Origin of the sequence: Bacillus sp. FJAT-42315 (genome assembly GCF_002797375.1) — a bacterium.
GTDB lineage: Bacteria > Bacillota > Bacilli > Bacillales > Domibacillaceae > Bacillus_CE.
Genome location: NZ_KZ454941.1, coordinates 1,643,216 through 1,691,079, shown reverse-complemented (window position 1 = coordinate 1,691,079; position 47,864 = coordinate 1,643,216). Strand labels below are relative to the sequence as shown.

Here is a 47,864-nt window from a genome sequence, read left to right as displayed (position 1 = left end):
TCCACCCCGTGTAGCTCAGAAGTGCGAATAATGACCGTACCAATTTCTTCACCTTTGGATTCCTCTAATATGACTTCCATGTTGGCGCCCATTTTTTCCATCACATCAATAATACCTGTTCTCGTAGGGTTTAAGCCGACATTTTTTAATGTAATTTCACTGTTTGGCGCAATCGCACCAGCAACTAGGAAAAAGGCCGCTGAAGAAATATCTCCTGGTACGTAAATATCGGTCCCTTTAAACGATTGACCACCTGTTACGATGATCTCATTGTCGCGTCGTGTAATCTTTCCACCAAACTGTTCAATCATTTTCTCTGTATGATCGCGAGTCGGAAGTGGCTCGGTAATAACCGTCTCTCCGTTTGCTTGCAAACCAGCAAAAATAATCGCTGATTTCACTTGAGCACTAGCCATCGGCAACTCATAATGCATCGCTGTTAACGTCGTTCCTTGCACCGCTAAAGGAGTGAATCGTCCATCTTCGCGCCCAGAAATTTGTGCTCCCATATTTTTCAACGGAACAACTACTCGATCCATCGGACGTTTTGCAATCGATTCATCGCCAATTAACACCGAATGAAACGGTCTACCCGCTAAAATACCTAGCAATAATCTAGTTGTTGTCCCAGAGTTCCCAGCATCTAAAATATCAACAGGCTCTTTCAACCCATCCCAGCCGTTTCCGTGAACAATGATTTCTTCTTCCGTTTCCTCAATTTGAACACCAAGCTTTCGGAAGATATCAATCGTACTTAAACAATCCGCTCCCTTTAAAAAATGGCGAATCGTCGTTCTCCCTTCTGCTAACGCACCGAACATCACTGAGCGATGGGAAATGGATTTATCTCCCGGTACTTCCAGCGTTCCTTGTAGCACAGAATTTGTTAACTTCAACTCGATCTCTTTCTCTTTCATCTATACCACACCCTTTTAGGCTAAATATAAGTCGTAATTGGTTTGCTTTTCAATACAGCTCATCGCCCGCATGCGATCTTTATCATTTTGAAAGCTGATCACAAGCACTCCAAATACATCTTCACGCGTTTCTAAAATACGAATATTCGTGATACTAATTCGTTCTTCTGCTAAATAAGCCGTTATCTCAGAAATGATCCCCGGATAATCAGGAACATCGACATATAAGTCATAAAAGGCTGGAATCGCTCCCAGCGATTGAGCAGGAAGCTGATCGCGAAAATCTTTCGCTTGATGGAAATAATCGAACAAATCCGTTGCCTTTTCTTCCTTCAACATGTCGATCACTTTATTCATTTCTACTTGCCAATTTTCTAACAGCTCCAGAAGAACTTCCTTATTATGTAAAGAAATATCTTTCCACATTTCCGGGTTAGATGACGCAATGCGTGTAATATCTTTAAATCCACCTGCTGCTAATCTTGAAACAAGCGAATTCTGATCGTTATAGCTTTCCGCCTGATGAACAAGCGATGCTGCTACAACGTGAGGGAAATGGCTAACAACACCGGTCAATTCATCATGATCCTCTGCTGATAATTCAATGATTTTCGCCTTCGTTCCCTCTAACCATTTCTTTAAAATAGCTAATTGCTTTTCATCTACATCCGTACTTGGCGTCAATAAATAAAAGGCATTTTCAAATAAATGCTCCTTCGCTGCGGCGACACCACTTTTATGAGAACCAGCCATCGGATGACCACCAATGAAGGTAATCCCTTGGTTTAGTAACGCTTGGGCACAGGTCATAATTTTCTTCTTCGTACTGCCCGTGTCGGTGACGATCACATGCTCTTTTAAGCGAAAGTTCATCAATTCACGAATCATTTCTTCCGTTTGAATGACAGGCACGGCCAAAATAATTAAATCGGCCTGTTCCGCTCCTGCTTGAAATGATGGGGCGCTTTGATCAATGACATGAAGCGCCTCTGCTAACCCCATTTCTTGAGGGCGGATATCAAAGCCAATAACCGTTGCTTGCGGATGAGATGTTTTGATACTTTTCGCAAGAGAGCCACCAATCAGTCCTAAACCGGCAATAAACACGTTTCCTCTCATGATTTACACCTACTATCTTATAACTGTTTCCGTTAAAAAGCTTTTCATCGCTTGCATAACGCCTTCGTTTTCCTCTTTCGAACCGACTGTCACTCTCACAAATGTCGGAAATCCGAGCGCTTGACCTGAACGAACAATATAGCCTTTTTTCATTAAGTATTCAAATAATACATCACTGTCACATTGAAAGTCGATTAAGATAAAATTTCCTTGGGAAGGATAATAAAATAGACCTTCCTCTTGGCAAAATTGATAAAATTGCTCCAATCCTTTACGGTTTTCCGCTCGACATGTATCGATAAATGCTTGATCCGAAAGTGCAGCTACCGCGGCTCCTTGTGCCAATGTATTGACATTGAACGGCTCGCGTACAGGCTCTAATCGTTGAATCATTTCTTCAGAACCAAAACCGTAGCCGACACGGAAGCTAGCTAAACCATATGCTTTTGAAAATGTTCTAGTCACTAATACATTCGAATAGCGTTGAATAATGTCTAGAGCATCATAATAATCATCCGCCACTACATATTCATAATACGCTTCATCTAATACGACTAACACATCTTCAGGCACTTGATCTAAAAAGTTGATGAGCGCCTCTTTCGTTAAATGAACACCTGTCGGATTGTTAATGCTACAGAGCCAAACGACAGCTGTTTGATCATCCATCGCCGCTCTCATCGCCGCTAAATCGTGAGCGCCGTCCACAAGTGGAACTTCCCTTACTTCCGCTCCATCCACAACGGCATTATGACGGTACTGAGAAAACGTCGGAGTCGCCATCACCGTATTTTTCCCCGGCTCAAGCAACGAACGAGAGACGATTTGCAGAATTTCATCCGATCCATTTCCGAAAATGAATTGCTTTTCATTCAATTCTAGCTGCTCACTAAGAGCTGTTCGTAAAATCGTCGTATAGCCATCCGGATAAATCGCAAAAGACTTCGCATATGATTGTACCCATTCTTGTACTTTGCTTGATGAACCAAAAGGATTCTCATTTGAAGCTAATTTCACAATCTTTTCTAAACCGAACTGTTTTTTCACCTCTTCAACAGAACGACCCGGTTGATACGCTTTTAAATGAACGATTTGATCTTTCCACTTCATAACTACCCCTCCGCTATGTTAATGATTTTGCTTTTGTAAGTCAGGGCGCAAACTGATGGCCTGCTCTAGATAAATATGCTTCACTTCTGATTGAGTCAGTTTCGTATTCACATGCATCATCACACGTATACACTTTGCTAAACTTCCTGGCACCGGAATTTCCTTCATGCACATCACTGGTACATAGCTCCAGCCATCAAAACGCCTTAACGCCTTCGCCGGAAAAACGGCGGCAAGATCTTCTGTCACTGAAATAAAAACAGAACATACATCGTCCGGTTGTAGCTCATTCTCGACAATCATCTCTCGCAAAAGCTTTTCCGTTGCGTCCGTCATTTCTATTTCATCATTCGCTGTTACTGTTGTAGCTCCCCTTATCCCCCTAATCATCTCATCATTTCCTTCCTTACTAATTGGTCCGTTTCTCGTAATTCCATCGTGCTTACTTCACAAATCACCGGTTTTCCGACCGCTTCTAACAGAACGAAGCGAATATGTTCACCGATCGTTTTCTTGTCTCTTTTCATTAAATGATGGAGCTCCTCAAATGAAAACGATGCATTTAAATCTAAGCGATAACCTAGATTCTGTAACCATTGGCAAAACTCTTCTAGACGAAACGCTAAGCTCGTTTTTTGCTGGCTAAGAGAAAGAGCGTATACCATTCCGGCGGCAACCGCCTCTCCGTGAGTGACCTTCCCATAACCTAAAGCCGCCTCTAGCGCATGACCATACGTATGACCAAAGTTTAAATAAGCACGAATGCCTTGTTCTCTCTCATCTTCACCAACAATCTTCCCTTTAATTTCAATGCCTCTTTCTAAACAATAGGCAAGGAAGTCTGCTGTCAAATCATCCAGATGTGTCACCTTCGTCATGATCTCGTGTAAAAATGTTGGGTCTGCGATTAACGCATGCTTAATGACTTCAGCAAATCCAGAACGCACCTCATGCTCAGGCAACGTCTGCAAAAACTGTGTATCATAGAGAACCCCTTCTGGCTGATGGAAGTGACCTATCATATTTTTACCTAACGGATGATTGATTGCTACCTTTCCGCCAACAGCACTATCATGAGCTAAAATCGTTGTTGGAATTTGCACAAAGCGAATGCCACGCATAAAGCTTGCTGCTACATAGCCAGCTAGGTCGCCTGCTGCTCCCCCGCCAAAAGCGAGAATACAAGATTTTCGGTCCAGCCCTTTTTCGAGCGCGAACGTTAAACACGCCTCGAATGTGGCAAATGATTTCGCCGCTTCTCCCTTAGGAACGGTTAACCATTCGTAAGGGACGTTTGACGGGATCGACTTCTTTAATATTTCTCCATGAAGAACAGCGACATGTTCATCCGCAATGACCAAAATTTTTGTCGTTTCATGAAGAGGACCTTGAAACAACTCTACTAATTTAGTTAATGCCCCTTCTCCGACGTACACGGGATACGTCTTATTCGGCATTTCGATCATTAATTGCCGCATTCTCAAAACTCCTTTGCATAGCGTTTTGATTCTTCTACAGAAGCAATGAGCGTCTCCATGCGATCACTGTAAAATTGGCTAACAAGCGCCGAAGCTAATTCCCAAGCAACAGCAGCTTCTGCTACAACAGCAGCTGCTGGTACCGCACAGCTATCGGAACGCTCAATACTTGCCGTGAATGGCTCTTTCGTATCAATGTCGACACTTTCTAGCGGCTTATAAAGCGTTGGAATTGGCTTCATCACTCCGCGAACGACAATCGGCATTCCGTTTGTCATGCCGCCTTCAAAGCCACCTAAGCGATTCGTTTTACGGTAGTAACCCTTCTCTTTCGTCCAAGCAATCTCATCATGCACTTCACTACCAAACCGTTCAGCTGCTTCAAAGCCGATGCCAAATTCCACCCCTTTAAAGGCGTTAATGCTAACGATCGCTCCAGCAATTTTAGCATCTAGTTTTTGATCATAATGAACGTAGCTTCCAACACCGACCGGCATCCCTTCGACAATCACTTCAACAATTCCGCCAATGGAATCGCCATTTTTCTTAGCATCATCAATCGCCTGCATCATTTGCTTTTCTGCTTCAGGATCTAGACAACGAACTGGTGAGTCCTCACTCTGTTGTTGAATTTGCTCAATCGTTTCTACATCCGTTGACTTTGCTTTAATTCCTCCAATTTCAACGACGTGGGAAGCAATCTCGATCCCTAGTACCTTTAATAGCTTCTTAGCTACTGCTCCAGCCGCTACTCTCACTGTCGTTTCACGCGCGGACGATCGCTCTAGCACATTCCTCATATCGCGATGACCATATTTAATTCCACCGTTTAAATCCGCATGTCCAGGACGCGGGCGAGTAATTTGACGCTTTACTTCTTCCTCTTCATTTTCGTCTAGCGGCTCAATCCCCATAATTTTTGTCCAATGCTTCCAGTCATCATTTTCAACTACTAACGAGACTGGCGAACCAAGTGTGTATCCATGACGCACTCCACTTTTAATGCTGACTACATCTTTCTCAATTTGCATTCTACGACCTCGTCCATGACCTTTCTGACGACGGCTTAGCTCAATATTAATATCCTCTGCCAAAAGCGGCATCCCGGCAGGTAGCCCTTCTATAATTGTCGTTAACTGTGGTCCGTGTGATTCCCCTGCTGTTAAATATCTCATTTCACTTTCTCCCTTCAACTCGTTAAAGCGGTTATGTAACACTATAACACATTTTTTGAAAATTTCCATACACTTATGTACTTTTTGAGATTTTACCATAACTACCGATGTATTTGTCACAATTCATGATATTTTCAAAAAAATTATTCATATATAAGAATAGAGACCTAAAAATATAGGTCTCCATGTTCCTTAACATATTAAATTCTCATAGCATGTTGTGATCTTTGGTAAAAGAACGTATCCTCCACTTCAAATCCGTATTCATTCGGGTTGAAAATTTGCTCCGTACTCCCAACAAATAGCACTCCGCTAGGCTTTAATGCTTGATTAAATTTATGGTATAGCTGATCTTTTGCTTCCTCTGTAAAATAAATCATGACATTGCGACAAATAATTAAGTCAAAATTGGAATCGAAACGGTCGGACAATAAATTTTGTTGTTTAAATGTCACCGTCCGCTTAATTTCATCCGTCACTTTAAAAAAGCTTCCTTCTCGCGTGAAATACTTCTCTTTCATTTCTTTCGGAACTTCCGCGAGTGACCGCTCAGAATAGACACCGATTTTCGCTTTTTGAAGCGCATTTTGATCCAAATCGGTCGCTAAAATCGAGATTTGAGATAACGGCATAAATTTCGATAACACCATCGCTGTTGTATACGGTTCTTCCCCTGTCGAACAAGCCGCACTCCACACTTTCAGCTTTTTATTAGAGGCAAGTAAACGAGGGAATATCTTCTTTTCTAACACTTCCCATCGCTTTGCATTGCGATAAAATTCAGAGACATTGATCGTCATTCGATCTAAAAATTCATTAAAAATCTCTTGATCACGATTCATCGCTTCAAAAAACTCTTTAAATGAGCGAAATCCCCTTTTTTCGTATAAGGAAGTTAATCGTCTCTTCATTTGCGCCTCTTTATACAAGCTGAGATCAATGCCTGTTTTCCGATTGATTTGCTGAATAAACTCTTGGTAGTCGCCCATCTCCTATTTCCTCTCCCTATTGAATAATTGGCATAAATTGTAGTTCTTTTGTCTTATTATATCGTAACATCGAAGTAGCACAATAGCTGTTTTGGACAAATATAAAAAACACTGCCCGTAGACAGTGTTTTAAATAGCAATTAGTAGATCCACTCATTTACTGGTTTGCTGTAAGTCGTTAATTCTTCTTCTTTGAAGAAAATCGCGATTTCTCTTTCTGCGCTTTCTGGAGAGTCAGAACCATGGATAATGTTTTTACCAACAGTGATACCGAAGTCGCCACGGATTGTTCCTGGAGCTGCATCTTTCGGGTTAGTTGCACCCATCATTTGACGAGCTGTCGCAATCACATTTTCACCTTCCCAAACCATTGCAAACACTGGGCTTGAAGTGATGAAGTCTACTAATTCACCGAAGAAAGGACGCTCTTTATGCTCTGCATAATGTTGTTCAGCTGTTTCTTTAGAAACGCTCATTAATTTCGCTCCAACTAGTTGGAAACCTTTTTGCTCAAAACGAGCAACGATCTCACCAATTAGTCCTCTTTGTACGCCGTCTGGCTTAACCATTAAGTATGTTTTTTCCATTATAGTCACTCCTATTTTATGTAAGTTTATTTAAAAATAATGAATCCTTCAAAATAGTAACATTGATTGCTCAACTTGACAATGTTTTCGTCAAAAAACTAGTATTTTCGCTTGCCGATATATTTGGCGATATCGCGCAATGCTTTTTTATTGCGATTAGAAGGTAGTTCCTTCAATATGTCTAATGCCCGATTTAAATAGCGCTGACTCAATGCATGCGAACGTTCAATCGCATCACTTCGTTTCAATAATGTGATGATTTCATTCATTTCGGCTTTCGTGGTCTGTTCGTTCACTCGAATAATTTTCTCTTTCAACTGCTCATCCTGCATCGCGTACAGAACAGGCAAGGTGATATTTCCTTGCCATAGATCACTTCCAGCTGGCTTTCCAAGTTGAGCTTCCGTGGCGGTAAAGTCAAGGATATCATCCGTTATTTGAAACGCCATCCCAACGTTATAACCAAATTGATACAGCTTTTGATGAACCTCTTTCGGAACATCAGCAGCAATGGCTCCTAATTGGCAGCTAGCCGCAATTAAAAGCGCCGTTTTTCGTTTAATTCTCCGTAAATAATCACGCAGATTTTGCTCATATCGGTATTTGTCCTTAATTTGGACAATTTCACCTACACACACTTCCACAATCGTCCTAGACAAAATTCGATGAGCTTCAATATTTTCGATACTTGTAATATATTCAAGCGAACGAGCAAAAATATAATCGCCTGTATACATCGCAAAACGATTATCCCATTCAGCCTTCACAGTCGGTTGCCCTCTTCTAAGCTCGGCATTATCAATGACATCGTCATGAACGAGTGACGCCATATGAATCAGTTCTAAAGCTACAGCAACATGTTTTACTTTCTCAATCTCATACTGGCCAAATTTAGCAGAAAGTAAAACAAATACCGGGCGAATACGCTTGCCACCTGCTTGCAACAAATGCAACGAGGCATCGCGTAATGATGGCGACTGAGAGGAGATAGCTTGTTCCAGTTCTTTTTCAATTAAATCAATATCCGCTTTTAAGAACGAATATAGCATATTTAACTTCATGTTTTCACCCAACTTATTTACTTTTGTTTATAACCAATATGGGTTGCTGCTACTCCACCGGTATGAGACTTGTAGCTAACATTAACCAATCCTGCCTGTTCAAACATACGAGCTAGCTCCTTCATGCCAGGGAAGTCGCGCGCAGATTCTTGCAACCAAGAATATTCTTGGTAACTTTTCGCAAATAACTTGCCGAACATCGGCATAATAAAGCGGAAATATAAAAAGTATAGCTGGCGATAACCAATCATCGTCGGCTGAGAAGTTTCAAGACATACCGCCATGCCACCCGGTTTTAACACTCGATTCATTTCTTTCAAAACGTGCATGTAATCCGGGACGTTGCGCAATCCAAAGCCGATGGTCACATAATCAAATGTATTGTCCTCAAATGGAAGCTCCATCGCATTCCCTTGGATCATATCTACTTGAGATAAACGAGCTGCTTTCACTTTTTCGCGACCGACCTCTAGCATATTATGACTGAAATCAAGCCCAACGACTTTCCCTTCTTCTCCGACAACTTCAGCAAGGGCCATTGTCCAATCCCCTGTTCCGCAACATACGTCGAGAGCCTTAGCCCCTTTTTTGACCGCCATCCGTTTCATCGTATCATTTCTCCAGCGTTTATGCTGCTGAAAGCTAATTAAAGAATTCATATGGTCATAATTACTCGAAATCTTCTCAAAGACCCCATGTACTCTTTCTTCCTTCGATTGTTGCATTATTTACCCTTCTTCCACATAAGTTTTATTCCCAAAAAACTCTATTGACATTCTTTCGAAAAGATGAAGGATCGGTTCATGAGCAAACTCTGTATTCATTGTTCGTTCGACAGCTGCTCGTGCTTTCATGATATATTCTTCGCAAAGTTGAAAAAGACTTCGCTGCTGTTCCAGTGAAAGCGATCCTTTAACTTCAGGAAACTTCAGCTGTTTAAGTGAATCCATAATAATGGCTTTTTCACCTGAAAGAAAGGCTTCCTTTTCTCTCAATAATCTTTTGACAAACAGCACGTGCGAAACCCCTGAAAAAAGATGTTGAACATTGAAGAATCGATAAAACCTCTCTACAATTTCAGTCTCTATTTTATAAACGCTATCCATGATCGATTCCACTGAATATCGTTCATTTTGATATAAAGCTATTTTATTTTCATTAATACTTTTTACTGCATCCGCAAGCGTTCGAATCATATGAACATCATTCAAATCAGCGAGAATTTGATAATACAAACCACTAAAATAATCCCCAGCCAATACGGTTAGTTGTTGTTCTTTCAAAATATCACTTGAAGAAGCTGTCACTTTTTCATGGGTATCAAGAGCGATTTGAATCAGCGTGGCAGTTGTAATATATTGTTTTGTTTCAGAGGTTGACAAACACTCTCCATTAAATGGAAACATTAAGACCATCAGACGAGTTTCGTCAATATCCGGCTTGTCGATATACTTTCGCAAATAAGGGAAGGAAAGTTTATATTGCACCTCTTGTTCAATTAATGATTTTTGTTCTAGCCATTCAGTCATCGTCTTAACCCCTTAATCCCGTTTCTTTTTATTATGTATTATTATCATTTCATCATGCTATAAAACAAGCAATATTATACCACACTTACTGACTAAATACGAACAGATGTCAGTAAATTAAACAGATAAAAATTGTTTCTAACCCTCTGTGAATAAATATAAAAGAGCCAGCCTTCTCCACCGTCTTGATATAGCCTAAATACTAAGGGAGTACTATATGTTGACGTTAGTAGAGAAGCCCAGCACGATCATTGCCTTCTGCTTATTCCAGCCTATTCTTTCACACTTCCACTTTCCATTTGTCCAAAACTTGTCACAATTTCAGCTTTGCCACGGACTTTAATGGCGGAAGTATGCTCTGTGAATTGAGCAACCATCACTTCACCTCGGTCTAGCTTTTCCGAGTGATGGAAACGTGTGTCTGACCCTCTTGTTAACCCGATCACATTTACACCATCTTCAAGCGCGCGAATCATGATGTAATCCGCTTGGTTTAGCTTCATGCTTCATCATACCTTCCTCTTCTTAAGCCTTGATTAATTGCAACAATTCAGAACGAGCGTGCACATCATCCGCATAATTCCCTCGGGCAGCCGTCGTTACCGTTTTAGAACCAGGTTTTTTCACTCCGCGCATCGCCATACACATATGCTCCGCCTCAACTACAACCATCACGCCATGCGGCTCAAGCGTTTCCATAATCGCATCAGCCACTTCAGAAGTAATACGCTCCTGTAATTGTGGACGTCTCGCGACTGTTTCCACCGCGCGCGCTAACTTACTTAAGCCTGTAACCTTTCCATTTTTAGGGAAATAAGCTACATGAGCGTGACCAAAGAAAGGTACGAGATGATGCTCACACATCGAATAAAAAGGTATATCTTTAACTAAGACCAATTCCTCATAGTCTTCCCCAAAAACCGTTTCAAAATATTCTTTCGGATCTTTATTTAAACCAGAAAAGACCTCTTCATACATCTTCGCTACCCGCTTAGGCGTATCTAAAAGCCCTTCACGGTTTGGATCTTCCCCTACTGCTTCTAATATTAATCTAACTGCTTCCTCAATTTGAGCACGATTTACTTCAGCCATATCTATACAACCCTCTCCATCCACGTTAAATAAAATATTCATTTACACTATAACAATATAAATATTAGCACAACCCAACAACCACATCAAAGAGAAGTGTGTGAACACAGAAAAGCGGAAGGCACCTATTAAAAAAGGAGACCTTTGTGAGGTCTCCTATTAGCCAACAGGCTATGTAATTATTTTACCGCATCTTTCAATGCTTTACCTGGTTTAAACGCAGGCACTTTGCTAGCAGCGATTTCAATTTCCTCACCTGTTTGAGGGTTGCGTCCTTTACGAGCAGAACGTTCACGCACTTCGAAGTTACCGAAACCGATCAATTGAACTTTATCGCCGTTTGCTAACGTGTTTTGGATGGCATCAAAAACGGCCTCAACCGCTTTAGTCGCATCTTTTTTAGAAAGTTCAGCTGCTTCTGCAACTTGATTAATTAAATCTGTTTTATTCATGCCATTCACCTCCTCCCAAGGGGGTATTAAACGAAAGTTTTGTATTTCAATCCATTACTTTCATTAGTAAGCTATTTTTTCTAATTCTATACATAAAACTAAAAAAAAGCTATCAAATCAATGTTTCTACATTAATTCTGTTAAAAGATTATCACATAAGAAATGGCTTATCAAGCAGAATCCCTTAAGTTTTAAGCTTTCTTTCATCTTTAGTTAAAAAATACAAAGCAGACCCTCCTTTAGTAGAGAGTCTGGGCATCAATATATTTATAAAATAATAGCGATCATCCCCCCTGAACCTTCGTTAATGATTCGCTCTAACGTTTCTTTCAACTTATACCTTGCATTTTCCGGCATTAACGCTAATTTCCCTTGAATTCCTTCTCTCACAATTGAGCTTAAATTTCGACCGAAAATATCGGAGTTCCAAATGGATAATGGATCATCTTCAAAGTCTTGCATTAAATAGCGAACAAGCTCTTCGCTTTGTTTCTCCGTTCCAATGATAGGTGAAAACTCGGACTCTACATCAACTTTAATCATGTGAATAGATGGGGCAACCGCTTTTAATCGAACCCCAAATCGAGATCCTTGACGAATGATTTCCGGTTCATCAAGACTCATATCTTCAAGAGAAGGCGCAGCCACGCCATACCCTGTCTGTTTCACCATTCTTAACGCATCGGACACTTGGTCATATTCCCTTTTGGCATTCGCAAAATCTTGCATTAATTCAAGCAAGTGATCCTTCCCGCGGATATCGACTCCTACGATTTCCTTTAATACTTGATCATACAGTTCATCTGGCGCAAACAAATCAATTTCTGCGATACCTTGCCCCATATCCATTCCTGCTAACCCTGCACTTTCAATAAATTCATAATCATCGAATTGCTGAACAATGCGATCAACATCACGAAGACGCTTAATATCCTGCACCGTTTCTTTAATAGCCTCTTGATAATGCCCTCGAAGCCAATGACTATCTTTTAATACCATAACCCAACCTGGTAAGTTCACATTCACTTCATGAACTGGAAATTCAAATAATGCTTCTCTAAGCACATTAATCACATCAGTTTCTCTCATACTTTCGACAGACATGGATAGAACCGGGATATCATATTTCTCTATTAAGCTGTCTCTTAATTGGTCTGTTTCTGGATGAAACGGTCTAGCGGAGTTGACAATCATAATAAACGGTTTCCCAACTTCCTTTAATTCCGCGATAATTCGCTCTTCTGCATCTAAATAATTCTCTCTAGGAATCTCTCCAACGGTACCATCCGTAGTAACCACTACACCAATCGTAGAATGCTCCTGAATCACTTTACGAGTGCCTATTTCCGCTGCTTCATGAAATGGAATCGGCTCTTCAAACCAAGGCGTATTAATCATTCTAGGCCCGTTTTCATCCTCATATCCTTTTGCTTCTGGGATCACATACCCTACACAATCAACAAGGCGGATATTCACATCAAGGCCATCGTCTACTTGAATGGAGATCGCCTGATTTGGCACAAATTTAGGTTCAGTCGTCATGATTGTTTTTCCTGCTGCACTTTGTGGCAGTTCATCAAGCGCACGAGCTCGTTCTGCTTCGTTTTCTATTTTTGGAAGCACTAGTTGCTCCATAAATTTCTTAATAAACGTTGATTTTCCTGTTCGAACAGCCCCTACCACACCTAAATATATATCTCCTCCTGTGCGTTCCGCTATATCTTTAAAAACATCTGTTTTTTCCACTTGATTCCCTCCCTGCTTTATTGCTTACCCTTTTAATTAGCCCGTTTCTCATACATTAAATTGTATGATGTTGTCCCTCTTTTATATGACTGAAAATGATAAGCAGAAAAAAAGAGCCTCCAATCTGTTACATTGGAGACTCTTTTCTATACGATTATTTCGCCATAAACACAGGCTCATTATTTTTATCTACTGTATATGGAAGGGAAAAGCCCGGAGCAATGACAGAGTCCTGATAAAGTAAAGGACGAATATCTTCTCCTTGTTTAAGCTGCTCTTTAGATTTCTGTAGCACAGCATACAACTCACTACTATAATCGACATACACTCGACCATCCCCAGAAATCACTAACGGTAAATTATTATTAGAATAAGGACTGACTACATATGGCTCTTCTTCGTAACCTAGTTCTTTATATTTTAATGAATACACATTCGGTGCGATTTCTTGATCATACGGTGGGTATTTATGCGCTTTAATCCGCAATTGAATATCACGAAGTTGCTCCGCCATTCTTAAATCAATGAGTTTAACAGTTGGGTTTTCCTCTGCGTCCACTAGAACATATTGAAAAATCCCTCCTGATTCAAAGGCATTTCCAGGTGGCTCTGCCATGAATTGCGGCGCAAGCTTTTTGAAATCAATCGGATATTTTTCATATAGCGGTGTATCCGCTTCTTTATTTTTAATCGGTAACAGTCCATCATTTTGCTCTTTAAATTGATTGACCGCTGTCTGCACGGATTGCACCTGGTCTTCATATGGCGTCTGGTTAGCTGCTAGCCGATCTTCTGGAAACATACACCCACTCATAATGGAAGAAACAAGAATTAGCAAAATGATGATTGAATATTTTTTCATTATCTCTCTTCCCCCTAAGCTCCGGTTGGACCACTAAACACAATATAAACCATAATCATTCCACCGATAATCAAACAAGCATAAGCCAACATAGCAGAAATAAATTTAAAAAAGCCATTCTTTATTTTATAACGACTCAAATAAATCATCATGACGGCTAGAATCATAAGTCCCATACCAGCAAACGAAACCCACATATTTAACATTGCTGTTGACATCTTGCACTACCCCTTTCAGTTATCGACCTGATTATATCATAACGCTCAGCTAAATTGGACCGTGAACACGCTAAAAACCTTCTTCAATAAAGCTTGTCCATAAAAAAAGAAAAAGATAAAGTCATTTCAAAAAAAGCTGAAGCAGATTGTTTCACCGCCTCAGCTGATTCGACCGCCATTTCCTAGTATAGCTGGCTTTCTCACCATATTATATGGAGTACTTCTTACTTTTGACTCAGCGAACGTCTCTATATTTCATCATATTGACGATCTTCATATACATTCACTAAATCTTCCATCTCATGTGTTTTCATACGAGCCATTAATTCATCAACAGCTGATTTTGCGTCTTGCCCTTCAAATAAGATGCCATAAAGAGCTGCCGTGATCGGCATGTTCACCTTGTACTTTACCGATAATTGTCGAGCGGCTTTCGTCGTCCGAACCCCTTCGACAACCATTCCCATGTTGGCTAACACTTCTTCTAGCTTTTTCCCTTGACCAAGCATGTTTCCTGCTCGCCAATTACGAGAATGAACACTCGTACAAGTGACAATTAAATCACCAATGCCAGTAAGCCCTGAGAATGTCAACGGCCTTGCCCCCATTTTTGTTCCTAATCGAGCAATTTCAGCTAATCCTCGCGTAATTAAAGCCGCTTTCGCATTATCACCATAACCCAGCCCATCAGAGATTCCAGCGGCTAAAGCGATAATATTTTTTAACGCTCCACCGATTTCCACTCCAACGATGTCAGAATTTGTGTATACACGAAAATGTTGATTCATAAAAATATCTTGAACCCTTCCGGCTGCCTCCATGTTTTTAGAGGAGACCGTCACCGTTGTTGGATGACGCAAGCTCACTTCTTCCGCATGACTAGGACCTGATAAAACGACAACTGCTTCGCAAAGCTCTTTTGGCATCTCTTCTTCAATCATTTCAGAGATGCGCAACAGCGTATCCGGTTCAATCCCCTTGCTAACGTGAACAATGGTTAACGGTTGTTGTTGATGTTGTTGGATCGATTGTAATACTTCACGAATCGCTTTTGTTGGTACTGCCAAAACAATCAAATCAATCCCATCCAACACTTCTGTCATAGAATGATAGCCAACAATGTTCGTTGGAAGGGAAATATTAGGCAAATATTGATGATTCGTATGTTGCTCATTAATTTCTTGAATGCGTGCTGAATTATGAGCCCACAAGCGAACGTCATGGCCATTATCCGCAAGCACAAGAGCTAGAGCCGTTCCCCAACTTCCAGCTCCAATAACAGCTATTTGCTCTTTTTTCTTCATGTTTTATTCACCAGCTTTTCGTTATTTTCGGGCACGGGAAAGAATTCGAATCGGTGTTCCTTCAAAGCCGAACGCCTCACGAATTCGATTTTGTAAGAAACGTTCATAAGAAAAGTGCATAAGCTCCGGTTCATTCACAAAAACAACAAAAGTAGGCGGCTTGACAGCTACTTGTGTTGCATAATAAATTCTTAATCGCTTTCCTTTATCTGACGGTGTAGGGTTCATCGCTACCGCATCCATAATCACATCATTTAGCACGCTTGATTGTACGCGCATCGAATGATTTTCACTTGCTTGATTAATGACTGGTAGTAACGTATGAACTCTTTTCTTTGTTTTAGCAGATAAGAAGACGATTGGGGCATAATCTAAAAATAAGAAGTGACCACGAATATTTTCTTCAAACTCTTTCATCGTTTTCTCGTCTTTTTCAATCGCATCCCACTTATTGACGACGATAATTACCGCACGACCGGCTTCATGAGCGTAACCAGCAATATGCTTATCTTGCTCTCGAATGCCTTCCTCCGCATTGATGACAACTAAAACGACATCTGATCGTTCAATCGCTCTCAATGCGCGCAGCACACTATACTTCTCTGTCGTTTCGTATACTTTTCCTTTTTTCCTCATACCGGCTGTGTCGATAATGACATATTCTTGGTCATCATACGTATATGGAGAATCGGTCGCATCTCTCGTTGTTCCGGCAACATCACTAACAATGACCCGCTCTTCCCCTAGTAAAGCATTTACTAAAGAAGACTTCCCAACATTCGGACGACCAATTAAAGAAAACTTAATAACATCGGGAGCGTATTCCTCTTCATCCGCCTGAGGAAAATGAGCGATAACGTCATCTAACATATCCCCTAAGCCGATTCCGTGCGCACCGGAGATTGGGAATGGCTCTCCAAAACCTAACGAATAAAAATCATAAATTTGGCTACGCATTTCTGGGTTGTCCACTTTGTTGACAGCGAGAACAACTGGCTTTTTGGAGCGATATAAAATTTTCGCGACTTCTTCATCCGCTGAAGTCACACCTTCTCTTCCACTTGCTAAAAAGATAATCACATCCGCCTCTTCAATCGCAATTTCCGCTTGCTGGCGAATTTGCTCTAAAAACGGTTCATCTCCTAAATCAATTCCACCGGTATCAATAAGGTTAAACTCTTGATTTAACCATTCTCCTGAACTATAAATTCGATCTCTCGTTACACCAGGAATATCTTCGACGATTGAGATTCTTTCGCCGACAATTCGGTTGAAAATGGTTGATTTCCCTACATTCGGGCGCCCTACAATGGCGACTACTGGTTTCACCATTTCATTCATCCTTTCCACACTTGCATTCTATTTTGCTTAGTATCATTATTGTCTACGTCCGTATAAATAAAACCCTTCTGATGTAGAAGGGTTTTATGAACCTATACATTTTATCAATATTCTCCTTAGCAAGCAACTAAAACCACGAAAGAGTTCTGTTTCGATCATATTGATGTCACGATCGCCTGCTGAAAAGAGCAGGCTCAAAGCCGCGCACATCTAACCAATGATAAGTCTCTCCCTTGATAACAACGGGCGCTTGCTGTAATTCTTCAATAGATGTAGCCCCGAGAGCACACATCATCACGTGTAAATCTTCATGCAGTTCTTTTATTTCTGCCAACAATGAATCAAAGCCATCCTGCAACAAGACTTTCAATAAAAAGCCAGCCATTCCAACAGCGTTAGCTCCAAGAATCAGCGCTTTGAACACATCTAGACTATTTTGCATGCCACCAGACGCAATCACGCTCATATTGTTCGCCGCTGTTTGCTTCGCTTCTACAATCGATGCAGCCGTAGAGATTCCCCAGTTATTAAAGTAAGTAAGCGCTTTGTTTCTGCGAGCATTTTCAATCACAGCAAAATTTGTTCCACCAAAACCACCAATATCAACAGCCGCTAATGGAATAGCAGCCAGCTTGCGAACTGCTTCTTTGCTAAGTCCAAATCCTGTTTCTTTCACAATCACTGGTACTGGTAATGATTCCGCCATGGCTTGAATTCGCTCACAAGCTCCTGAAAAATCACGATCTCCCTCAGGCATAGCAAGTTCTTGTATTACGTTTAAATGGATTTGAAGTGCATTTGCTTCTAGCATCTCAACAGCGGCTTGTGCTTGCTCAACCGTAGCTTCACTGCCGATATTCGCCCATATCATTCCTTTAGGGTTCATTTGGCGAACGACACGGAAGGTTTGTCTTTCTGACGGGTTTTTAATCGCTGACATTTGTGAACCGACTGCCATCGCCAAGCCTAATTCTCTTGCAGCTATCGCTAGACTTTCGTTAATTCTTTCCGTTTCTCTACCTCCGCCACCAGTCATCGCATTGATGAAAATTGGCGAACTTAAAGTAAGTTCGCCAATTTTGGTTTGAATTGAGACATCATTCAAAGCGATGTTCGGAAGGCTTTGATGAACGATATCGACATCATCAAAGCCTGTCGCACGACTTTGACCTGTTGAGAGTGCATATTGAATATGTTCTCTTTTTCTTTGTTCCCTCGTCACAACTCATCACCGTTTTCTCATTCAAATAGCATTGCTTATTAGTTATTGTTTTTTAAGCCTTTTAATTTGTCTCCAATCATTTCTCCAAGTTGGAAACCTGTGCTTTCTTCTGGCATTTCATACGATTCAACTTCTTGCTCAACTTCTGCTTCTTCTAATTGCTTCATGCTTAAAGATAAACGATTTTCTTCCTCGTTCACATCAAGAACTTTTACTTGCACTTCTTGACCTTCTTCTAGCACCTCATGTGGCGTACCGATATGTTTATTAGAAATTTGCGAAATGTGAACAAGCCCTTCTACACCTGGGAATACTTCCACAAATGCTCCATAAGATACAAGACGCTTCACTTTTCCAGTTAGCTCAGATCCGATTGGTGCCTTCTCTGCAATGTTCGTCCACGGTCCAGGTAATGTTTCTTTAATCGATAAAGAAATTCTTTCACTATCTCGATCAACAGATAATACCTTTACTTGAACTTCTTGCCCTTCTTTAATTACATCAGACGGCTTATCTACATGCTCATGAGATAGTTGAGAGATATGAACAAGTCCATCTACACCACCAATATCAACAAAAGCACCAAAATCTGTTAGTCGCTGCACTTTACCTTCTAGCACATCGCCTGCTTGAATTTCTGAAAGGATTTTTTTCTTATTTTCTGATTTCATTAGATCAAGAACTGCACGATGAGATAAAATTAATCGGTTTTTCTCTTGCTCTAATTCAACAATTTTCAATCTTAATGTTTTGCCTTTATAATCTTCAAAGTCTTCTACATAATGATCTTCCACTAATGAAGCAGGAATAAAGCCGCGAATGCCAAGGTCAACAACAAGTCCGCCCTTCACTACTTCTTTAATTTCAGCTTCGAACACTTCACCAGCTTCAAAACGTTTGTTCATCTCTTCCCATGCTTTATCAGCATCCGCTTTGCGCTTAGAAAGAACGTAAAGATCATCTTCTTCTTTTGTTACGAGCAGTTCAAGCTTGTCGCCCTCATTCACTACATCCGTAGCTTTTTCTACGTGAAGGCTGGATAGTTCACTGATTGGGATGATACCGTCTTTTTTGCTTCCTTCAATTTCAACTTGCACTTGCTTCTCTTCCACTTTCACCACTGTTGCTTGGACTTTGTCGCCTACTGCATAGTTGTTCACTTCTACTTGGTTCATATCCTCTGTCATATGTACTCCTCCTTAATACGAAACTGCTAACATTTATTTAAATAAATATTCTTTCTATTAACTTCTAACAATTACAGCCATTTGTCAAGCAAGAAGCTTTCATTTATGGCTATCATGCAACTGACGAATATGATTCATTATAATTTCCGTCACTTCATCCGCGCTCGCTTTTCTCTCACGAAGCTCGGACATATCAATTGGTGGACCATAGACAACTTTCAGCTTATGAAAAGGTTTATATGGACCGACAATGGCACACGGCACAACGTGCGCATCTGCGCGGAGAGCAAAGAAACCAGCTCCAGCTAACCCCTTCCCCACCTCACCTGTTTTCGAGCGAGTGCCTTCAGGGAAGAGTCCCATTACTTTTCCCTCTTTTAAAGAATTTAATCCTTTTCGTAACGCTTCCCTGTCACTCATCCCCCTTTTCACCGGAAATGCATGTAAATTAGAGATCACTTTCCCAAGAATCGGCACTTTAAATAATTCTTCCTTCGCCATAAATGATACCGGTCTTGGCGCTGTAATTCCGACGACAGGAGGGTCTAAATTATCAATATGGTTCGCACAAAGAAGCACGCCTCCGTCTTTTGGAAAATACTCTCTTCCGTGAACTTCGATTCGATACATCGGCGTTAAGATCGTTTTTACTACCGTCTTGGCAATCGAATAAAAGGTCATCATTTCCCCTTCTCCTCTTTCACTACTGCCATAATTTTTTCAACGACATCGCTAATCGTTAAAGACGTCGTATCCAATTCAATCGCGTCGTCTGCTTTTTTCAACGGGGCAGCAGCTCTTTCAGAATCAATTTGATCACGAAGAGTAATCTCTTCTTTTAATTTCTCTAAATCTGAAGGAATTCCTTTCGAAATATTTTCATTATATCTTCTTTTTGCACGTTCCTCCGTACTTGCCTTGAGAAAAATTTTCACTTCGGCATCCGGCAAGACGTGAGTGCCAATATCACGACCATCCATGACAACCCCACCAGCTTCCGCGAAAGCTTGCTGACGCTTCACCATTTCTTTGCGAACTAACGGATGCTTAGCGACGAAAGAAACGGTATTCGTGACTTCGTTCGTTCTAATCTCATTCGTTACATCGTTTTCGTCAATAAACACTTGCTGACCGCTCTCTCCTGGCTGTAAAACGATCTCTAACTGTTGAAGCAGCTGTAGTAAAGCACCTTCATTTTCAGGGTCCAACTGGTGTTGTAAAGCTTTATAAGTAAGTGCTCTATACATCGCACCTGTATCGATATAAACATATGATAATTTCTCAGCAATTATTTTAGCTACTGTACTTTTCCCAGCCGCAGCTGGTCCATCGATCGCAATTTGAATTCGTTTCGTCATTATTTCACCTTCTAATCAATTTATCTTTTCATTTTATCATACGATGAAAAGATATTCTTCAAAAAAAAACTCGTTAAAGGCGAGCCTTTACACGAGTCCTTTTCTTTTCAGAATAATTTGGCGTTCAAAACAAAAACGCATTAATAGTTGCTGTTCGATTCCCGCAAGATCATTTATTTGAAAGGAAGCGATGGTTCGATTGCTTGCATCTTCCTTACGCATCCTAACCACTTCACCTGTTACTTCAAAATAGTGATGATCTCCTGATTGGAAAGGAATAGAAAGAAACACTTTTCCTCGGTTACCTTCCTCGATATTCATTCCACGAGGAACAGGAACAGCCAATCCACCAGCACTTAAATCCATCGTTACCGCAGTAAAAGGAGGATGACCTTCTAAATGCAGAGCCACATCTACAGCTGTAGATACGCGCACAAATTTACGACGCTGAATCCGCTGATAGTTGTTTACACCAGGATCTTGCAAAACTAACATTGGAATCGATTGTTTCACACGACCAATGACCTTTGTACTAAATAGATAGACAGCAGAGGCTGCTGTCGGATCAATAAATTCCGCCATCAACTCGGTATCATCCATTAATAATGTGGTACGATTCGACTTGATATTGACGGGATAATCAATAAACACTTGACCATCTTTCACATCGGCCACCTTGCAACGATACGATTCTTTCTCCTCTTCGTCTGATACATGTAATGGCTCAAGCATTAAGTCTATTCCTACTTTAAGCATTCGAATCCCTCACCCTAATTTCTGACTGCCCATGGTTCAATTTTACTATAATGGGTATAATCAAAATTATAGATGGTGATTTCTGAAAATGCAATGTAAGAATCTTTTTATTATATTTATTTCCCCCGCATTAACGGGGCTGTAAAACTCCCCACTGATTGAAATTTCACTTTACAATACATTATCATAGACAGGTTCCGCGTTACGTAATTTTTCAACCTGCTCTTCTCGACCATCTTTGGCATTAATTAAAACTCTATATGTGTCTTCTCCTAATGTGCCTAAAAACTCGTAGCAAAGCACTTCTTGATTTAATTCATTTTGAATCATAGCTAACCGTTTTTCTTCCACTTTCACTTTTGGATTAATAAAACTTTCGGCTTTTTGTTCAGATATAGCCGGTTTCGCTATCTTTCTTTTATGATGGTTTTCTAGATATTCATTAGCGGTTACCCCGATAATTTGCCCGTTATCTAGCGCCACTTTTACTTTCACCACATCCGGATAAATTCTTACACCATCTTGTTTTCCAACAAAAGTAAACACCCCAACATGATCATATTGCGTACTATCATCGAGTTCTAAATCTGTAAAGTGATGATTCTTTAAAAAAGCAACAGCTTTGTTATTCGCTTCGTTTAAACCAATGGTTGGCTGCTTCACCTCTCTGTTGATAATAAACCAAAGAGGGTGCCCCCCTTTTCTCGTTAAATCAATACTTGCCTCCGCTCCATTTTTATTTTTCATATTGACGCTATAAAAAGAGAAGTCAGAGCCTTTCCCGCTTTTTGTTACCTTCACTTGTTCCGCTGAGTCTATATTCGTAAATGTTTTCGCCTTCTTCACCGCTTCTTGCTTAGAAATCGGTGCCTCTTTCAGCTCTTTTAAACGATGATTGTTCAGTTGATCCGCTTGACCAGGTAAGCTATTGACATTGGATTCGTTAAAGCCTTTTGATTTCTTCTCAACCGTTTTAAAACCATCAATAATGGTGTTGTCCGCATTTTCTTTTTCCGTCGCTAGCGCAAGCTCTACGTCCATCCAACGCAAATTATTTTTCAACACCATATGCTGTACTTTTCTCAACTCACTTTGAATATCGGCTGATTGCTTATACAAATTTTTCAAATGGTTATATTCTTGATCCGTTAATGGCTCTTTCTCTAAATCTCTTACGGCTGCTTTGTAGCTGAATTGACCGATGCTTCCTAGAAATTCTTCCGTTTTGTTAAAAGGCAATAAAGTCAAGGGCAATTGCCCGACATTGCTATGCGCCTCAGACGTTAATCGCCACACATCGGCTAAAGCAGGTGAGAGGGAGTGTCGTGTATTCATCGCTAGCGTCGCTCCAATTTGATCATGAATTTTGTCCACTCCATACGTTAAGTCATGGAACGCCCGCTGATAACTGTTTTCTGCATTAATTAACACGGCATTTTTTTCACGATGCTCCTGATACCCCCAAAGCCCGACACCTACTACTGCTAATGACAAAAAAACGATTCCTATTGTTCGAAACATCCTTACTTCCCTCCTTTATTCGCAGAAAATATGTTTACCGATTTGTTTAATTTGCGGTCTCGTCCAAATCCACTTGCTCGTGGCTGTATGCGGATTAAAATAATACAAGGCATCACCCGTAGGATCCCAGCCATTAATCGCATCAATTACCGCTCGTTTAGACGTTTCATTCGGCGTCAGCCAAATTTGTCCATCGGCGACCGCTGTAAAGGCTCTCGGTTCAAAAATAACACCTGAAACCGTGTTAGGAAAATTCTGGCTAGCAATCCGATTTAAAATCACCGCAGCTACCGCCACTTGGCCTTCATACGGTTCTCCACGTGCTTCTCCGTGAACAGCATTGGCCATTAAGCTAATATCATTTTGAGAAAAACCGCCTGGCACACTTGCCGCCGTTGCTTTTTGATTAGAATTAGAGGAGTTGGACTTTTTCCCATAAGTAGTGAAAGTCTTTCCATTCCTAATCTGATTTTTTACGTAACTCTTATCATATTTAGATGCTTTAATAAGTTTATTCTTCGTCGTTTGACCTACAAGCCCATCAATCGGTAATCCAAATGCTTTTTGAAAGTTTCTTACCGCCCAATATGTTCCCCACCCGTAAACACCATCAATTTTCCCCTTATAATAACCAACGTATTGCAGTCTAGCCTGCAACTCAATGACATCGTCTCCAGATGCACCCTTTTGAATCACTTGTCCTGAAAAGGCAGCTGTATGTAACGGTGAAATTGATAGATGACCTATCACCAAGCTCAGTAGCAGAACAAAAACAACTACTGTTTTTTTGATTTTTGCACCAATTCTCATTTTTTTACCCTCCACATAAAGTATGATGTGTACTCGTAGTTTTCGCTGCCAATCTTTTTTTATTCAGCAAACTTTCATAATCAATGAGCTTTTCATCTTAAAAGTCACACAGACAAAATGAAAAAGAAGCCCTTTTCATTAAGAGCTTCTTTCTCGAAATAACCCGCGATGATGTTGTTCGGTTAAAATATGTGCTTGCTTCACTTTTCTTAACGCAAACCACCATAAAAAGAACATAAAAGGAACGATGTAATAGATCCAAACCGTCTCTAAATATAGAATATAATCAAAAAGCCCGTGAAGTAAAAACGGAATGAGTAACGCTAAGAGCAAATATGTTTTCTCTTTTCCATCGCGATTAAACTTCGCCTTTCCAAAATAAAAGCCCATCACAACGCCAAACAACGCATGACTTGATACAGGCAAAAGCGCTCTTAAAAAAGCGTGTTCTACACCGTGAGCGACTAAATATAGAATGTTTTCAATCGTAGCAAAGCCAAGAGACACACTCGTCGCATAGACAATTCCATCATATGGCTCATCAAAATCGACATGTTGATAAATCAAATAAAACAAACTAAACCATTTAACGAATTCTTCAAGAAAGCCGACAATAACAAGCGCCTCAATGATGACCGAAAACGTCATCCCTTCCTCTGCTAACACGTATTGAATAAACATCGTCGGAAAGGTCAATAGCGCTCCGTAAATAAAGGCTCTCGCTACGGAAGTGACAGGCTCTGTTTCATATTTATCTCGAAGATAAAAGTAACATAATAGCGCAAGCCCTGGTGCAATACCTGCCGAAAAGATTGCCAGCATCCATCTGTCCTCTTTTCTTTCTGTTTCCTTCATCGTATCATTAATAAAAGGGATTGAGAATACAAAATTTGCAAAAAGTCTTAGGAGGTTTTTCTTTTGTCTAAAAAACATATTTTCGTTATACATACAGGTGGAACCATTTCGATGATGGAAGACAAACAGTCAGGTGCTGTTACACCCGGGGAGAAAAACCCTTTACTGACATCGACCAACTTGTTAAACGAAGCGGCTCGTATTACAACGGTAGAGCCCTTCCATCTTCCTTCTCCTCATATCACTCCAAAAGAAATGTTACATCTGAAGCAATTAATTGAAGAACACTTTCAGAAAGAACCTTTTGATGGGGTGGTCATTACTCATGGAACCGACACCCTTGAAGAAACGGCTTATTTCCTTGATTTAACGTTGACGGTTGATGTACCCGTTGTTGTGACAGGTGCGATGCGATCAAGCAACGAGCTTGGAGCCGATGGACTGTATAATTTATTAAGTGCTGTACGAGTAGCCGCCTGTGATTCCGCTAAAGGAAAAGGAGTATTGGTCGTTCTGAATGATGAAATCCACTCAGCAGAAAACGTGACGAAAACACATACGAGTAATATTTCAACTTTTCAAAGCCCTCAGTATGGGCCGATCGGTATCGTCACTAAGCGAAAGGTTGTTTTTCATCATGCACCGACAGAACGGCAGCAACTCACCGTCACAACGATCGATCAAAGAGTTGCTCTAATTAAAACTTACGCCGGAATGGATGCATCACTTTTATTAGCTTTAAAGGACTTAAACTATGATGGCGTCGTGATTGAAGCTCTTGGCCAAGGAAATCTTCCCCCTGCCGCTGTAGCAGGAATAAAAGCATTAGTCGATCAACAAATCCCCATTGTCCTTGTTTCACGCTGCTTTAATGGCATCGTTCAAGATGTTTACGGGTATGATGGTGGAGGGAAGCAATTAAAAGAGCTTGGAGTGATTTTCTCTAACGGCTTAAACGGGCAAAAAGCGCGAATTAAGCTATTAATCGCCTTATCGGCGAAACACGATCTCTCGTCCCTTGAACAAATATTTGAATGAACATCCCACAACAAAAGAAAGCGGAGCGCTTAAATCAGGCTCCGCTTTCTTCGCATTTTTCATCCCATATTAATGAGTAATAGGTCTCCGATTGGCGGACGGTTCACTTATCTTATTTCTTCACGAGCCGCCATCGCCTTGGCGATGTCTCCCCCGTGAAAACGACCATTTTCGATAAAGATTTCATTGGCATTATTGCCAGCCGCAATGACGCCCGCAATAAAAATTCCTGGCACGTTCGTTTCCATCGTCTCCACATCATAATGAGGGCGACCACTCTCATGATTGATCTCTACACCCATTCTCTTTAAAAATTCGTGATCTGGATGATAGCCAGTCATCGCGAACACAAAGTCATTTTTCACTCGTTTCGTCTCGCCATTTTGTCGATAAATAACTTCTTCTTCCGTAATTTCATCCACGACCGCCTGAAATTCCATTTTGATTTCCTCGTTTTTTACTAATGCCTCAAATTCAGGAAGAATCCACGGTTTAATGCTTGAAGAATATTCGTTTCCACGATAAAGCACCGTCACTCTAGCTCCTGCCTTATGTAGCTCTAATGCTGCATCGACAGAGGAATTCTTGCCGCCAATGACGACGACATCCATATCAAAATAAGGATGCGCTTCTTTAAAATAATGGAATACTTTAGCCAACTGCTCTCCTTTAATATTCATTTCATTCGGATGATCGTAATAGCCTGTCGCAATCACCACATAAGGGGCTTCATACTGATCTTTAGATGTGTAAACATGAAACAAACCATTCTCTTGCTTTTCCACTTTGTGCACCATTTCATAGCGGTTAATACGAATATCCTTTAACTTCGCTACTTCCCGATAATAAGTTAGTGCTTGATTCCGCTTCGGTTTTCGCCCTTCAATAATAAATGGTACATCACCAATTGCCAGCTTTTCACTTGAACTAAAAAACGTTTGGTGCGTCGGATAATTATAAATCGAATGAACGATATTGCCTTTTTCAATCACCAGTGGACTTTTGCCAATCTCCATTAACTCAATCGCAGCTGAAAGCCCACATGGTCCACCACCTACAATGATACAATCTTCCTTTTGCATCTCATTCTCTCCTTGTTTCACAAACCTTTTCATAAAAAAACTCCTATTCATATAAATGATAGGAGAAAAGACAGCTAATTTCAATGATTTCAACTTTACACTTGCTTAACGAAATATTGATAAAGCTTTCGCATCGCATCAGACGGAATGATTGTCAATGCGTATTCTTTTAGCATTTCTTCTGGTAAGCTTGAATACATGCCATATTCCATCAGTATCGCTTCAAACGCATCAAACTGACTATCGAAATCAAACGAGAAACTTGCATAGTAGGCTCCCTTAAAATAAAACAATGAACTTTGTATAGAACGAATTCTTTTATCATCGTGCACTAAACCAATAACATCCTCAATATCGGTAAACTTAATCGTTTGTTCAAAGCCATGCTCATCACTTTTTCCACCTGAGACATCATCTAACTTATTGAAAAAATCTAACTGGTCAATCGTTAAAATAAGCACTAGCTCATCCCCCGCCATCGAATGTACTTCAATAGCGATCATCCCTTCTGTGTCCATATTCAACTGTTCTTCAATCGCATCTAACATTTCGTCAAAAATCTCATGCCACACAAAAGAATCTTCCAAAATATGCTTCTTTAAACAACCTCTTTTTCTTAACTCATCGTAAGTAACGGAAAGCTTCACTTGATTGTCTGATAACCTTTCTATCCTCATCATCTGCTGCCCCCTGCTTAAAGGACCTCTTTAACACATATTATGATAAGAAGCGCAGATGGTGAGTTATAAATAACATTATTATACTCGTTGATTTAACCAATTTTCCCATTCTTCTTTCGAATTTCCGACAATATGGCATGCGTAGTCTTTAGCTAGCTGCCCACTCATCTCACTCATAGCCGCTCCGCCTACGCCAATCTCAAGATCGATATGCTCACCTTTCAATTGATCAACTAATTGTAATGTTTTCGGCAGATTGTCCATTAACGTAACAGAAAGAAACAGGAATTTCGGTTTCACTGTATCTAAAACGACTTCTATATCCCCTTCTTTTAAGCTCGAACCTAAATAAATCACTTCATAGCCTCTCCGGCGAACAAACAGAGTGAAAATTAATAATCCAAGCTCATGCCATTCATCCGGCCCACAAACAGCCACCACTTTCGGCAGAATTCCATTATGAGGAAAGGAATGCATAATCATCCCAATTCGCGACCGCAAAATGGACGTTGCAAAATGCTCATGAGCGGTTGTAATTTCTTCCCGCTCCCACATGTCTCCGATCCGAACAAGTAAATCAGCTAAAATGTCTATCGTTACTTTATCAATCGTGTACAAGGAAAACGCTTGATTAATCAATTCTTGTGCCTTCACCTCATTAAATGAAAGCAAAGCTTGTAATAAATCCTCAGACAGCGAGTGCTGTTCCTGATAAATATTCTCTATTACTTGTTGGTCTACCCCTACTTCATGCTGATCCATTAGCGAAACCGCTTGGCTAATAGTAAACCCTCGATTAACTTTCATGGCAAGCCACTTTAATTTCTTCACATCTTCTTCCGTATACAGCCGATGCCCTGAATCATTTCTGACAGGATTCAATATTTGATACCGTCTTTCCCAAGCACGAAGGGTTCCTGGTTGGATGCCAACTAAATTGGAAACTGCTTTAATATTATATTTACCTTCGCTCATTGCCTCAACTTCCTCTCTACACCATCACACTTTATCCCAATTATATAGCGAAAGCTAATGTGCGTAAAATTTGTATAGGTTATTTACACATTTTGTATCAACTTAATTAGAAATAATAGTGATCAAATGCGTCTCTGCTTTCGCACCTAACCGAAGAGGAAGAGCACTCGTTCCATAGCCATTACTGACAAGCATCGCCATCTTTCCTCTCCATTCCCATCCGCCTTTTTTATATAATCCCATTCCAAAAAGCCGGATCTGTCCCCCATGTGTATGGCCGCTCAAAAAAAGAGCGACTTGATCTTTCTCGACCACTCGTTTCACAAACAAAGGGTTATGGCTTAAGAAAATCTTAAATCCTTCATTTGGTACATGTTCACATGCACCTTTTTTATCGCTATGACCTTTACCTAAATCATCCACACCTAGTAAATAAACGTCCGTTCCATCCGCTGTTTGAAAACAAAAAGAGTCATTGCATAAAATCACTACACCATGAGCAGTTAATAATTGTTCAAACGATTGTTTAGGTAGTTCATAATCATTATTGCCCCAAACAAAAAAAACAGGAGCAACCTCCCTTAACAATTGCAAATTATGAGCGATGCGCTCAAAGCTTACACCTTTTTCTGCTAAATCTCCACCGATGATCACAAGTTCCACTCTGCCTTTAATCTTGTCAATAATTGATGGATGAATCACTCTTCTATGAATATCAGAAATAAAAAAGAATGTGAACGGATTTTTTCCCGAATAGCTACTCAAGGAAACCGTTTCCTCTTTGACCTCATTTCGATAAGCCTCTTTCCACATATATAACAGCAAAGCCACTCCTAATAAAATGAATAACAACATCAACCCTATCATATACACTACATCCTCTAATACAAATGTTATTTTACTCAATCAATCAAAAAATGCCTCAAAAATAAATAATATCTCAACTCACTTCCCCATACAATAGATTGAAGAATAGACAATATAAGGAGGCTCGGAATGGATAAAAACCAATGGTATCGCACGTACCGACCTTTCATAAGCCCAACGGACCCTTGTCCGCCCATTCGAATAAAAAGATACTCAACCGGACCTCAATTATTCATGGGGTTTCAACCACCAGGATTAGAGCAATTTCCCCCTCTAGTCGCTTTAAGAAAAGGAACGTTGTGGAAAGCTTTCTTTGACCCTTATTTTCCATTTAAAGAACAGACGGAGGAGGCGAAGAAATGAAGCCACTTTCCGAAGACTATTACCGTGAACTTGAACAAATTCAAGCGGCCGACTTTGTGATCGTAGACTTAGTCCTTTATTTGCATACCCACCCGGATGATCTCCAAGCGATACAACAATATAATCAAATGGTGAAATCGAGCAAAACGTTGAAAAAAGCATTTGAGAAAAAATACGGAGCAATGACTAGCTTTGGCTACAGCTATTCACGCCACCCTTTTGACTATAAAGAAGAACCATGGCCTTGGCAAGTATAAACAGGAGAGGAGAACGATATGTGGGTTTATGAAAAAAAACTGCAGTATCCAGTGAAAGTAAGCACATGCAACCCGACATTAGCGAAATATTTAATTGAACAGTACGGTGGTGCGGATGGAGAACTGGCGGCTGCTTTACGCTACATGAACCAACGCTATACGATCCCAGGTTCTGTCGTTGGATTATTAACCGACATCGCTACAGAAGAATTGGGTCACTTAGAAATGATTGCTACGATGGTCTATAAGCTAACAAAAGATGCGACTCCTGAGCAAATGAAAGCTGCTGGATTAGGTGCTCATTACGTCAATCACGACCGTGCCTTATTTTATGAAAATGCAGGTGGGTCGCCGTTCACAGCGACGTACATCCAAGCAAAGGGAGACCCGATCGCCGATTTGTATGAAGATATTGCTGCGGAAGAAAAAGCGCGGGCCACTTATCAATGGATCATCGATGTCAGTGACGACCCCGATTTAAATGACAGCCTGCGCTTTTTAAGAGAAAGAGAAATCATTCATTCACAACGATTCCGGGAAGCAGTAGAAATTTTAAAAGATGAGCGCGACCGCAAAAAAATCTTTTAATCTGTAGCATAGAAGAAGGGCGGAAACTGTTTGCTTCCGCCCTTTCTTATTGATCCACCATGTCATAAGCCTTCTCAATTACTTCTAAATTAGACGGCTCTTTCTTGCTTTGTTCATATGAGTACCATACCCCTGTCAAAATGGGGATCAAAATAAAAGAAACTAAAAGGATCGTTAACAATGGATTTCGACGAGGTTTCTCTTCTTCTCGCCTCTTAATACGCGAATGGTTGTCTGTTTCATTCGATTCCAGCTTCTCCACATGAACTTTTTGTATTTCTTGGCGGTTTTTTTTGGCTAATTCACGATAAGGATCTACTGTCATTCTTTCTCTTCCTCTCTCACACTACTTGCCTTTTCCCTCACTTGTCTCCGAATAGCTAAGCCAAGGAGAAAATCGATCACAAAATGCATCATGATCGTAGCGGCTAAATTGTTCGTCCACTCAAACAACCAACCGATGACAAAACTTAAAAGCACAACATTCAACGTTAAATACCATTGCGATAAATAGCGAATATGAATTAAAGCAAAAATCAAACTAGTAACGACAAACCCTAAAGAGGTTTGTAACATCCCTCGGAAAAATACCTCTTCAGAAATGGCTACTAACGCTGTAATCCAAAAGATTTCTCCAACGGAGCGCTGAGCAAATAGTCGCTCATTAATTCCACCATCATCATAATATTTTTCCGGTAGCCACTTCATTAAGCAAAGATCCAATATCACAACTGCGACTCCGGCTCCTGCCCCTACGATGATAATTTCAAATAATGACCATTGAAATAGCTCGTAAAATGACGAAAAATCTGAGAATAAAAAAATGCCCACAATAACTGAAAGCAGTAATAAAGCAAATTGTGTCATATATAATGATTTCAAAAGTTCCTCATCCGTTAGTTGTTTGATGAGTTCTGACTGTTTATTTTTTTTCATTCGAAAACGTAATCATCCTTTAATATTTAATAGCACCGCTAGCAAAGCTTCCCAATCATTGCTTTCTTCCGTGTCGGCCTTCTTTGTCTGTCCATAGAAATCACTCGCATGAATACCACAAATATCACAGCAATGATCAGGCAATGAATGAACGCTTTCACCAAAAAACTGCAATATTCCCTTGCGCCGACATTGCTCTGACCATACCCACTGCAGCATGGAATGAAGCTTTTGTTTTTTTTGCTCCAATCTGCCTTCCCGCTGTTCTATAATAAAACGTATTTTGTCCTCTTGCTGACTCGCCTCCACCGCTTTAGCATAGTGATGGATAAAGCGATATTGGACATCACTTAAACCGAGCATCTTGATGAGTTCTTCTCGCGAATGATGAGGCTGATACAGAAAATAATTCTTTATTTGCCAGTCCGTCGGAAATTCTCCTTCCATGATCATCGCATGAACTTCCTCATCCCCTGGCGTATAAAGCAACACCGCGAGCGAACGATTGCCGTCTCTTCCCGCACGACCGATTTCTTGCAAATAAGACTCTAGCTGTGCCGGTGGCTGATGATGAATGACAAACCGAATATTCTCCTTGTTGACTCCCATTCCAAATGCACTAGTCGCACAAATTACCTCTAATTCATCATGCAGAAATTGTTGCTGAATTAAGATCCGATCTTCCTGCACCATTCCCCCATGATAAAAAGCGGTTCGCTGAATGCCTTGTTGTTTTAACCATTCCGCTCCCTCTTCAGCTCCGCGGCGACTCGAAAAATAAACGATTCCCGGCTTTTCTAAGCCAACCACTAACTCAGCTAGGCGCTCTAGCTTCTCCATTCTTGAAGAGCATTGCTCGACGACCATTGCGATATTCGGACGATCCACCGAAAAAACCCATGCCTTCGCTTCTTCAATATGTAAATAACGAAGGATATCCTTTCTCACTTCAGCCGTAGCCGTAGCCGTTAAAGCTAACGTTAACGGGTGTCCCAGCTGTTCTCTTACTTGGCCGAGCAAGCGGTAATCAGGTCGAAAATCGTACCCCCACTGGGAAATACAATGTGCCTCATCGACGACAAATAAAGCGATATCGATCTTCTTTAACGCTTGAATGACCGCCTGATTCATCAACATTTCGGGAGATAAAAAAATAAAGCGATAGTGCGGCAAACGACTAAACACGTCGTTCTTTTCTGTAAAGGTTAAGAAAGAGTTAATCGCAATCACTCGTTTTTCTCCACGCATTTTTAATTGCTCAACCTGATCTTGCATAAGTGATAAAAGCGGAGAAACGATAATGACACTCCCTGGTAATACATAGGCAGGAAGCTGATAACATAGTGATTTCCCTGTCCCTGTCGGCAGCATCGCTAATGTATGTTGCCCTTGCAGCAAGGAATCAATTACCTCTTTTTGCCCCATTCGAAAATGGGCATAACCAAATCGTTCGAATAGAATGTTCTCTATATTTTCCATACCTTCACCTGCTATGTCTAGCTAACACTAGTCGAATTTGAAAATACGTAACATCTGGAATCTGGTCTTTAATCGGCTTTAATTTTTTATGATGTTGCTTCAAAGCTACAGCCAGAATTTTCTCTGCTTGTTGATCGCTCACATACCATTCAAGCGGAAAGTTGTTTATATTTAAAGCTAATTCAACGACATGATCTTCTACTGTACTCATTTTCAGCCTTCGTTGCTGAGCAATTTCTGCAAGTGAATAGCCTTTGTTCAATAATTCCGCCGTCTTTTTCGTTGATTGAGTAAGGGTCACCGACTCATATATGTCCTTCAACACTTCGTATAACAACGGAAATTGTGAGGCATGCTGATAAATGTACTCGACTAAAAAATGAAGCAAATTTAAAAACCGATACCAATATTCTGTTTCTTCCATATGGACAAGTTCCGCCGTTTGTACAGCCGTTTTTCCTGTTTTGTTTTTGCCAGACAAACGAAGCACAAGCACAAGCGGTTCTTCAAAGCTTTGACTTTTCAAACTATGTATGAGTTCATCATGCAACGCTTGAGCTAATGCTTCTTTCGGCAACCTTTGTTGAGATAAAAACATTTTCACCCAATACTGAATGTGTTCATCTCTTGTAACTGGCTGATATTCCTTGTTCTCATGCACGAGATGAGAAGTCACTTGTACAAGTAGCGTCAACCTTTTCCAAAACAGCAAACAACAATCTTGTAGTTTAAAGCCTTGTATATGTTGAAGAGTAGCTAACGTATCACTAAAATGAGCGAGCCATTGCTCTCCCGTTTCCGTCACTAACAGGCTGTTTGGATCTCCTGCTATATATCCTTTTTCTAGCAACCGCTGAATTTGTTCATCATACATCTTTCTATCGAGAAATGGTGCGGTTTGAAACCATCGATCTAATTGGAATAAACGAGCATCTTGTATCGTTTGGGAAGACTTTTTCCCTTTTAATAAATGATAAATGGACGAGGCTGTTCTCTCGCCGTTTAATTGCTTAAGCATCAATAGCATAACCGCCTGAATGAACAACTTTCTCGTCTCCTTTTGGACTTTTGTTCATTTTATCACGAAATACGCCAAATGTTTGTGAAAGAGTATCGATAATTTATGAAAGCCCTATCATTTTTTCAGCGAGAACTTTTTATTGAAAAGTAAATACATCACATATACAATAAAATATAGAAGTTTTCTAAGAATTTAAGATTGACTTAATCCATTGAGGATTTGGTATACACTAAGGAGGTTTCATAATGCCAAAATATACAATCGTTGATAAAGACACATGTATTGCTTGCGGTGCTTGCGGAGCAGCTGCACCAGACATTTATGATTATGATGATGAAGGAATTGCGTTCGTTATTTTAGACGATAACGAAGGAACAGCTATCATTCCAGAAGTTCTTGAAGAAGATATGCAAGATGCGTTTGAAGGCTGCCCAACAGACTCCATTAAAATCGCAGATGCCCCGTTTGATGGCGATGCTCTAAAATACGAATAAAACAGTCAGAAACCCGCCTATTGGCGGGTTTCTTCTATTTTGATTGCTCTTGTTTTACAGTTCGGTAGAAAAACAGTTCATATAGCACAGGAATGAGAACTAACGTTAACACAGTGGATGAGGTTAATCCTCCAATGACAGTGATCGCCAAACCTTTAGAAATTAACGTGCCAGATGACGTCGTTAACGCTAATGGAATTAACGCTGTAACTGTCGCAAAAGCCGTCATTAAAATCGGACGCAACCTCGTCTTTCCGGCTTCCATTAACGCCTCGCGAATCAACATACCTTTCTTCTCTCTGTTTTGACCAATCCGATCGACTAGCACAATCGCATTCGTTGTGACGATACCGATCAGCATAAGCAACCCGATCATCACACTTACAGATAAAGGTTCATTAGCAATTGTAAGTCCTAATAGAGAACCAATAGGCACAAAAATCAAAGACGAGAGAACGATAAATGGAATACGTGCTTGACCAAAAGTAATCAGCATCGTAATGTATACGAGCCCAACAGCAATCAACATTGCCAATCCTAACGCTTGGAACGTTTCGACAGTTTCATCGCTTCCGCCTCCTCCTTCAAAACTCACCTCTTTTGGTAAATCTAGATCCTGTTTAACACCTGCAATCACTTGTTCAGACACAGTTCGGATATCATCGCCTTCAATTTGAGCAGAGATTTGGGCAAACACTTTGCCGTCAAGTTTTTGAATCGAAGTAAAGGCTTCTTCCTCTTTGATCTCCGCTACGTCTGTAATCGGTAGCGGACCTTTTACTGTAAACAGTTGAATCTTTTTAATATCATCGATCGAATTAGCGTTTTCTGTGTAGGCAAGACGCACAGCTTTTTCTTTTCCATCTAACTCTAGCTTACCAACATCCACTGGCTCGGTTTGATCGGCAATCGCTCCGAGAATTTGAAAGCCAGATACTCCTGCTTTCGCCGCCTTCTCAGAATCAACCTTCACCATCAGCTGTGTTTGCTTTTCACTAAAATTATTGGACACGTATTTCAAATCATCGTGTTTTTTCATATATTCTTCCACTATTTGAGCGGCTTTTTGTAATTGATCTAAATTATTCGAGTACAAATTAATATTGACATTATTATTCGAAGGCGGACCACCTGTTTGTTGCTCTTGGACGCCAAGAACGGCTTTCGGTTCTGCAGTTAAAATAATCTCTTCCATTTCGCGTTCAAGCGTTTGAATATAAGCTGCCACATCAACATCCTCTTTAAGCGTAATGAAATAGTTCGCTTGGTTCGCTCGCTTCAGTCCTGATTGGAAGTCTCTCGTACCGATCCCAGTTGTTACATTTTCCACTTCTTTGGAGTCCGCTAAATACTTTTCAAGCTGTAAAGATAATTCATTTGTTTTCTCGAGCGGTGTAGAGGAAGGCAAGCGAAACGTTGCCGCTAATAGCTTTTGCTCTTCATTAGGAATAAACGTAAATCCTAACCTTGAAGCAAAGGCGAAAGAACTAAATAATGTAGCTAAAGATAAAACAATCACGATCACTTTATGATTCAATGACCATTCAATCGCGCGTACATAACTTGTTTGTAGTCGCCCCTCCTTCTCTTCTTGCGGCACCTGCTTAAAGGAGAACTTCGCCAAAATCGGCACGATCGTAATAGATACAACCAAGGACGTCAAAAGGGCAATAACAATCGTCACCGCAAATGGAAGAAAGAACTCTCCTGTAATGCCCCCAACAAGGCCAAGCGGCAAAAAGACAACAACAGTCGTAATCGTTGAGGAAGTGATCGCTTTTAAAATTTCTCTTGTTGACTGAATAATTAACTCATTCGTCATGCCTTCCCCTGATTTACGTATACGCCTAAATATATTTTCAATTACCACTATACTATCATCAACTACTCGCCCAACAGCGACAGCCATTCCACCGAGCGTCATAATATTTAACGAAATATCTAGCTGATACAAGAAGATCGATGTAACAAGCAACGATAACGGAATTGAAATAATGGCGATCATCGTCGCGCGCACATTTCGCAAAAATAATAGGACTGCTAATGAAGCAAACAATGCACCTAATAGCCCTTCTTTTACCAATGTACTAACTGATTTTTCAATTCCTTCTGCCGAATCAAATCCGACGGCGTAAGCAAACTCTCCCTCGTATTTGTCCATAATATTAATGACTTTCTTCGCAACTTCTACTGTATTGGCATCCTGCTTCTTCGTTACGGCCATTGATAGCGCATCTTTTTCGTTATAGCGTGTAATTTCCGCGCGATCCTTCACTTCTTCAATTGTCGCGATTTCTTTTAATGCAACGGGTTGACCGTTAGGAATAAACTCAGCTGGCGTAATGATAAAGTTCTCTAACTGCTCTTTCGTTTCTACCTTTTCTTGGACGCGAACAGGCACTTGAATTTGCTCGCCTTCGATCGTTCCAGCTGGAAACGATAAATTTCGCTCATTGATTTCGTCTTTAATTTGCGAAAGTGATAAACCGTATGCACGAGCTCTGTTTGGATCGACTGTGACTTGCAACCATTCTTCCTTCAAGCCACCAACAGATACACTGTTCAATCCATTGATTTTATTCAATTCAGGTATGACTTCCTCATCGAGTAACGTTTGTAAGTCAGTTCCCTCTTTAGCGAATAGAGATAAATTAAAAATTGGAAAGCTCCCAAAAGAAAAGCGATTAATTTCCGTTTTCGTTTGCTCTGGCAAGCTCGTTTCTTGAATGAAATTATTCACTTGCTGCTCGATTTCATCCATATCCGTATTGAAAGGGAATTCCATACTGATGATAGATAACGTTTCAAATGTGGAGCTTTGGACTTTTTTCACTCCTTCTAGCCCTTTAAACTGTTCTTCAAGCTTCGAAGTCACTTGCTCATTTAAATCTTGTGGAGAAGCCCCTGGATAGACTACTTCAACACTTAATTGTGGAAACTCAATATTCGGCAATAAGTCCATCTTTAACTTAGTAAACGAATATAACCCTCCTAGAATGAACAAAAAGGAAATGATAAAGACAGCAAAGGCATTCTTCAAGCTAAACCTCGTTAAGAAATTCATAAATCCCCCTCATTTCTATTAAAAGAATCATTTACACTTATCATAATTTATTTTTATGCTGTCTGCATTTTTAAATGTTTTTCTAAAAAAAGAGCCCTACTATTCGTTTAGTAGAGATCTCATCGGTTTATTATTAAGCGTTTTGGGCAATGGTTTGTTTTTTCATCCACACTTGAATGCGAGAGTAAATTAATAAAAAGACAGCCGTCATCAATAGCCCTTTCACGAAATTAAACGGTAAAATAGCCGAAACGATCAGTTGCTTCGTTTCTGGTGCCGACATAGCTGGTGCATTTAAAAAGAGCGTATAAGCTGGTAAAATCACATAATAATTTAACACACTCATCATCACAGCCATCACCGTCGTTCCAGCAATAAGAGCAGCGACCATTCCTTTTTTCGATTCAAATTTCTTATATACATAATACACAGGAAGGATAAACGTGACTCCTGCCATAAAGTTAGCGAAATGACCGACAGGAACTCCTGTTGGACTACCTGCTACAAAAAAGTTCAACACATTTTTGATAAACTCCACCATAATTCCAGCAATTGGACCGAAGACAATAGCGGCAACTAGTGCAGGGATTTCGCTAAAGTCAACCATTAAAAACCCTGGAAATGGTGGAACCGGAAAGTTAAGTAGCATTAATAAATAAGATAATGTACTTAGTAAACCGACAGACGTTAACACTCGAATATTCTTCTTTCTCACAAAACTCTCTCCTTCTTCTCATCCATCCTACACAAGAAGAAAGGCTGCCAACTAAATAATCCCTCAAGCAAAAGGCTTAAGGGAGTTTGAAGTCATGCTTAAATAGACGTTCAAAACTGCACTTTTTGAACGCTGGCAGACCTTCACCTTCTCCCATCCAGACTATACTGTCGGCTTTGGATTCTCACCAAATCTGCCTTTCGGCTCGCGGGCTCAGAAGCCATGCTTCTATACCGCCGGTCGGGAATTTCGCCCTGCCCCGAAGATGAAATGATATTTATTTTAGACTTTATTATACATAAAATTGACGATTGTGTGAAGCATTTAATTTGTATGTAACACCTTCTAAGCTTCTACTGTCAGAAATACTCGTTTTTTTCGACACCTTCTCTTGACGAATTATCCCTCCACCGAGAATAAGTAGACTAATACATAAAGCGATAGCTAACACAATAAAAAATCTCCTTACATAATCCGTCATATTGATCTGCCTCCTTGCGATCACTTTATCCCGCATTAACGGGCTGTAAGACCCCCACGGATTGAAGTTTCACTTTATCCTCTGCCTTTCTAGTTGTATGCACGAAAACGTTTTCAATATGACTTAAAAAAAGAGGAGCTATTAGACAATAGCTCCCCCGTGTTTTTATGTGATTTATTTTTTTCGCGGCAAATAAAAGGTAAAGGTCGTTCCTTTCCCTAATTGACTTTGCACTTTAATGCTTCCTTGATGCGCTTTGATCATATTTTTAGCAATGGACAGTCCAAGTCCTGTACCTGCTTGACCTCTTGTTCTTGCTTTATCCCCTTTATAAAACCGCTCAAATACAAACGGCAAGTCTTCTTCGCTAATACCGACACCAGAATCTTGAACATGAACTTCATATCCATCGGCTTTTCGTTCTAGCTTCACTTCCACAAAGCCGTTTTCTAGTGTATGACGAAGAGCATTATCAATTAAATTCGTCAGCACTTGCTCAATCCGATCTGAATCGATATCGAGGTAGCTATCTTCATCAGGAATCGTTAATTTCAACTCAATTTGCTTTTCTTTTGCTAAGCCTTGAAATTTATTCGCCACTCGCTTAATAAACGAGGACAACTCTATCTCTTCTAATTCTAAATTAATATGACCGGCTTCCATTCGGGCTAAATCCAACAATTCATTCACAAGACGCCCCATTCGCAGCGATTCTTCATGAATAATTTTGGCGATCTCTCTTTTTTCCTCTTCCGTCCCTGCGATATCATCTACAATCGCTTCACTATAGCCTTGTAACATCGCAATCGGTGTTCTAAGTTCATGAGAGACGTTCGCAATGAAGTCTTTTCTGAGCTTATCTAACCGTCGCTCTTCTGACATATCACGAACGACCGCCACCACACCACGAACGGACTTATCATTATAAAGCGGGCTGACGATGACGACATAAGAACGATTTTTTAAGGACAGTTCACCAATTTGCTCGTTTTCTGTTTCAATCGCCTTTTTCAGCAGTTCAGCTACTAAAGTAGGCATCGTTTCATTATGATGATCATTTCCCATCTCATAATACCAATTTTGTAAAAAGCGTTCCGCTGGCGGGTTGGTAATTAAGATCGTCCCGTCTCGATTAAAGGTGATCACCCCATCAGCCATACTGCTTAAAATGCTGGCCAGTTGCTCTTTCTCTTGATTCAATGCATGAATATTGTAATTTAATTGCTTAGCCATTTGATTAAAGGACGTAGCGAGTGCTCCAATCTCATCTGTCGTTAAAATCGGCACTTTTGTATCAAACTTTCCTTTCGCCACTTCCGTTGCGGCCTCTCTCATTTTCCTTAAAGGAGCCGTAATTCTTGTCGACAAGAAAAAGGCAAAAATAGTCGTTAGCACGATCGCAATTCCAGCCGCTAGCAAAATTAGTCTCGTTGTTTGCTGAGACGTTTCTTTAATGACTTCAAGAGATTGGTAAATGATGACTGCTCCATTTTCATCAGCCTTCATATGTAATGGAACGGCAATCACAATCGAGTTTTCATGTCGATTCGAATTACTTCCTCCTTGAATAGGTAGCTCTGTCTGTACTTTCTTATCCTTTGTAAACACTTGGGATAGCACGGGGTCATTGACCACTTTCGATTGTTCTAAAACTTTGCTCAAATCATCATTTGGTGAATAATGAAAACGCTCTTGATTCTCCGCAATAATCAGATGAATCGGCTCATCGACTAAATCCCAAGCCACCTGCATACCGGTTTGTTTGTCTTCATGATCAGAAAGTACCTTTGAAATTTTTGTTGCTGTATCAGACAATTCTCTTTCAACTTCCCTCGCATGATAATTCTCAAAGAACTCTAATTGTAGAATCGTTAAGAAAAATAAAACAAACGATACGAGTAAAAGAATCGTCATCCACAGCTTTCCTACAACGCTTCTCCAAAGCTTCATTCATTCACAACCTCGAATTTGTAGCCAACTCCCCAAACAGTGACAATCATTTTGGCCGCTTTCTCAGATACTTTATTTAACTTTTCACGAAGGCGCTTCACATGTGTATCCACCGTCCGTAAATCTCCGAAAAACTCATAATGCCACACTTCTTTTAATAAATGCTCACGATCAAATACTTTATCTGGCGCTTTCGCTAAAAAGTATAGCAATTCATATTCCTTCGGTGTTAAATTGACCTCTTCTCCATCCGCTGTCACTCGATGAGCGTCATTATCAATGGTTAAATGCGGGTATACAATTAAGTCTTTAGATTTCGTATCCGTTTGTAAATAGGATGTTGGTGAAGAACGTCTTAATAATGCTTTCACGCGAAGAACGACTTCTCGTGGGCTAAACGGCTTCACAATATAATCATCTGTTCCGACTTCAAAGCCTTGGACGCGATTCGCTTCCTCACCTTTTGCCGTTAGCATAATAACAGGCGTCGATTTCTTCTCTCTCAATTCCCTACACACTTCAATGCCGTCTTTACCTGGCATCATTAAATCCAGTAAAATGCAATCATATTCTTCAGTTAAAGCCATCTCAAGAGCCATTTCTCCATCTTCAGCTTCATCAATCACATAATTTTCTCTTTCTAAGTACATTCGCAGCAAACGGCGAATTCTTTCCTCGTCATCTACGACTAAAATCCTTAGTTCATTTTCCAACGTAATAGCCTCCTAATCATACAGTCAATCATGCTTTTTTATTGATTACTTTCATTATTAACTAATCCTTGTTTTTTTTCAATTTATCAACTATCTATATAGAAAAAGCCTCCGCGCAGAAGCGGAGGTTTTCTATTTACGGTGTTGCGTACGAGTGAAGCCCTGCTATTACTAAGTTCACCGCTACTAAGTTGAACATAATAATGACAAAACCAATCACAGCAAGCCAAGCGGACTTTTCTCCATGCCAACCTTTCGATAACCGAAGATGTAAAAAGGCTGCATAAAATAACCATGTAATCAGTGCCCATACCTCTTTCGGGTCCCATCCCCAAAATCTAGACCAAGCAATTTGTGCCCAGATCATCGCAAAGATCAACCCTCCGAGAGTAAAGACCGGAAAACCTATTAAGACCGCACGATAACTTACTTCATCCATTAAATCTGAATTCACATTTTTCACAAAAGGCTGTACAAGTGCACCAATTCGCTTACGAGCCACAAGGCGAATGGCTAAATAAAGTAGAAGTCCAGCTACTAGTGACCAAACAAGGGTATTCAACTTTTTCGCATTAATAAAACCAGGAACCTCTACGATTGAGTCAAACTTGCCATCCGTTATTAATTGGCCTTCGTTTGGACCGATAATCGCTGGCATGAGAAACGTTTCCTGCGCCGGATTCCCATCTTTATTGATATAGTCAAATTTCGCTTCATATCCGGTAAGATTAAACGCTGTTGTGACAATGACGAAGCCAATCGTTGCGACAAGACTGAACATCACGACCTCTAACCAAATCGTTTGCTTGCTTCTTTTCGATTGATCAATATTTTTCACTAAATAAATTAATCCCGCAACAAAGCTAATCGCCAAAATCCCTTCCGCTGCCGCGACCGTTGTCACGTGAATATGTAACCAATCACTTTGAAGCGCCGGAATCAGTGGGCTAATCTCTCTCGGAAACATGCTGGCATATGCAATGATGATCGTCGCCACCGGCAAGGCAAACAATCCTAGCACAGGTAGACGATACATTAAATAAATGATAATAAATGCTCCAACTAACATCATCGCGAAGAAGGTCACAAATTCAAACAGATTGCTAACAGGTGCATGACCTGAAGCGATCCAACGCGTAATAAAGTAACCTAACTGGGCAATGAAGCCGATGACTGTAACCGCAAACCCTAACTTACCCCAGCGATTTTCTTCTTGTTTTTGATTATCTTTCTTCTGGCGAACGGCTCCTCCGAATAAAAATGTTGCCAATAAGTATAATATAAATGAAGCATAAAGAAGATTCCCGCTCCATTGAACTAAGTCAGACATCTTCATTCCCCCCTATTATGACTTTTGTTGATCCTCTAACATCGGTACTCTCGTTGAACCGATCGCAGCATCAATTTCTCGCTTCAACCCATGCCAATTTTTATTCGTGTGAGCGGCTACGTATACTTCGTTATCAATTTGGCGAATCCATAAACGACGATGATTCCAATAAGCGCCTTGAACAACGCCAATCATGAAGATCGCTCCACCAATAGCTAAAATCCATAACGTTAAATCTTTACGCACCGTCAGCACAGAAATGTTACGGGTCTCAATCCCTTTGAACTCCATTTTGTACTCAGTTTCTCCAACAGGCTCTAATGTTTTACGAATCGCGACGAAACTAATTTCCCCTTTTGGATGCTCAGGAGAGATCATTTTAAAGAAAAAGGCAGGATTATTTGGATTAGGAGACCTTGTCGTCGGTTCTCCTGCTTCAGAAAATCCAGCATAGTCTGGAAAATAACCAATCAATTCTACTTTATATCCATTTCCAAGATCATACACATCTTTAGGTTTTAACAGATCGATTTTGACCTTTCCAACCTCTTCTTGTGTTGCTTTATTCGTTAAACCAAACTCCATTGACTTCAGTTCGTCTTTAGTGAAGCTATCTTGATAAAGAGCGTAGTTGTCAAATTTAAATGGTTCATTTACACGAATTTCTCCTGATTTCACCTTCGTTAGCTTTGGTTCCGCACCAGGTAACCCTTGATTTTCATCTCGGTAAAGAATAGCATTTGTTTGATAATTCTTCACTACACCATTTGTCCGATCAAGTGCTTGATCAAACACTTCAGGATCTTTGTCTTTATCATAGTTTTCAACGATAAATTTTTCATTTTTTAAATAATATTCGCCGTTCGTCCCTGGAATTTCTAAAGTAGCTCCTTCACGAACAAACAATGTTTCATCGACATACATGCCATCCATCGAACGAAGCATTGCACCAAATAGAAAAATAATAAGACCGACGTGATTGACGTAAGGACCCCAACGAGAAAAGCGATTTTTTTCCGCGAGTAAGCTACCTTCTTCTTCTCGAAGCTTATAACGCTTACTTGCTAATTTTTTCTTAACTTCACTCCACTCGTCCTCACTCAATTTCACTTCCTGCTTCGTGAAAAAGCGCTGTTTATTCATAAAGGAAGCATGACGAGCGACTCGTTGATTCTTTAACGCGCGATACAGCGGAATCACACGGTCAAGGCTACAAATCACAAGAGACACACCGATAGATGCAATTAAAGCAATAAACCAAGCGGAATTATATAAATCATAAAAGCCAAACATATAATATAGTTTCCCCGCAAAGCCATACACATCTTCATAATATTGTTCAGGCGGTATATTTTGAGGAATAAATAGCTTTTGCGGAAAAATGGTTCCAATGGATGATGCAACAAGCGTTAAAACGATTAGCCAAATCCCTACTTTAACAGAAGAAAAGAAATTCCATATTTTGTCAACGAATGTTTTTTGATACGTTTGTGACCGGCGGGCGCTGCCTTCATAGCGCATATCGTGCAGCTTTTCTTGTTTCGCTTCTTCGGTTAGCGCTCTCCCGCATGATTCACATAGAATCGTTCCGTGAGGATTGACATGGCCACATTCACATTTAACTTTCTCCATTTCAAAACTCCTTAAAATTATGGTTTCACTTTTTCAAATAAAGCTCTCACCTGTTCTTCTTTCACGAGTCCACCAACAACGATTTCTTCCACTTTTCCTTCTGCATTAATCATATATGTAGCTGGAAGTCTACTTACTCCATATGCCTTTTCTACTTCTTTCGTTGTATCGATCGCAATCGGAAACGTTAAGCCATATTGTTTAGCGAAATTCTTCGTTTGTAATTCCGAATCGCCAACGTTCACAGCTAAAACTTCTACCCCTTGATCTTTAAATTCTTTTGACACCGTTTCCATATGAGGCATCTCTTCTTTACATGGGGCACACCACGTTCCCCAGAAATTAAGAAACACACCTTTTCCTTTATAATCCGACAGCTGATGCTTCTCTCCTGAAAGGTCCGTTAATACAAAATCAGGCGCCTCGTCCCCTACTTGCAAAGTGCCACGCGCCTCTTTTGTCAAATTCGTATAAAGCGTATAGCCGACAGCTATCGCTAAAATAGCTAAAATGACAGAACGCATAATAAACCGTTGTTTTCTTTTATCCAAGAAGTGATCCCCTCCCGATGTCACATACCATTGTTATGTTTTACGTATTGAACCTTTACACCATTATACCATTTTCGTGTTTTTCCTAAAAAAAAGGGATTTGAAGGATGTGTGACAATTTCTTGTCAACGCAACATCCCTGTTTCAGCTAATGTACGTAGTTGCTTCACTTCATGAGCTGTTAACTCGCGAAACTCCCCGGCATTCAACCCTTTTAACGTTAAAAATGCGTATCTTTCACGCTTTAGCTTTTGAACCTCGAAGCCGATCGCTTCAAACATGCGACGCACTTGACGATTTCGACCTTCGTGAATCGTAATTTCAATATTGGCTCGTTGCTTCTTTTTATCGACAGACAGCTCTTTCACCTTCGCTGGCGCTGTTTTCCCATCCTCTAGCTTGATGCCCGAAGCTAGCTGCTTTAACATATAGCGCTGAGGAATACCGTTAAGGCGCGCCACATAGGTTTTATCAATTTCATAACGTGGATGCGTTAATAAGTTAGCAAACTCTCCATCATTCGTTAAAAGTAGCAAACCTGATGTGTCATAATCAAGCCTTCCGACTGGAAAAATTCTTTGTTCAATCAACGGAAAATAATCCGTTACGACTTTGCGGTTTTTATCGTCGGAAACTGCTGAAATGACGCCACGCGGTTTATAAAATAAAAAATAAACCTTCTCTTGCCCTTCAACAGGAACACCACCCACTTCTACTTTGTCAGAAGGGGACACTTTCGTTCCGAGCTCTGTTACCACTTTCCCATTCACTGTTACTTTTCCTTCTATTATTAGTTGCTCTGCTTTACGTCTTGACGCAAATCCAGCTTGTGCGATCACTTTTTGTAGCCGCTCCATTCCATCACCTCTAAATTCTTCAATATGTGTCATTATGCATTATTACACATCGATTGAAATAAGAAAAGCCGCAGACACTATTCACAACGTATAAATCCATTAAAAAAACTGCTCCGCAACGGAACAGTTTTTATGAAAACATCCATGAAACGATAAAAATAGCGGCTACAAATCCAGCCAAATCGGCAAGTAAGCCGACTTTTAATGCATCACCCATTTGCTTGATGCCAACCGCGCCAAAATAAATCGTCAATACATAAAAGGTTGTATCTGTACTTCCTTGCATCACAGAAGCTAAACGGCCAATATACGAATCCGGCCCATAAGTAGCTATTAAATCGCTCACCATCCCCAACGCCGCCGTTCCTGAAATGGGGCGAATTAAAGCGAGCGGAAAGACTTCTGGTGCTAGACCGATCGATAGTAGGAGCGGCCGCATCCAGTCTACGACACTTTCAAGAGCCCCAGAAGCTCGAAAGATCGCAATCGATACCATCATCCCGACTAAATAAGGAATAATCGAGACGGCAATGTGGATTCCCTCTTTTCCTCCTTCAACAAATGTTTCATATGTGGGAACTTTTTTGAACGTACCGTAAAGTAGAATGAAGCCGATGATGAGGGGGATAATCCAAATAGAAATGATCGAAAGCCAAGCCATTTATCCCCCTCCCTTTCGTGTGCGACGAGAGTGGAAATAACGGTCAATCATGATCGCAAACGTCGTAGAACAAGCTGTTGCAAACAGGGTAGGCGCCACAATTTCAGCTGGGGAAGCAGATTCATAAGAAAAACGGATCGCTAAGATCGTCGTTGGTATAATCGTAAGGCTCGATGTATTCAACGCTAAAAAAGTAATCATGGAGCGACTCGCTTCACTTTTTCCTCCGTTCAATCGCTTTAATTCCTCCATCGCTTTAATCCCAAACGGCGTCGCCGCATTACCAAGCCCAAACATATTAGCCGTCATATTCGACAAAATGTAGCCCATCGCTGGATGGTCATTCGGGATATCCGGGAATAATCGTTTCGCGATTGGCTTGAACAAATGAGCAAGTTGCTTGAGCATACCGGCTTTCTCAGCTATTTTCATGATGCCAAGCCAAAACACAAGCACGCTAATTAAACCGATACAAATGGTCACAGCTTCTCCAGAGGCTTCAAATACCGCTTTATTCACCTCATTCATTTTGCCATTGATCGCTGCAAAAATTAGCCCAATTAAGGTCATCCCTACCCAAATATAATTAACCATGATTCATTTCACCATCATTGATCATGACCACCATTCCTTCCACTTCTCCCATAGAGATTTCTGCTCATCGTTTTTCTCCTGTTTATAATAAATAGGGATTGTAAATACTTTTTCTTTATTTAAAAAAGCTTCAGCTTGTCCGACCACCTCAGGCACCTTTCCTCGTTTCCAGCTTTTTTTCGGTTTCAGTAGCTTATAATGAATGGAGAGTTGTTCTTCCTCTTCTTTTGTGAGCGGGAATAGTACATCTCTTTTTAAGTAGATATGACCATCATAAAAAGAATTGTTTATCTTAATTGCTTTTTTATGCAAAATCACCTTAGGATCATATTGTTCAAAGCTCGATTCGTACATATAGATGTGGTCATTCCAATCATCAGATGCATCCAAGGTCACTGCAATTAAATCCATATCCCCCTTCGTCGCCGTTGTTACTAATGTTCGATGAGCTTTTTTCGTATAACCTGTTTTCCCTCCTGTGCAATATTCATACTTTTCTGTCAATAAACGATTTTTATTATGCCAAATGCGATCCCACTCACCACTTGGATCTTTGACTCGATGTTTTTTCGTTCCAGCTATTTCACGATACTTAGCATTTTTCATCGCGTATCTTGTCAAAAGTGCCATATCATAAGCGGTGGAACGATGCTTTTCACTATCATCTAAGCCGTGTGGATTAGCAAAGTGAGTATTCTTCATGCCGATTTCCTTCGCCTTTTCATTCATTAAAAATACAAATCCCTCTTTGCTTCCGCCTACATGTTCAGCGATCGCGACAGCCGCATCATTTCCTGAGCGCAACATTAAGCCGTACACCAAATCTTCTAACGAAATCTTTTCGCCT

Annotated in this window: 52 protein-coding genes and 1 riboswitch; of the genes, 5 read left to right on the top strand and 47 right to left on the bottom strand. The window is 40.4% G+C overall.

Annotation, left to right across the window (positions count from 1 at the left end; all coding sequences use genetic code 11):
• From aroA to prsW, 27 genes are all read right to left on the bottom strand, one after another.
• Positions 1 to 917 (bottom strand): 3-phosphoshikimate 1-carboxyvinyltransferase (gene aroA / locus CEF22_RS08200; protein ID WP_100403952.1); only part of this gene is annotated, 917 nt, incomplete at its 3' end.
• 15 nt (positions 918 to 932) lie between these two features.
• Positions 933 to 2,036, bottom strand: coding sequence for a prephenate dehydrogenase (locus tag CEF22_RS08195; RefSeq protein ID WP_100402461.1), 1,104 nt, complete (start codon positions 2,034 to 2,036; stop codon positions 933 to 935).
• Between the two features lie 12 nt (positions 2,037 to 2,048).
• Positions 2,049 to 3,146: a histidinol-phosphate transaminase gene (gene hisC, locus CEF22_RS08190; RefSeq protein ID WP_100402460.1), complete on the bottom strand. Its 1,098-nt coding sequence runs from the start codon at positions 3,144 to 3,146 to the stop codon at positions 2,049 to 2,051.
• A gap of 18 nt (positions 3,147 to 3,164) precedes the next feature.
• The gene (gene aroH, locus CEF22_RS08185; RefSeq protein WP_095478082.1) at positions 3,165 to 3,536 is read right to left on the bottom strand and encodes a chorismate mutase; all 372 of its coding nucleotides are present in this window, start codon (positions 3,534 to 3,536) and stop codon (positions 3,165 to 3,167) included.
• On the bottom strand, positions 3,533 to 4,624 hold the full coding sequence (gene aroB / locus CEF22_RS08180) for a 3-dehydroquinate synthase (protein ID WP_100402459.1): 1,092 nt from the start codon (positions 4,622 to 4,624) through the stop codon (positions 3,533 to 3,535). Before aroB ends, aroH begins: the two co-directional genes overlap by 4 nt.
• Before the next feature lie 2 nt (positions 4,625 to 4,626).
• Complete coding sequence (aroC, locus tag CEF22_RS08175) at positions 4,627 to 5,799, bottom strand: chorismate synthase (RefSeq protein ID WP_100402458.1); 1,173 nt, start codon at positions 5,797 to 5,799, stop codon at positions 4,627 to 4,629.
• Positions 5,800 to 5,999: 200 nt separating this feature from the next.
• Positions 6,000 to 6,788, bottom strand: a complete 789-nt coding sequence (locus CEF22_RS08170; protein WP_100402457.1) for a CheR family methyltransferase — start codon at positions 6,786 to 6,788, stop codon at positions 6,000 to 6,002.
• Between the two features lie 140 nt (positions 6,789 to 6,928).
• The gene (ndk, locus tag CEF22_RS08165; RefSeq protein WP_095478090.1) at positions 6,929 to 7,375 is read right to left on the bottom strand and encodes a nucleoside-diphosphate kinase; all 447 of its coding nucleotides are present in this window, start codon (positions 7,373 to 7,375) and stop codon (positions 6,929 to 6,931) included.
• Between the two features lie 98 nt (positions 7,376 to 7,473).
• Positions 7,474 to 8,436, bottom strand: a complete 963-nt coding sequence (gene hepT / locus CEF22_RS08160) for a heptaprenyl diphosphate synthase component II (protein ID WP_100402456.1) — start codon at positions 8,434 to 8,436, stop codon at positions 7,474 to 7,476.
• A 17-nt stretch (positions 8,437 to 8,453) separates the two neighbouring features.
• Complete coding sequence (locus CEF22_RS08155) at positions 8,454 to 9,161, bottom strand: demethylmenaquinone methyltransferase (RefSeq protein ID WP_095478094.1); 708 nt, start codon at positions 9,159 to 9,161, stop codon at positions 8,454 to 8,456.
• A 3-nt stretch (positions 9,162 to 9,164) separates the two neighbouring features.
• Positions 9,165 to 9,965, bottom strand: coding sequence for a heptaprenyl diphosphate synthase component 1 (locus CEF22_RS08150; RefSeq protein ID WP_100402455.1), 801 nt, complete (start codon positions 9,963 to 9,965; stop codon positions 9,165 to 9,167).
• Between the two features lie 272 nt (positions 9,966 to 10,237).
• The gene (mtrB, locus tag CEF22_RS08145) at positions 10,238 to 10,468 is read right to left on the bottom strand and encodes a trp RNA-binding attenuation protein MtrB (RefSeq protein WP_094835406.1); all 231 of its coding nucleotides are present in this window, start codon (positions 10,466 to 10,468) and stop codon (positions 10,238 to 10,240) included.
• Between the two features lie 22 nt (positions 10,469 to 10,490).
• Positions 10,491 to 11,057, bottom strand: coding sequence for a GTP cyclohydrolase I FolE (gene folE, locus CEF22_RS08140; protein WP_100402454.1), 567 nt, complete (start codon positions 11,055 to 11,057; stop codon positions 10,491 to 10,493).
• Positions 11,058 to 11,236: 179 nt separating this feature from the next.
• Positions 11,237 to 11,509: an HU family DNA-binding protein gene (locus tag CEF22_RS08135; RefSeq protein WP_094835404.1), complete on the bottom strand. Its 273-nt coding sequence runs from the start codon at positions 11,507 to 11,509 to the stop codon at positions 11,237 to 11,239.
• A gap of 267 nt (positions 11,510 to 11,776) precedes the next feature.
• The gene (gene spoIVA / locus CEF22_RS08130; RefSeq protein WP_100402453.1) at positions 11,777 to 13,255 is read right to left on the bottom strand and encodes a stage IV sporulation protein A; all 1,479 of its coding nucleotides are present in this window, start codon (positions 13,253 to 13,255) and stop codon (positions 11,777 to 11,779) included.
• 154 nt (positions 13,256 to 13,409) lie between these two features.
• Entirely contained in the window at positions 13,410 to 14,117 is a 708-nt protein-coding gene (locus CEF22_RS08125; RefSeq protein WP_198508044.1) for a hypothetical protein, read from the bottom strand.
• A gap of 14 nt (positions 14,118 to 14,131) precedes the next feature.
• Positions 14,132 to 14,335, bottom strand: a complete 204-nt coding sequence (locus CEF22_RS08120) for a DUF2768 domain-containing protein (RefSeq protein ID WP_095478104.1) — start codon at positions 14,333 to 14,335, stop codon at positions 14,132 to 14,134.
• A gap of 248 nt (positions 14,336 to 14,583) precedes the next feature.
• Positions 14,584 to 15,639 (bottom strand): NAD(P)H-dependent glycerol-3-phosphate dehydrogenase, encoded by a 1,056-nt coding sequence (locus tag CEF22_RS08115; protein WP_100402451.1) that lies wholly within the window; start codon positions 15,637 to 15,639, stop codon positions 14,584 to 14,586.
• 21 nt (positions 15,640 to 15,660) lie between these two features.
• Positions 15,661 to 16,971: a ribosome biogenesis GTPase Der gene (gene der / locus CEF22_RS08110; RefSeq protein WP_100402450.1), complete on the bottom strand. Its 1,311-nt coding sequence runs from the start codon at positions 16,969 to 16,971 to the stop codon at positions 15,661 to 15,663.
• Between the two features lie 175 nt (positions 16,972 to 17,146).
• On the bottom strand, positions 17,147 to 18,202 hold the full coding sequence (gene fni, locus CEF22_RS08105; RefSeq protein ID WP_100402449.1) for a type 2 isopentenyl-diphosphate Delta-isomerase: 1,056 nt from the start codon (positions 18,200 to 18,202) through the stop codon (positions 17,147 to 17,149).
• 38 nt (positions 18,203 to 18,240) lie between these two features.
• Positions 18,241 to 19,389 (bottom strand): 30S ribosomal protein S1, encoded by a 1,149-nt coding sequence (gene rpsA / locus CEF22_RS08100; protein ID WP_095478112.1) that lies wholly within the window; start codon positions 19,387 to 19,389, stop codon positions 18,241 to 18,243.
• A gap of 99 nt (positions 19,390 to 19,488) precedes the next feature.
• On the bottom strand, positions 19,489 to 20,070 hold the full coding sequence (locus tag CEF22_RS08095; RefSeq protein WP_100403951.1) for a lysophospholipid acyltransferase family protein: 582 nt from the start codon (positions 20,068 to 20,070) through the stop codon (positions 19,489 to 19,491).
• The gene (cmk, locus tag CEF22_RS08090) at positions 20,070 to 20,747 is read right to left on the bottom strand and encodes a (d)CMP kinase (RefSeq protein WP_100402448.1); all 678 of its coding nucleotides are present in this window, start codon (positions 20,745 to 20,747) and stop codon (positions 20,070 to 20,072) included. The genes CEF22_RS08095 and cmk overlap by 1 nt, the downstream gene beginning before the upstream one ends.
• Before the next feature lie 87 nt (positions 20,748 to 20,834).
• Positions 20,835 to 21,503 carry a flagellar brake protein gene (locus CEF22_RS08085; RefSeq protein WP_100402447.1) on the bottom strand — a complete coding sequence of 223 codons (669 nt, stop codon included), beginning with the start codon at positions 21,501 to 21,503 and terminating at the stop codon, positions 20,835 to 20,837.
• A gap of 171 nt (positions 21,504 to 21,674) precedes the next feature.
• Positions 21,675 to 23,024 carry a germination protein YpeB gene (gene ypeB, locus CEF22_RS08080; RefSeq protein WP_100402446.1) on the bottom strand — a complete coding sequence of 450 codons (1,350 nt, stop codon included), beginning with the start codon at positions 23,022 to 23,024 and terminating at the stop codon, positions 21,675 to 21,677.
• 15 nt (positions 23,025 to 23,039) lie between these two features.
• Positions 23,040 to 23,834: a spore cortex-lytic enzyme gene (gene sleB / locus CEF22_RS08075; RefSeq protein ID WP_100402445.1), complete on the bottom strand. Its 795-nt coding sequence runs from the start codon at positions 23,832 to 23,834 to the stop codon at positions 23,040 to 23,042.
• A 138-nt stretch (positions 23,835 to 23,972) separates the two neighbouring features.
• Positions 23,973 to 24,656 carry a glutamic-type intramembrane protease PrsW gene (prsW, locus tag CEF22_RS08070; protein ID WP_100402444.1) on the bottom strand — a complete coding sequence of 228 codons (684 nt, stop codon included), beginning with the start codon at positions 24,654 to 24,656 and terminating at the stop codon, positions 23,973 to 23,975.
• A gap of 96 nt (positions 24,657 to 24,752) precedes the next feature.
• On the opposite strand from prsW, the gene CEF22_RS08065 reads away from it, so the two are divergent.
• Positions 24,753 to 25,727 (top strand): asparaginase, encoded by a 975-nt coding sequence (locus CEF22_RS08065; protein ID WP_100402443.1) that lies wholly within the window; start codon positions 24,753 to 24,755, stop codon positions 25,725 to 25,727.
• 107 nt (positions 25,728 to 25,834) lie between these two features.
• On the opposite strand, the gene CEF22_RS08060 is transcribed toward CEF22_RS08065, so the two are convergent.
• From CEF22_RS08060 to CEF22_RS08045, 4 genes are all read right to left on the bottom strand, one after another.
• On the bottom strand, positions 25,835 to 26,809 hold the full coding sequence (locus CEF22_RS08060) for a YpdA family putative bacillithiol disulfide reductase (RefSeq protein WP_100403950.1): 975 nt from the start codon (positions 26,807 to 26,809) through the stop codon (positions 25,835 to 25,837).
• 95 nt (positions 26,810 to 26,904) lie between these two features.
• Positions 26,905 to 27,489: an adaptor protein MecA gene (locus CEF22_RS08055; RefSeq protein WP_100402442.1), complete on the bottom strand. Its 585-nt coding sequence runs from the start codon at positions 27,487 to 27,489 to the stop codon at positions 26,905 to 26,907.
• Positions 27,490 to 27,567: 78 nt separating this feature from the next.
• The gene (locus CEF22_RS08050) at positions 27,568 to 28,464 is read right to left on the bottom strand and encodes a MerR family transcriptional regulator (protein ID WP_100402441.1); all 897 of its coding nucleotides are present in this window, start codon (positions 28,462 to 28,464) and stop codon (positions 27,568 to 27,570) included.
• 102 nt (positions 28,465 to 28,566) lie between these two features.
• The gene (locus CEF22_RS08045; RefSeq protein WP_100402440.1) at positions 28,567 to 29,331 is read right to left on the bottom strand and encodes a metallophosphoesterase; all 765 of its coding nucleotides are present in this window, start codon (positions 29,329 to 29,331) and stop codon (positions 28,567 to 28,569) included.
• A gap of 129 nt (positions 29,332 to 29,460) precedes the next feature.
• Between CEF22_RS08045 and CEF22_RS08040 the strand changes: the two genes are divergently transcribed.
• From CEF22_RS08040 to CEF22_RS08030, 3 genes are read left to right on the top strand one after another with little or no spacing between them, the layout of a single operon-like run.
• Entirely contained in the window at positions 29,461 to 29,694 is a 234-nt protein-coding gene (locus CEF22_RS08040; RefSeq protein ID WP_100402439.1) for a spore coat associated protein CotJA, read from the top strand.
• Positions 29,691 to 29,951, top strand: coding sequence for a spore coat protein CotJB (locus tag CEF22_RS08035; protein ID WP_100402438.1), 261 nt, complete (start codon positions 29,691 to 29,693; stop codon positions 29,949 to 29,951). Before CEF22_RS08040 ends, CEF22_RS08035 begins: the two co-directional genes overlap by 4 nt.
• Before the next feature lie 18 nt (positions 29,952 to 29,969).
• Entirely contained in the window at positions 29,970 to 30,539 is a 570-nt protein-coding gene (locus CEF22_RS08030; RefSeq protein WP_095478134.1) for a manganese catalase family protein, read from the top strand.
• A gap of 46 nt (positions 30,540 to 30,585) precedes the next feature.
• On the opposite strand, the gene CEF22_RS08025 is transcribed toward CEF22_RS08030, so the two are convergent.
• From CEF22_RS08025 to CEF22_RS08010, 4 genes are read right to left on the bottom strand one after another with little or no spacing between them, the layout of a single operon-like run.
• Positions 30,586 to 30,864, bottom strand: a complete 279-nt coding sequence (locus CEF22_RS08025) for a hypothetical protein (RefSeq protein ID WP_095478136.1) — start codon at positions 30,862 to 30,864, stop codon at positions 30,586 to 30,588.
• Positions 30,861 to 31,475, bottom strand: coding sequence for a CPBP family intramembrane glutamic endopeptidase (locus tag CEF22_RS08020; RefSeq protein WP_100402437.1), 615 nt, complete (start codon positions 31,473 to 31,475; stop codon positions 30,861 to 30,863). The genes CEF22_RS08025 and CEF22_RS08020 overlap by 4 nt, the downstream gene beginning before the upstream one ends.
• 12 nt (positions 31,476 to 31,487) lie before the next feature.
• The gene (locus CEF22_RS08015; RefSeq protein ID WP_100402436.1) at positions 31,488 to 32,954 is read right to left on the bottom strand and encodes a RecQ family ATP-dependent DNA helicase; all 1,467 of its coding nucleotides are present in this window, start codon (positions 32,952 to 32,954) and stop codon (positions 31,488 to 31,490) included.
• Between the two features lie 4 nt (positions 32,955 to 32,958).
• Entirely contained in the window at positions 32,959 to 33,999 is a 1,041-nt protein-coding gene (locus CEF22_RS08010) for a YpbB family protein (RefSeq protein ID WP_100402435.1), read from the bottom strand.
• Between the two features lie 221 nt (positions 34,000 to 34,220).
• On the opposite strand from CEF22_RS08010, the gene CEF22_RS08005 reads away from it, so the two are divergent.
• On the top strand, positions 34,221 to 34,469 hold the full coding sequence (locus tag CEF22_RS08005) for a ferredoxin (protein ID WP_094835381.1): 249 nt from the start codon (positions 34,221 to 34,223) through the stop codon (positions 34,467 to 34,469).
• Positions 34,470 to 34,503: 34 nt separating this feature from the next.
• Here CEF22_RS08005 and CEF22_RS08000 read toward each other — a convergent pair whose 3' ends face one another.
• From CEF22_RS08000 to CEF22_RS07945, 12 genes are all read right to left on the bottom strand, one after another.
• Positions 34,504 to 37,533: an efflux RND transporter permease subunit gene (locus CEF22_RS08000; RefSeq protein ID WP_100402434.1), complete on the bottom strand. Its 3,030-nt coding sequence runs from the start codon at positions 37,531 to 37,533 to the stop codon at positions 34,504 to 34,506.
• Positions 37,534 to 37,666: 133 nt separating this feature from the next.
• Positions 37,667 to 38,248, bottom strand: a complete 582-nt coding sequence (locus CEF22_RS07995; RefSeq protein ID WP_100402433.1) for an ECF transporter S component — start codon at positions 38,246 to 38,248, stop codon at positions 37,667 to 37,669.
• 141 nt (positions 38,249 to 38,389) lie between these two features.
• Positions 38,390 to 38,519: riboswitch (FMN riboswitch) on the bottom strand.
• Between the two features lie 21 nt (positions 38,520 to 38,540).
• Positions 38,541 to 38,729: a hypothetical protein gene (locus CEF22_RS07990; RefSeq protein WP_100402432.1), complete on the bottom strand. Its 189-nt coding sequence runs from the start codon at positions 38,727 to 38,729 to the stop codon at positions 38,541 to 38,543.
• Positions 38,730 to 38,903: 174 nt separating this feature from the next.
• On the bottom strand, positions 38,904 to 40,679 hold the full coding sequence (locus CEF22_RS07985) for an ATP-binding protein (protein ID WP_100402431.1): 1,776 nt from the start codon (positions 40,677 to 40,679) through the stop codon (positions 38,904 to 38,906).
• On the bottom strand, positions 40,676 to 41,392 hold the full coding sequence (locus tag CEF22_RS07980; protein WP_100402430.1) for a response regulator transcription factor: 717 nt from the start codon (positions 41,390 to 41,392) through the stop codon (positions 40,676 to 40,678). Before CEF22_RS07980 ends, CEF22_RS07985 begins: the two co-directional genes overlap by 4 nt.
• A gap of 136 nt (positions 41,393 to 41,528) precedes the next feature.
• Positions 41,529 to 42,722, bottom strand: coding sequence for a c-type cytochrome biogenesis protein CcsB (ccsB, locus tag CEF22_RS07975; RefSeq protein ID WP_100402429.1), 1,194 nt, complete (start codon positions 42,720 to 42,722; stop codon positions 41,529 to 41,531).
• A gap of 15 nt (positions 42,723 to 42,737) precedes the next feature.
• A complete protein-coding gene (gene resB, locus CEF22_RS07970) occupies positions 42,738 to 44,354 on the bottom strand; it encodes a cytochrome c biogenesis protein ResB (protein WP_100402428.1) in 1,617 nt (538 codons plus the stop codon).
• 17 nt (positions 44,355 to 44,371) lie between these two features.
• A complete protein-coding gene (gene resA, locus CEF22_RS07965) occupies positions 44,372 to 44,905 on the bottom strand; it encodes a thiol-disulfide oxidoreductase ResA (protein WP_100402427.1) in 534 nt (177 codons plus the stop codon).
• Between the two features lie 125 nt (positions 44,906 to 45,030).
• Complete coding sequence (locus CEF22_RS07960) at positions 45,031 to 45,762, bottom strand: pseudouridine synthase (RefSeq protein WP_095478160.1); 732 nt, start codon at positions 45,760 to 45,762, stop codon at positions 45,031 to 45,033.
• Between the two features lie 130 nt (positions 45,763 to 45,892).
• Entirely contained in the window at positions 45,893 to 46,423 is a 531-nt protein-coding gene (locus CEF22_RS07955) for a spore maturation protein (protein WP_100402426.1), read from the bottom strand.
• On the bottom strand, positions 46,424 to 47,017 hold the full coding sequence (locus CEF22_RS07950) for a nucleoside recognition domain-containing protein (RefSeq protein WP_100402425.1): 594 nt from the start codon (positions 47,015 to 47,017) through the stop codon (positions 46,424 to 46,426).
• Positions 47,018 to 47,038: 21 nt separating this feature from the next.
• A partial coding sequence (locus tag CEF22_RS07945; protein WP_100403949.1) for a D-alanyl-D-alanine carboxypeptidase family protein occupies positions 47,039 to 47,864 on the bottom strand: 826 nt, incomplete at its 5' end.

Excerpts from the sequence above, each read along its gene's own strand:
- mtrB (WP_094835406.1), bottom strand. The coding sequence starts at position 10,468 with ATGAAGCTAAACCAAGCGGATTACATCATGATTCGCGCGCTTGAAGAT.
- aroB (WP_100402459.1), bottom strand. The coding sequence starts at position 4,624 with ATGCGGCAATTAATGATCGAAATGCCGAATAAGACGTATCCCGTGTAC.
- CEF22_RS08005 (WP_094835381.1), top strand. The coding sequence starts at position 34,221 with ATGCCAAAATATACAATCGTTGATAAAGACACATGTATTGCTTGCGGT.
- CEF22_RS08040 (WP_100402439.1), top strand. The coding sequence starts at position 29,461 with ATGGATAAAAACCAATGGTATCGCACGTACCGACCTTTCATAAGCCCA.
- folE (WP_100402454.1), bottom strand. The coding sequence starts at position 11,057 with ATGGCTGAAGTAAATCGTGCTCAAATTGAGGAAGCAGTTAGATTAATA.
- CEF22_RS08020 (WP_100402437.1), bottom strand. The coding sequence starts at position 31,475 with ATGAAAAAAAATAAACAGTCAGAACTCATCAAACAACTAACGGATGAG.
- CEF22_RS07985 (WP_100402431.1), bottom strand. The coding sequence starts at position 40,679 with ATGAAGCTTTGGAGAAGCGTTGTAGGAAAGCTGTGGATGACGATTCTT.
- CEF22_RS08085 (WP_100402447.1), bottom strand. The coding sequence starts at position 21,503 with ATGCTTAAAGTAGGAATAGACTTAATGCTTGAGCCATTACATGTATCA.
- hisC (WP_100402460.1), bottom strand. The coding sequence starts at position 3,146 with ATGAAGTGGAAAGATCAAATCGTTCATTTAAAAGCGTATCAACCGGGT.
- CEF22_RS08060 (WP_100403950.1), bottom strand. The coding sequence starts at position 26,809 with ATGCAAAAGGAAGATTGTATCATTGTAGGTGGTGGACCATGTGGGCTT.
- CEF22_RS07960 (WP_095478160.1), bottom strand. The coding sequence starts at position 45,762 with ATGGAGCGGCTACAAAAAGTGATCGCACAAGCTGGATTTGCGTCAAGA.
- cmk (WP_100402448.1), bottom strand. The coding sequence starts at position 20,747 with ATGACGAAACGAATTCAAATTGCGATCGATGGACCAGCTGCGGCTGGG.
- CEF22_RS07950 (WP_100402425.1), bottom strand. The coding sequence starts at position 47,017 with ATGGTTAATTATATTTGGGTAGGGATGACCTTAATTGGGCTAATTTTT.
- CEF22_RS08120 (WP_095478104.1), bottom strand. The coding sequence starts at position 14,335 with ATGTCAACAGCAATGTTAAATATGTGGGTTTCGTTTGCTGGTATGGGA.
- CEF22_RS08135 (WP_094835404.1), bottom strand. The coding sequence starts at position 11,509 with ATGAATAAAACAGATTTAATTAATCAAGTTGCAGAAGCAGCTGAACTT.
- rpsA (WP_095478112.1), bottom strand. The coding sequence starts at position 19,389 with ATGACAGAGGATATGAACCAAGTAGAAGTGAACAACTATGCAGTAGGC.
- resB (WP_100402428.1), bottom strand. The coding sequence starts at position 44,354 with ATGGAGAAAGTTAAATGTGAATGTGGCCATGTCAATCCTCACGGAACG.
- CEF22_RS08000 (WP_100402434.1), bottom strand. The coding sequence starts at position 37,533 with ATGAATTTCTTAACGAGGTTTAGCTTGAAGAATGCCTTTGCTGTCTTT.
- CEF22_RS08030 (WP_095478134.1), top strand. The coding sequence starts at position 29,970 with ATGTGGGTTTATGAAAAAAAACTGCAGTATCCAGTGAAAGTAAGCACA.
- sleB (WP_100402445.1), bottom strand. The coding sequence starts at position 23,834 with ATGAGAATTGGTGCAAAAATCAAAAAAACAGTAGTTGTTTTTGTTCTG.
- CEF22_RS08170 (WP_100402457.1), bottom strand. The coding sequence starts at position 6,788 with ATGGGCGACTACCAAGAGTTTATTCAGCAAATCAATCGGAAAACAGGC.
- CEF22_RS08095 (WP_100403951.1), bottom strand. The coding sequence starts at position 20,070 with ATGACCTTTTATTCGATTGCCAAGACGGTAGTAAAAACGATCTTAACG.
- CEF22_RS07990 (WP_100402432.1), bottom strand. The coding sequence starts at position 38,729 with ATGACGGATTATGTAAGGAGATTTTTTATTGTGTTAGCTATCGCTTTA.
- prsW (WP_100402444.1), bottom strand. The coding sequence starts at position 24,656 with ATGCTGGCAATCTTTTCGGCAGGTATTGCACCAGGGCTTGCGCTATTA.
- der (WP_100402450.1), bottom strand. The coding sequence starts at position 16,971 with ATGGTGAAACCAGTAGTCGCCATTGTAGGGCGCCCGAATGTAGGGAAA.
- CEF22_RS08125 (WP_198508044.1), bottom strand. The coding sequence starts at position 14,117 with ATGAAAAAATATTCAATCATCATTTTGCTAATTCTTGTTTCTTCCATT.
- CEF22_RS08150 (WP_100402455.1), bottom strand. The coding sequence starts at position 9,965 with ATGACTGAATGGCTAGAACAAAAATCATTAATTGAACAAGAGGTGCAA.
- CEF22_RS08115 (WP_100402451.1), bottom strand. The coding sequence starts at position 15,639 with ATGAAGAAAAAAGAGCAAATAGCTGTTATTGGAGCTGGAAGTTGGGGA.
- ypeB (WP_100402446.1), bottom strand. The coding sequence starts at position 23,024 with ATGTTTCGAACAATAGGAATCGTTTTTTTGTCATTAGCAGTAGTAGGT.
- CEF22_RS08035 (WP_100402438.1), top strand. The coding sequence starts at position 29,691 with ATGAAGCCACTTTCCGAAGACTATTACCGTGAACTTGAACAAATTCAA.
- CEF22_RS07955 (WP_100402426.1), bottom strand. The coding sequence starts at position 46,423 with ATGGCTTGGCTTTCGATCATTTCTATTTGGATTATCCCCCTCATCATC.
- ccsB (WP_100402429.1), bottom strand. The coding sequence starts at position 42,722 with ATGTCTGACTTAGTTCAATGGAGCGGGAATCTTCTTTATGCTTCATTT.
- CEF22_RS08155 (WP_095478094.1), bottom strand. The coding sequence starts at position 9,161 with ATGCAACAATCGAAGGAAGAAAGAGTACATGGGGTCTTTGAGAAGATT.
- aroC (WP_100402458.1), bottom strand. The coding sequence starts at position 5,799 with ATGAGATATTTAACAGCAGGGGAATCACACGGACCACAGTTAACGACA.
- CEF22_RS08050 (WP_100402441.1), bottom strand. The coding sequence starts at position 28,464 with ATGAGCGAAGGTAAATATAATATTAAAGCAGTTTCCAATTTAGTTGGC.
- CEF22_RS08025 (WP_095478136.1), bottom strand. The coding sequence starts at position 30,864 with ATGACAGTAGATCCTTATCGTGAATTAGCCAAAAAAAACCGCCAAGAA.
- hepT (WP_100402456.1), bottom strand. The coding sequence starts at position 8,436 with ATGAAGTTAAATATGCTATATTCGTTCTTAAAAGCGGATATTGATTTA.
- aroH (WP_095478082.1), bottom strand. The coding sequence starts at position 3,536 with ATGATTAGGGGGATAAGGGGAGCTACAACAGTAACAGCGAATGATGAA.
- CEF22_RS08055 (WP_100402442.1), bottom strand. The coding sequence starts at position 27,489 with ATGATGAGGATAGAAAGGTTATCAGACAATCAAGTGAAGCTTTCCGTT.
- ndk (WP_095478090.1), bottom strand. The coding sequence starts at position 7,375 with ATGGAAAAAACATACTTAATGGTTAAGCCAGACGGCGTACAAAGAGGA.
- CEF22_RS08015 (WP_100402436.1), bottom strand. The coding sequence starts at position 32,954 with ATGGAAAATATAGAGAACATTCTATTCGAACGATTTGGTTATGCCCAT.
- CEF22_RS08195 (WP_100402461.1), bottom strand. The coding sequence starts at position 2,036 with ATGAGAGGAAACGTGTTTATTGCCGGTTTAGGACTGATTGGTGGCTCT.
- CEF22_RS08045 (WP_100402440.1), bottom strand. The coding sequence starts at position 29,331 with ATGATAGGGTTGATGTTGTTATTCATTTTATTAGGAGTGGCTTTGCTG.